Source organism: Salipiger thiooxidans (genome assembly GCF_900102075.1).
Lineage (GTDB): Bacteria > Pseudomonadota > Alphaproteobacteria > Rhodobacterales > Rhodobacteraceae > Salipiger > Salipiger thiooxidans.
In genome coordinates, this window is the sequence record NZ_FNAV01000001.1 from 391013 (window position 1) to 443836 (window position 52824).

A 52824-nucleotide genomic window follows, 5' to 3' on the forward strand; every position below is an offset into this window, starting at 1 on the left:
GGGCCTGGACAGCGGCGCTGCCGGGCGGCGAGCTCTGGGCGCAGTATTCCTGCGATGCCCGGGGCGATGCGCCGCTCGAGGCGCGTCTCGCCGCGGCGCTGGCAGAGGCGCGGCCCGAGCTCGGCGAGATCCGCTTCGACTCACCGCCCCGGGCGCGGGAGGCGGCGCCCGTGCTGCCGGCCCCCATCGCGTCGCTCACCGCCCTGCCCATCGGCGACGCCTTCGCCGCCATGGACCCGCTCTCGGGCCACGGGCTGTTCTGGGCAGTCTCCAGCGCGCTTGCCGCGGCGGCGGTGCGCCGAACCCTGGCTGCGCGCCCCGGGGCGGCCAGCGAAGCGCTCTGTCGCCGCTACATCGAGGAGCGCGCCCGCGAGACCTGCCTGCGCAACGCCCGCATCGGGCGCGACTTCCTGCGGCAGGAGACGCGCTTTGCCGACGCCCCGTTCTGGCGCGCCCGGCGCGACTTTCCCGACGACCTGCCCTCGCACGCCCCCCGCGATGAGATCAGCGTCGCGCAGGGCCTCGTGCTGCGCGACGGGCTGATCGAAGAGATGGAGATCCTGAAGACCCCGCGCAGCCCCGACGGCATCGGCTGGCTGGGCCGGGCCCCCGCGACGCAGGTCTGGCGGGATTTCCAGACCTCGGGCCCCGGCGAGGCGTTCCTCGGCCGTTGGGGGCCCGCGGCGCAGGCGCTGCTGGCGGAAATGTCGCCGCGTTGATCCCGCTCAGACGGGCGCCACGCTGCTCACGTCGGCGGCGAAGCGGGCGAGCGCGGCCGAGACCTCGCGCATCACCTCCTCCGCCTCGGCGAACTCGGGCTGGAAGGCGTGGCCGCACTCCATGGTGAAGCCCAGCACCTTGGCCTTGCCCGTATCCGCCCGGTGACGGCTGTAGGCATAGTCGTCGCTCGCGCCTGAGGTGGCGTAGAGCGAAAAGGATGCCGAGACCTCGTATTCGTCGCCCCGCACCTTGCGGATCTCCTCGGCCATGAGCCGCGACAGGCGCGCCATCTCGGTGGCGTCGGCGGGCTCGATGAACTCGCGGTAGAGCGTGTCGCCCGCGATGCCGCGCTGGCCGTCATGGGCGGGGTTGAGGAAGTTCATCCCGGGCGCGTCGCTCTGCAGCTCGTCGAGCCCCCAGTTGTGGTAGATCGCCGGCACCGCGCTGTGGATGTCGAGATACCAGCCGGTGCCGGTGAAATGGTCGAGCAGCCAGACGATGTTGGCGGTCTCGGGCTCGGAGGCCGCTTCGGGCCCCACGTAGAGGTACTTGTTGCAAGGATCGTCCGAGGCGCTGACCGCGTCCGGGGCGAACGTCCGGCGGAAGTCCCAGGCCACGTCGAAGTTCCGGTTGATGTCGACCCCATGGCACACCCCGCCGTCGGGCCGCACGTTGCGGGCACGGTTCTTGCGCCAGTCGGGATCGACCTCCTGGCTGTAGATACGGCCGTCGGGATTGGCGCAGGGCAGGATCACCAGCTGCAGGGTCCCGAAGATCCGGCCGAGCTCTTCGGCACTGATCCGGGCGTCGCCCCAGCTGAGCCCGGTACCCGCCCGGCGCGCCTCGAGCAGGTCGGCGGCGAAATAGAGCAGCGCGTCGGGCGGGATCCACTCGCGCGCATGGACGCCGCCGACGTAGACCACGGTGCGGACCTCGGGCCCGCGGGTGTCGCCCAGCGCAAGCGCGAGCACGTCGCGCGCCTCGACGCTGGTGTTGGGAAGGGTCACGAGATCGCAGAATGCGCCATATTCGGTGGCGAGGTTGCGGACGCCGGTGACGATCTCCTCGAAGCTCAGGTAGCTCATGCTCACTCCTTCCGGCCATAGCCGCGTGGCACCACGCCACCAGCGAAGCGGTTGCCGGTCGGCACCATGCGCAGCCGCCGCGCCGCCGAGGGCATCTCTTCGAGCACCTCGATCCGGACGCCGCCCGCGCGCCGCCGGCCAAGCCGCGCAAGCTCGTCGTCATCCGAGATCACCTCGGTGGCGTAGCGGTCGCCGCGTTTCACCGCGACCGGGCGGCAGCCCATGTCGACATCGGCCCCGGCAAGGAAATCGCGCAGTTCGGGAATGGTTTCGGCGCTGACGCGCAGTTTCTTGGACATCGCATCCTCTCCTTGGGGAGGCGCCCGAAGGGTCCCGGGCGCCCGGTGGCGGTTACTTGGCCTCTTCCATCATCATCCCCATGGTCTCGCCGGCCCAGCCGTAGATCTCGGAGACACGGGTGTAGACGCCGTATTTCAGGCGCAGCGCGCAGCCCTGCCCCCAGCTCACGATGCCGACGAGCCGGTCGTCATCGCCGATGATGGTGTCGACCGGGCCGCCGCTGTCGCCCTGGCAGGCATCGACGCCGCCCTCGCGCTCGCCGGCGCAGAACATCGATTGCAGGATCGCGCCGTCATAGCTTTCGGGCTCGTTGCACTCGTCGTTCGAGATCACCGGCACCTCAGCGAAGAGCAGCTCGTCCGAGCCGGGCCCGCCGAGCGAGGTCGCGCCCCAGCCCGAGACCCGCACGCGCGGTCCGACGGGAAGCTCTTCCTCGGGGCTCTGCATCTGGATCGGCATGCCCATGGTGGCGTCGGTCGCAAGCTCGACCAGCGCCGCGTCATGATCGAAGGTCGAGGCGTTCCAGTCGGGGTGCACGTGGATCGCGCTCACCCCGAGCAGCTCGCCGCCGCTGTCATAGGTCAGAGTGCCGGCCACAATGCTCAGCCGCTCGGGGTTGTTCTGCCAGAGCGGGCTGTCGACGCAATGCGCCGCCGTCAGCACCCAGTTGGGCGCCACCAGAGAGCCGCCGCAGAACTGGTTGCGCGCCTCGCCGCCGCCGACGAGCGCGACCTGCCACGGGGTATCGGCGATGTCGCCGACCGGCTCGCCGCCCACGATGAGCGGGTTCGCCGCGGGACCGGTGTTGTCCTGCGCCTGCACCAGCGGTGCAAGGCCCAGCGCAAGAACCGCCGTCAGGGCGGTCATCCTGAAGGTCATTTTGGAAACAGACATGAGAATTCTCCTCCGTTAGATCATTGGTTGAAAATGACGTGTCGTGGCTCTGTCGCGGTCATCCTGTCCCCCGTGTCGCCTCTCCGGCGCGGGGAGCAGCGGCGGCGACCCGCGGCGCGCCCCCTGCCGCCAGCTCCAGCGCCCGGGCCACGGCGGCATCCGCGTCGATGCAACCGTGGCCGTACCTGGTGGAATGGCCGTTCACGTAGTCCGCCGCGTCGCCAATGCGGCGGGCCGTGGAGCGGATCACCTCGCGGAGTTCTGCCGCAGTCAGGTCGGGGTTGGCGCCAAGCACGAGGCCGCAGATCCCGGCGACCAGCGGGCAGGCGCTCGAGGTGCCTTCGAACTCGGCGTAGTAGTCGCCCGGCTTGTAGCCGCGCGGCCGCTCAACCCCGCTGCCGTCAATATAGGTGCCGGTCACGTCCGAGGTGGTGATCCCGAGCCCGCCCCGCCCGGCCGAGGGCGCGCAGATCGCGATCTCGCGCCCGGTCTGGGAGTAGCTCGCGCGGCGATCGAGGCTGGTGCAGGCGGCGATGGCGATCACGTCGGGATGGGTGGCGAAACCGTTCTGCGTGCGCGGCGGATCGTTGACGTCCTTGCCCGAGTTGCCCGCGGCGAAGACCACGACGGCGCCCTTGCCGCCGCGCCCCTCGGTCGCGCAGCGGTGGATGGCCCGCGCCACCCGCGCTGGAAGCGGATAGACCGCGGCCTCGGCGTTCCAGCTGCAGCTCACCACCCAGGCGCCGTGATCGGTGGCGTAGTCGAACCACTCGGCCACGTTGAGCGGCGAGAGGTGCTCGGTCATCCGCAGCGGCATCAGCGTCGCGTTGGGCGCCGCGCCGACGATCTCGCCGCCGCCGGACTTGCCCATGGCGACACCTGCGCAGGCGGTGCCGTGCCAGTCGCCGCCGCGCTGGTCGAAGAGGTCGGGCTCGGGCGTGACGTCCGCGGTGCCGCGGATGAAGTCACGGGGATCGACCGACTTGCCCGCAAGATCCGGGTGCATGAGGTCGAACCCGTCGTCGATCACCGCGATCACCGTCTCGGAAGAGCCGAGGCTCCCCAGCCGGCGCCACGCTGCGACCACGCGGGCATCCGCTCCGGCCTTGAGCCCCGCCGTGTTGCCGTCGATCTCGCCCCGGTTCTCGAGATGCCACTGCCGCGCGAGCATGGCGTCGTTCGGCAGGAAGGAGAGCAGGTTGCGCGGCGTGATCAGGTCAGGCTCGGCCAGCAGGACCGCGGGCTCGGCCTGCAAGTCCGCTGCGAGCCGCACCCCGTCGCGGGTGAAGGTCCGCACGGTGTGGAAGCCGCCCGAGGCCGAGACCAGCTCGAGATCGTAGCGCAGGATCACGTCGGTGATGGCATCGGCATCCGCATCGGGCTCGAAGCGCAGGAACAGCGTCCCCTCCGGCACGAAGGGCACCTCGTCATCCGAGGTGTGATAGACCGAGACGCTCTCGCGCACGTCGCGGGACCGGCCAAGCGCCGAGATCTCGGCCGCGGCCTCGACCTCGGGCATGCGCATGTCGACGATCTCGAAGCGGCCGAGACGGCCGCGCCGCTCGGTCGCCTTGCGGGTGCCGAGGCTCTGCAGGGTGGACTCGAGGCTGCGCGCGCGGCCCGGCGCGGGGGCCACGGCGACCTGCGTGGCGCTCTCGCGGAAGGCGACCTCGTGGCCGCCGATGCGAAGTGGAATTACATCTGCCATGTCGCACCTCCCGCGCGGCACGCGCACCGGGGGACGGACGGCCTGGCATCAGGGCACCGACAGGGAGGTGTGAGGGCGGCGCAAGATACTGGGAACGCTCCGGAAACGGGGCGGCAGAGCCTGCGCGGGCACACGGCTTCGAAATCCATTTCGCGAACTCCAATTTCATACGCGGGCCGAGGCTGGAGCGTAAGAAGGACTGAAGTGTTCAAAAATCAGGTCTAATGACTCGAGGAATGAAAAGAGTACACGCTATAGGGGAAATCTACCACAAGAGGAGGAAACCGTAAATGGAGTTTCAATTTTAGAGATTGCAGCACCCTGCCCCGATACGCGCCCCGACCCGAGGCGCGCAGGGCTCCGTTCCGCGTCCGCGCATGCCGGCCGGGAGTGCCTCAGCCCTCGATGCGGGGCTGTCCCTTGGGCGAGGCAGTCTCGCCCGGATCGGCCCAGGACACCCGCAGGCTGAAGACGCAGCGGCCGTCCTCGCGTTCCGCCTTGATCCGCACGTTCATCAGGCCGCCGGTGTCGAGCACCAGCTCGTCATCGTCGTCGCCCAGCGTCATCCGGCCCTTGGAAAAGCCCTTGGACAGCGACGAGAGCAGCGTCTTGATCGTCTTCGCGTCCTGCAGCGACTCGTGGGTGAAACGTGAGTTTGAGCCGCCCATGCGCAGCCTCCTTCGGATCGATGAAGCCGGATCTACGCGGGGCGCCCCGGGGCGAAATGCTTGGCCATCGGGTAGTCCCGGCTCAGACCGATCACATCTCCGGACGGAAAGATCAAGGTTGCCCCGGCGCCGATCCCGTCCAGCCCCTCGAGCCGCCGCGACGCGCGGTCGAGCGTGACGTCGCCCTCGAGATGCAGCAGCCCGCACTTGGCGCGGAGGGTCTGGCCGGTGTGGTTGTTGACGTGGCCCTGCACGATCATGTGCAGCCCGTCGCGGGTCAGCAGGTCGACGCCCGCCTGCGTCAACTCGCAATCCGAAGGCCGGTACTTGGTGCGCACGAGGTTGGCGAGCGGCCCGAAGTAGAACCCGAGCGAGGCCTGCTCGGCCTCGGCCCGGTAACGCGCATTCACCGCGTCGGGGCCGCCGCTGACCAGCAGGCGGCACATGCTGTCGCAGAGACCCGCGTGCACGAAGAGCAGCGAGCCGCTGCGGGCGACCACCTCCATCTCCTCGTAGAACCACGCGTAGGGACCGCCGGGCACGAAGAAGACCTCGTGGCATTTCAGCACCGCGGCCAGCAGCTCGCGGTGGGTCATGCCGACCTTGGCGCGCTCGCGGTCGAACTTGGCGAGCTTCTCGTCGAGCTTGGCGATCTCCCTGGCGATGGCCGATGCACGCAGCTGGTCGCGCGCGGCCCCGGCAAAGCGCAGGTCCCAGTCGGGTCCCGGGGTGAGGCGCGCGGCGCAGGCGGCCTCGCCGGGCAGGGCGTCGAGCTCGGCGCCGGTGACGAAACGGTCGAACACCTCGCGCAGGGCGGGTAGGATCTTGCGGCCCATGCGCACGAAGAGGTGCTCGCGCAGGGCGCTGCGCGGGCCGCGCACCGCATCCACCGCCATGCGCATCCGCAGGTCGTGGTTGCCCGCGAGGATGTCGAGCTCGGCCCCCGAGGCGCGCAGGGCCGCCAGCGCATCCAGCAGGTCGAGGTTGCTCGGCCCCTTGTCGAGGCTGTCGCCGCCCACGATGATGCGCGCGCTGCGCCCGAACCCGGTGAGGGAAAAGCCCCCCGCCTCGCGCCGGATCACCCCGGCAGCGACGAGCGAGCGCAGGAAGCCCTCGGCATCGGCATGGGTGTCGGAGACGAAGATCACCGGCCGTGCGGGCCACTGCCAGCCGCCGTTGCTGCGGGCCCGTTCGAGGCAGGCCGAGATCTGCGGCTGGGCACTGGCACCGGGCCACGGGGCGATGTCCCGGGGCAGGTCGGCAAGCTGGCCGTGGGGGTCGTGGACCGGCGGCAGAAGGTCCGCCGCGTGACCGCTCCAATGGCTGACGTGTTCCAATGCAGGGCCCTCTCCGTGCGGGCCGGGCTAGTCGACGGGCGCGTCCTTGGGGGCCCTGATCTTCCACGTCCCGGCGACGTGGTACCATCTACCATGGCCCCTGTAACAGAGAAGTAACGCGCGGGCGTGGAACATCGAGAGCCCGGCGACCTCGTCCCGGCGCAGGATGCCGAGATGTGCGCAGGCATGGCGGAACGAGGCGCCGTGGCCCACGTGCACGGTCAGCGCGCCGCCCGTCGCCGCCTCGGCCACGGCCTGCAGGTGGCCCGCGACGCGCACGCCCGCCTCGGAAAGGCTCTCGGCCCCTTCCAGCGGCAGGCGGTAGTCGCTGTCCGACTTCCAGCCCGGCGGCGGCGCGCCGAAGCGCGGATCCCCGGCCAGCACCGCCTCGATCTCGGCCACGGTGAGGTTCGCCGCCGAGCCGAGGCCGCGCTCGGCCAGCGCCGAGGTCTCGCGGATCTCGTCGACCCGGTGCCCATGCGCCCGCAGCTGCCCGGCAATGCCCGAGGCGGTCTGCCATGCCCTGAGCTGGCGCGAGGCGTGGACGACGGGATCGAGCGTCAGCCCGTGCTCGGCCAGCATCCCGGCCAGCGCGTCGCCGCAGTCCGACGCCTGTCGCAGGCCCTCGTCGCTCAGCGCAAAGGGCTGGCGGGCCGAAGGCGCGCCGGGACGCTGGCGGTAGGCGCCGTGGCGGACGATGGCGTGGTAGCTTTCAGCCATCGAAGATCCGCCGCCCCTCGGCCGCGAGCACGTCGAAATCAACCCGGCCCGAGACCTCGGACACGCGCACGCCGCGCAGCGCCTCGAGATAGGGCCCCGGCACCGGTGCGGCGCCGTTGGGTTCGAAGCTGCCATCGGGTCGCTGGTAGAACGGCCCGGGGCTCTTCATGATCGCGGCCAGCAGGTCAGGGCGGTCGTCAAGCGTCACCTCGGTCACCCGCGTGGGCCCCGCCGCGTCGCGCTGCCAGTTCAGCACCCAGAAATCGGTGAGCGGCGCGGCGTATTGCACCCTTCCCGACCCGTAGATCTCGGAGACGATGAGGTCGTGCTTCTCCTCGAGCGACCAGAGCGCATCGGCAGGCATCGCCAGAAGCTCGGCGCGGCGCTCGGGCGCGATGAGCCCGTGCAGGCGCGGGTTGCCGAGGATGGTGCCGGGGTTGATGCGCGGCTGCTTGGGGATGCCCTGCGCCTGCGCGGGCGCCCCGCCCTTCACCAGCACCCGGTCGTTCGAGACGAAGGCGGTGCCGTCGATGTCCATCATCCGCAGCATCGAGGTCGACTTGCCGCCGCCCGAAAGGCCCGAGATCGCCAGTGTCCGCCCCTGCCCCGTCACCGCGGCGGCATGGCAGAGCTGCCAGCCCTCGCGCAGGCAGGCGCTGAGGATCTGGGTGTTGATGAAGTTGATCACCGTGCTGACGTTGTCGCCGAGCGGCCCGAAGGCCACCGCCACCCCCGGCGCCTGCAGGAAGGTCACGCCGCTGCGCACCTTGCGCACCAGCCGCCCGTCGTCGAGATCGCAGATCGCGTCCTTGCGACCGCTCTTGCCGCCCTCGCGCAGCCAGTCGGTCCACGCGGGCTCTGCCGTCAGCGCCTGCCCGGGAAGCAGGTCGACCACGATCCCGCCCGGAACGTCGGTCAGCACGTCGGTCAGCACGTCGGCGAAATAGCTCACCAGTTCGGCGCGCAGCGATGTCGGGGCGTGGACGGTGATACCGATACGGCCCACGGCGAGGTGGAACGGCTCGGCCGCACGGGCCGGAGCGAGGTCGAGTCCCGCCAGAATGTCACGTGCCACGCTCATGCGGTCACCGCCTGGTGGACGTGTTCCGCCACCAGCGCCGCCGCGTCGATGCCGCAGCCCTCGAGCGCGCCGCGATAGCCGCCGAAGGCCGAGACCTCGAAGACGATGGGGCCGTCCGGGGTCAGCGCGATGTCGACCGTGGTGAAGGTCAGCCCGAAGGGCGCCTGCGCCCGCCGCCCGAGCTCGATCAGCGCGGCGTCGGGCTCGAAGGGCGCATACTTGCCGCCCGAATGGATGGTGGTGTTCCAGCTGCCGGTCTGGTTCACCCGGGCGTAGGTGCAGAGATACGCACCACCGAGGAACACCATGCCAAGATCGTGCCCCGAGAGATCGGCCTTCTTTTGCAGGTACATGACCGGGTTGGCGGCCTTGAACGCGGCGATCTGCGCCTCGGCATCGGGCGCGTCCGCATCAAGCAGCACCATGCCGCGGGCCTTGGTCGAGAACAGCGGCTTGAACACCGCCGAGCCATAGCGGTCGAGCGCGGCCCTGGCGGCTGTCACATCCTCGGTGATGGTGGTGGGCGGCATCGGCACGTCGGCATTGGCCAGCGTCACGGTGCAGGCGAGCCGGTCCATCAGACGCAGGATGGCGGTGGCCGGGCTGAAGATCTTCACACCCATCGCCTCGGCCACCCGCAGCATCTCGAGCCGGTCGAGCGCGTCGGGGCTGTAGGTCTCGGCGATCTTCTTCACCACGAGCCCGTCGAGCGCGCAAAGATCCATGCCGTCGCAGACCAGCGCGCGGGTCCCGAGATCCAGCGTCACGCGCGCCATGTCGATCACCTGGCGATAGCCGGTGCGGGCCTCGAGCGCGTCGGCAAGCGCCTCGGTCGACCATTTTCCGGGGGTGCCGATCACCCCGATCTTCTCAGTCACTGAACAGCATCCTTATGGGCAGGCGAAGCCGCGTCTCCCTGCCCTCGGGCACGGCCAGCGCGGTTTCCAGAATGTAGCGGGCGCGCAGCATCATCCGGCGCGCGTGGTCCTTGTCGACGATGAACCGGGTCGAGCTCGCGAAGGACCGGGCCAGGCCCAGCGCGAGACGGTACTCGAAGGTCGGATCCTTCTGCCGCCGTGCGAACTTGGCGGCCATGTCGTGCATGTCGACGGCGACGCTGGCGATGCGGGCGCGGACGCCCGCGTCGAGCACCTGCAGACGGTAGTTCGAGACCATGAAGACCGTCACGTCCTGCACGTAATCCATGTAGCGCGAGCGGTGCAGGTCGATGAAGCGCACCTTCTTCTCGACCGGGTCGTAGATCACGTTGTCGAGGTTGAAATCGCCGTGGATGTAGACCGAGAACGGCGCCCGCAGCCGGGCCTCGCGCCGGGCCGCGGTGGCGACCAGCGCGTCGAAACTGTCGACCTTCAGCCCCTGCAACCGCTGCGTGCCGATCTCGAACCTCGGGTGCAGCCGGTAGACGTCGGGCAGCCGCTTGCCGAGCTGGTCCATGGCCTTCATCTCGGCGGGCTCGTCGGTGCGGGTCCGGCGCCAGATGTCGCGCACCGTGGCGTGCAGCGCCTTCTGCGCCTCTGCGAGCCGCGCCTCGGAGCCGCCCAGCACGATGTCCTCGAAGGTCTCGCCGTCGAGATGCTCGATCAGCAGCGCGGCGGACTCCCCGCGTTTCTCGTAGGACAGGATCTGCGGCGCGAGCCCGGGGTAGACCGAGTTCCAGCTCTTCACCCCCACCCGCTCTTCCTTGACCTTGCGCCGGTCGCCGTCCTTGAACACCGCATCCACCGGGCGGCCCTCGGCGTCGCGCATGCTGACGCTCGAGATCGCGCTGCCGGAGCGGGTCTCGGCCAGCGGCTGCAGCCGGATCTCCTCGTCCTCCTTGCCCACGCCCGCCAGCACGCTGCGCAGGGTGAAGTAGCGCTCGAACTGCACGGTCTGCCCGATGTTGATCGACAGGATCGCCTCGCTGATCGCCTCGAGCGCCTCGCCCATCCGGTAGACCTCGTTCAGCGCCAGAAGCCCGTGCGCGAGATCCTCGGTGTGCCGGGTCCCCTGCATGTCCCGCGTGTAGGTGCGGAAGAGCTGGTCGTGGAAGACGCCCAGATCCGCGCGGGTCCGGCCGATCTGCACGGCGAGGCGGCTGTCGCCGGACTGCAGCGCCTCCTGCGCACGGGCCACGGACTTGCGCACCTGCTTGAGCGGCTTGAGGTAGCTGTCGGCGCGCAGGAGCTTTGTGCGCTGCACGTTCTCGGCGTGCTGCACCGAACGGCGCCCCAGCCGCGAGACAAGGTCGAGGTTGCGCGCGATGCCCTCGATGCCCTGCAGCTGCAGCTCGCGCGCGGCGCTGCGCTTGCCCCTGAGCATCCCCGCGAGACAGGCCTTGCGGACCCGCGAGGCGAGGTTCTGCGAATAGCCCGCCCGCCGGACCAGCCCCTGCGCCGCGTCGGGCCCGGGCGCCCCGAAATAGCCGATGAGCTTCGCGAGTTGCCCGTCGAGCTCGGCGAAGAGGAAGGAGAGGTTCTCGTCGACCGCCTCAGGACGTTTCACTGCGCAGCGCCCCCCAGGCAGACCGGCGCATCGGCGCGGGTCAGGGCAAGGTCGGAGCGGGGCCGGAACAGCGCGCCGGACTCCGACGGATCGGCCCAGGCGGTGGCGCTCTGGCGATGGTCGGGCCGGGTGCCCGGCCGCGGCTCGTAATCGTCGGGCACTTGGCCCCGGAACAGCATCCCGGTCTGCTGGCAGCGCTTGTCGCCACCGACGCGGAACACCTCCGCCACGAAGAGGATGTCGCGCAGCACAGGCGCCACCCCGATCTCTTCGAGGCATTCGCGGGCCACGCACCCGTGCATCGTCTCGCCGGGCTCCCGCCGCCCGCCGGGAAGCGGCATGTCACGCTGGCCGTCCGGTCTCTGCTTGACTTGGACGCGCACGGGAGGTCCCTTGCGGATGACAGCGCGAACTGTCGGGCGGATGGAGAGGTCTTCGATCATGAGGCCTTATGCTCCGAAGAATATAACAGTTTAAAGGCATAATGGCTGTCGCTTTCGGCGTACCCCCGACGACAGGCCCGACGAGACAGTGATGACCGATATCCGGATCGAGCGCGAGATCAGCCTGCCCGACGCCCTGCGCGTGTCGCGCGCCGCAAGTGCCCCGCACCTTGGCCCACGGGTGCTGTTCTTCAGCGGCGGCAGCGCGCTGAACGGCATCTCGCGGCAGCTCAAGACCTATACCTTCAATTCGATCCACCTGATCACGCCCTTCGACAGCGGTGGCAGTTCGCAGATCCTGCGCGAGGCCTTCGACATGCCCGCGGTCGGCGACCTGCGCAGCCGGCTGATGGCGCTGGCGGACGAGACGGTATTGGGCCAGCCCGACATCTACGCGCTCTTCAGCCACCGGCTGTCACGTAACGCCCCGCAGGAGGAGCTGCGCGCCGAGGTCGCGGCGATGATCGAGGGCAAGCACCCGCTGATTTCGGCCATTGCAAAGCCCATGCGGATGCTGATCCGCACCCTGCTCGAGAGCTTCGCCGCCGAGGTGCCGCGTGGCTTCGACTACCGCAACGCCAGCATCGGCAACCTGATCCTCGCCGGGGGCTACCTGAGCAACGGCCGCGCGCTTGAGCCGGTGCTGTTCCTGATGTCCAAGATGGTCGACGTGCGCGGCACCGTGCGCGCCGTGGTCGACGAGACGCTGCAGCTGGGGGTCGAGCTTTCGGACGGGCGGGTGATCGTCGGCCAGCGCCAGATCAGCGGCAAGGAATCCGCGCCCATCGACAGCCCCATCGCCCGCCTGTTCCTGAGCGACGGCACGCAGGAGCTGGCGCCCGGCGACGTGCCGCTGCCCAAGCGCAACCGCAAGCTCATCGCCCAGTCGGACGTGATCTGCTACCCGCCTGGAAGCCTCTATTCGAGCGTGATCGCCAACCTGCTGCCCGCCGGTGTGGGCAAGGCGATCGCCGCGCGGCACGTGCCCAAGGTGTTCCTGCCGAGCCTCGGCGTCGATCCAGAGGCATTGGGCCACGGGCTTGCCGACCAGGTGCAGGCACTTCTGGCGCCGCTGCTGGCGGATGCGGGCAGGACGATCCCTGCGCGGCAGCTGATGACCCACGTGCTCTGCGACCGATCGCAGAGCGACGCGGCCTGCGCCGAAGTCACCGCCCGCTTCGGCATCCCCTGCCACCGCCTGCCGCTGCGCCAGACCGATCAGGACAAGTACGACACGCGCAAGGTCGCGGAGCTTCTGGTTTCGCTGGGCTGAGCCCCGGTCCCACCACTGCCGCGACGGTCGGCGCCGCTGCCGCCTCGTTCGGCAACTGACGCCACGGCAACGGGAAATCCCCGGGAAAACCCCTCCCGGACCGGATTCGTGATTTGATGTGAGCAGTGTCCGCGGGTAACCGGGCCTCATCCGATGCGGGCGACGCCAAGACCTGTCCCCCCGGAGCCCTGAACCGACTTGCCCCGATCCGCAGAGCGGACCCGCTGCCATGCACGTGTTGTCTGGAAGAATACATCTTGTCATCGCCCTGCTTCTGCTGCCGGTCCAAGCCGCAGCGGACGATGCCGACCTGCGCGACGCGCTCAAGCTCGGCGCCTCGACCACGCTGAGCGCCGACATCACCGCGCACGAGGCCGCGCTTGGCAACGTGATGGACGGCTTCGGGCACGTGAACCTCTACGGCAACGGGCTCTATCTCGCCTCGCGTTCGCGCGAGAGCATGGCGCGCGGCTGGGCGGCGCTGAGCGTGCGGGAATACCATGACGACCCCTCGGGCGTCGCTTCGCGCCTGATGATGGGCTACGACTTCCCGCTGCTGCAGCACAGCCGGCTGGGCTTTTCCGCGGGTTTTGCCAAGGCCAACCTCGACACCGGGCGCGAGATCGAGAGCCGGAGCTTCTCGTTCGGGCCGTACCTGAAGACCCGGATCGGCGACAAGCTGAAGCTCAAGAGCTGGATGAACGTGGCGCAGCCGGTCTACCGCTACTCGGGTGGGAGCACACGGGCGATGCGCGTGGGCGGCGGCACCAAGGCCACGCTCTCGGACCGGATCGGCGGCATCAAGATGAGCTCGTCGGCGGCGCTGTCGATGTCGCACCAGTTCACGCCGAGTGCGGGCAGCCTCGACGGGTTCGAGATCTCGAACCTCTATTCCAGCATCTCGGCCCGGGCGACGCTGAACCCGGACGGGCACTTCAAGCCCTATTTCGACGTCGGCGTGACCCAAGGCTACTGGCGCAACGACTCGAGCTTCGGCGACTACAGCACGCCGCGCTTCGCCACCGGCTTCCAGTGGTCGCACAAGAAGCGGTCGCTGACGTTGCAGATTGACGGCAGCCACGTCTTCGACCCGACCCTGCCGGTCGCGCTGACCTCGAACTTCCGCCTGAGCTTCTGATCCTCCCCCTGCCCCGGCACGCAAACGCAGCACGCAGACCCGGCACACGAAAAGGGCGCCCGCTGTCGCGGACGCCCTTTGCTTAGCTGAGGGATGTCGGGGCTCAGTGGCCCGCGATCAGGCCCATGCTCTCGAGCTTCAGGATCACCTGATGTGCGCAGTTGTCGACATCGGTGCCTTCGGTCTCGACGCGCAGCTCGGGGTTGGCGGGAACGTCATAGGGGTCGGAGATCCCGGTGAATTCCTTGATCTTGCCTTCGCGTGCCAGCTTGTAGAGACCCTTGCGGTCACGACGCTCGCATTCCTCGATCGTGGTCGCGACGTGGACCTCGATGAAGGCGCCGAACTGCTCGATGTCCTCGCGCACGGCGCGACGGGTGGTCGCGTAGGGTGCGATGGGCGCGCAGATCGCGATGCCGCCGTTCTTGGTGATCTCGGACGCCACGTAGCCGATGCGGCGGATGTTGAGGTCACGGTGCTCTTTCGAGAAGCCGAGCTCGGAGGACAGGTTCTTCCGGACGATGTCGCCGTCGAGCAGCGTCACCGGACGGCCGCCCATCTCCATGAGCTTGGTCATCAGAGCGTTGGCGATGGTCGACTTGCCCGAGCCCGAGAAGCCGGTGAAGAACACGGTGAAGCCCTGCTTGGAGCGCGGCGGCTTGGTGCGGCGCAGCTCGGAGACCACCTCGGGGAACGAGAACCACTCGGGGATCTCGAGGCCTTCCTGAAGACGGCGGCGCAGTTCGGTGCCGGAGATGTTCAGGATGGTGACCTTGTCCTTGTCGAGGATCTCGTCGTTGGGCTCGTACTGGGCCCGCTCTTCCACATAGACCATGTGTTTGAACGGCACCATTTCGATGCCCATTTCCTCTTCGTGCTGCTTGAAGAGCTCCTGCGCGTCGTAGGGACCGTAGAAGTCCTCGCCGGCGGAGTTCTTGCCCGGGCCCGCGTGGTCACGGCCGACGATGAAGTGCGTCACGCCGTAGTTCTTGCGGATCAGGCCGTGCCAGACCGCCTCGCGGGGGCCGGCCATGCGCATGGCGAGCGGCAGCAGCGACATGGTGGTGGTCGACGCCGGGTACTTGTCGAGAACCGCCTCGTAGCAGCGCACGCGGGTGAAGTGGTCGACGTCGCCGGGCTTGGTCATGCCGACGACCGGGTGGATCAGCAGGTTGGCCTGCGATTCACGGGCGGCGCGGAAGGTCAGCTCCTGGTGGGCGCGGTGCAGCGGGTTCCGGGTCTGGAACGCCACGACCTTGCGCCAGCCAAGCTTGCGGAAGTAGGCGCGCAGCTCGTTCGGGGTGTCGCGACGGGCGCGGAAGTCGTAGTGCACCGGCTGCTGGATGCCGGTCACCGGGCCGCCGAGGTAGATCTTGCCGGCGGTGTTGTGCAGGTAGTTGACGGCGGGGTGCGCGTCGTCGTCGGCACCGAAGACCTTCTCGGCTTCCTTCGCCTTGTTCGGCTCCCACTTGTCGGTGACGGTCATGGTCGCGAGGATCACGCCTTCCTGGTCACGCAGCGCGATGTCCTGGCCGATCTCGATCTTGTCGGCGAAGTCTTCCTTGACGTCGAGCGTGATCGGCATCGGCCACAGGGTGCCGTCTGCCAGGCGCATGTCGTCGATGACGCCGTCGTAGTCCGCCTCGGACAGGAACCCTTTGAGCGGGTAGAAGCCACCGTTCATGAGCAGCTCGAGATCGCAGATCTGGCGCGGGGTCAGGTCGTGCGAGGTCAGCTCGGCCGCCTCGACCTTGAGCTTCTGCGCGCTGTCGTACGAGACGAACAGCTCGGGGATGGGAGCAAGGTAGTTCTGCATCAGACTTGTCCTGTTAGTGGAGGGGACGTATGGGCTGCCGGTTCCGGTCAGCTCTGCGTGAAGGGCCTGGTACTCCAGGAATTTCCGCGCGAGGAAACGGTCGGTGAGTCTGGCTTTTTCAGCCGCTCCGCGCGAGGTCAGCGTGTAGGCGAACCTCTGGCGCCGGTCCGGCCCCACACGCTCGCTCACTTTGATGAACCCAGCTTCGGCAGCCGCTCGCAGCTGCGCGTTGAGCCGCCCGAGGGAGACCCCGATGGCCGATGCGATGTCCCGCTGCGACGCTTCCGGCGCCAGGTCGACCTGGCGCAGAAGGTGAAACAGGGGACCTTCCTCATCGGTAATCGGTTTTGCACCAGGTGCGGGCATGACGAGCGACTCAAAGTGTGTTCACGGATGAACGCATTACACGGATGACCGGACAGAAAAAGCCCTAACTGGCCGATCAGGGGGATTCCTGCCGACGTGATTCTTGTGCAACGCCCGGTTGCCGGGAAATCACGCACTATCACTTCGCGCGCAGCGGAACACGAAAGGGGCGCGCCATCGGCACGCCCCTTCCCCGAGCCAGATTGGCGAGGGATCAGTCCTCGGCCGGCACCTCGGCACCGTAGCCGAGCGGCAGGGACTCGTCCTTGCCCTCGTCGATGCCCTGCTCCGCGAGCCAGCGCTCGGCCTCGAGCGCGGCCATGCAGCCCATGCCCGCCGAGGTCACCGCCTGGCGGTACTTGTGGTCGGTCAGGTCACCCGCGGCGAAGACGCCGGGGATCGAGGTCGCGGTACTGTCGGGCTGGGTCTTCACGTAACCGCCCATGTGGGTCTCGAGCACGTCCTTGACCAGCTCGCTGGCCGGGGCGTGGCCGATGGCGATGAACACGCCCTTGCAGGGGATCTCGGTGATCTCGCCGGTGCGGACGTCCTTGGCACGCACCGCGGTCACGCCCTTGGGGCTATCCTCGCCCACGACCTCCTCGAGCGCGTGATGCCAGAGCGGCACGATCTTCTCGTGCTTCATCAGGCGGTCCTGCAGGATCTTCTCGGCGCGCAGCTCGTCGCGACGGTGGATCAGCGTCACCTTGCTGGCGAAGTTGGTGAGGAAGAGCGCCTCTTCCACGGCGGTGTTGCCGCCGCCCACCACGACGATCTCCTGCCCGCGGTAGAAGAAGCCGTCACAGGTCGCGCAGGCGGAGACGCCGAAGCCCTTGAACGCCTCTTCCGACTCGAGCCCCAGCCACTTGGCGCGGGCGCCGGTGGCAAGGATCACCGCGTCGGCGGTGTAGGTCGTGCCGCTGTCGCCATGCGCCACAAAGGGCCGCTTGTCGAGCTCGAGCGAGGTGATGATGTCCGAGATGATCTCGGTGCCCATGGCGCGGGCGTGGGCCTCCATGTTGACCATCAGGTCGGGGCCCTGGATCTCGGTGTGGCCGGGCCAGTTCTCGACCTCGGTGGTGGTGGTCAGCTGGCCGCCGGGCTCGAGCCCCTGCACGAGGATCGGCTCGAGCATCGCGCGCGACGCGTAGACGCCGGCGGTGTAGCCCGCGGGGCCGGAGCCGATGATGAGAACCTTGGTATGGCGTGTGTCGGACATGGGAGGCGCCTCGGAAGCTGTGGCATTCGGTTTGGTCCATGCATATAGACATGTGGGCCGCCTGCGCAAACCCCGGGCAGAACCATGCGATTCAGGTCGCAAATCATTAACAATCTTTCGCGAAAACGAAACTTTATTGCGCCGGCCGTGCGGGATGGTATAACAATCGCGAATTCACGTGAGGACTGACTGATGCCCGGGAACCGGCTTGATCCCATCGACAGAAAGATTCTGGCCGAACTGCAAGCCGACGGTCGTATGACCAACGTCGAACTTGCCAAGCGCGTGGGCATTTCCGCGCCGCCCTGCCTGCGCCGTGTGCGCACGCTCGAAGAGCAGGGGTTCATCCGCGGCTACCACGCCGAGGTCGACCCGCGCGAGCTGGGATTCGAGGTTCAGGTCTTCGTCAGCGTCGGACTCCAGAGCCAGGCCGAGATCGACCTGCGCGCCTTCGAGGACCGCTGCCGTGCGTGGCCGCTCGTGCGAGAGTGCCACATGTTGAACGGCGAGGTCGACTTCATCCTGAAATGCGTGGCACCGGACCTCTCGACCTTCCAGAGCTTCCTGACCGGCGAGCTGCTGACCGCGCCCAATGTCGGCTCGGTAAAGACCTCGCTGGTGATCCGCGGCGCCAAGGACGAGCCGGGCGTGCCCTTCGACGTGCTCGAGGAACGGCTGAACCGCAGCGCCTGACCGGCCGGGCGCAGGTCTCGGGCAACACCCCTTCAGGCGGCAGTCTTCAGGCCGTGACGAGCCCCTCGATCACGTCACGGGTCGTGCGCGTCATCGTCAGCTCGCCGAAATCATGCATCATCCCGATGTTCGGGAACATCGACAGGAACAGCGCCCGCATGGGCTCGCCGAGGCCGCGGGTGACGGTCTTGCCCGGGTGATAGGTCTCCATCTCGATCCCGCCCACCCGGATCGTGCCGTGCCGTCCGAGCATCAGGTGAAAGAGCTGCACCGGGGACGCCGGCGTGACCTGCACGATGCGGTCGCCGTCGGCGAAATCCGCCACCGGCACTAATACCCGCTCCTGCCCGATCAGCGATTTCAGGCGGCTGCGGCGCAGCACTATGCGGGCGGCAGGCCCCACCAGCACGTCCGCCTGCGGCCGTGTCGGCCCGAAGGCATCTGCGGTGATCCGCGACAGCTGCACGACCGTGGTCTCACCAGTCTCGACCCCCGGCACGTAAGAGGTCGAGCCGATCCACGTCACCGGCTGCGCGCCCTCGCTGCTCTGCACGTAGTCGCCCGGCAGCAGGTCCTCGATGGCGACGGGGCCGCGCACCGTGGGAATCAGCGTGCCGCGCGCGAAGGCGGTGGCCGCCTCCTCGAAGAGCGCGGTGGCCGGCGCAACGTGGCTCTTGCACGAGATGGTGAGATCGGGACGCAACGCGGCGGCCTCGTACCTGCGCATGAGAGAAGATGCGCGCTGCGGCCGCCCGTCCCGGAGAGAAGCGGTGTCACGATGGACATTGTCGGAAACCGGATCGCCCGAGGGACGGAAGGACTGGTGCAGGCTGGACATGTGATCCCCCTTTCTTGAGGCGGTCACATCCGTGCTGGCCCCCACCAACAACGACAGAAGGACATTCGCGGCTTCGTTGGCGAGCAACAGGCCGGGCTGCCCAGCATCTGTCAAAATTGAACCGGATTTGACCTATTGAGGCCGGTCGGTCCGGCCCGATGTATAGGATTGTCGGAAAATACCGAACCGTTTCGCCACAATTCGCCGAGGGCCGGCGAATCAGGTGCAATCTTCAGGCAAGCGCCAGGAGCGTCGCGGGGCTCTTTCGTCGGGACTGGCAAAGGCGCCCGCAGGCCGGGCGACCTCCGGTCGCGGCCTCTTTGGTATCGATCAGCGTTCTTGTGAAACGGCTCTGCGCCTTCATTGCCAGCTCCCCATATCCGGTCCCGGACCTGCCGGGACACCCTTGCCGGATCGCAGGTGCGTCCTGCGTCCTGCACCGAGGATGCGCAGGAATTGGGGCACGTTTTGGACCCGTAGCGGACAATTTCAGGAAATGGCCGCCTTTGTTTCCGGCCCTATCCCGGGTCCCGGGTCAGAGCCGGATCACCGAGATCAGCCGGCCGTAGTCGGCTTCCTTGTCATGCACCGACCGGCGGTACGAGAAGAAGCGCTCCGGGTCGGAATAGGTGCAATGCCGGGTCCATTGCGCCTCGACGCCGGCGCTGCGCAGGCGGTGCAGCCCGTAGCCCGGCAGGTCGAAGTGCAGCCGGTCGCCCGAGCCACCGGCGAAGAACCGGGCGTTGACCGGATCCTCGGCCATGAAGACGTCGAAGAACTCGGGACCGACCTCGTAGGCGCGCTGGCTGATCGACGGGCCGATCACCGCCTGGATGTTCCCGGGCGTGGCCCCGAGCGCCACCATGGCCGACACCGTGGCGTCGAGCACGCCGTCCAGCGCCCCGCGCCAGCCGGCATGGGCCGCGCCGATGACGCCGGCCTCGGGATCTCCGAAGAGCACCGGCTGGCAGTCCGCTGTCAGCACCGCGAGCGCCACGCCCGGGGTGGCGGTGACGAGCGCGTCGGCTTCGGGCACCGGCCCCTCGTGCGGGCCCGACACGGTCATGACGCGCGCGGAATGGGTCTGGTGCACGTTGATCAGCTGCGCGACCGGCACCTCCATCGCGTCGGCCACCCGCGCGCGGTTGATGGCGACGATCTCGGACTGGTCCGAGGAGCCGTTGCCGCAGTTGAGTCCGGCGAAGACTCCCGAGGAAGCGCCCCCTCGTCGGGTGAAGAACCCGTGCCGGAAAGGGGTCAGGGCCTGCGAGGTGATGATCTCAAGCGTCATGTCAGAAGTCCGGGCGGCGGTGTGGCGCTTTCGGGGAAGAACCCGAGTGTCTTGAACAGCGAACCCATTTCCTCGGGGTGCGTCAACCGGCGATGTGCGGCAATGTGGCTGTCGAGTGCCGGGCCTTCGAGCTTTGCGGCAAGGGCCCGCGCACGATCGGTGATACCGAGCCGTTCGAGGAAGATGCCCTGCGGCACCAGCGGGGCGGTGGCACAGGGCGCGGCCTGCGCGAGCGCACCAAAATCCACGTGAGCGGTGAGATCCGCCTCGCCCGGGCAGTCGAGCGGCCCGAGCTTGCGATGGCGGCGGACCGCCTGGAACGTGTCGCCCAGACTTTGGTCGCTGCCGTAGTCGACGATGAGCGCGGCGCCGCCGTGTTCGGCGATGCGGCGGCCGATCTCGGCGGCGATCCCGGTGGCGGGGGCGCAGGTCTCGACCATGTCGCCCTCCTGCGTGTCCGCAAGCCGCGACTCGAGCGACGCCAGCGCCACCGGCTCGGTAAGCCCGAAGGCCAGCGCGCCGTCCTGCACGCCCACGACGCGCTCGGCCCAGCCGGTGCCCACGCGCAGGAACTGCCGGATGGGCAGCGCATCGAAGAACTCGTTCGCAAGCAGGAAGAGCGGCGCCTCGGGCAGGTCGGCGACGCTCTCGTGCCAGACCGGCATCAACGGCGCCAGCCGCCGGTGCTGGGCGTCGCGCAACGTGGGCGAGGCCTCGACGAGGTGCAGCCGCGCCGCCTCGAGCATCCCCGGCACCGCGCGCATCGCGCGCGTGGCGTCGGCCATCAAGGTCCCCCGCCCCGGCCCGAGCTCGGCCAGGACGAACGGCGCGGGCCGGCCCTGATCGATCCAGCACTGCGCGAGGCAGAGCCCCAGCAGCTCGCCGAACATCTGGCTGATCTCGGGGGCGGTGGTGAAATCGCCCGCCGCACCCAGCGGGTCGCGGGTGGCGTAGTAGCCGTGCTGCGGATGCAGGAGACAGGCCGTCATGTATTCCGCGACGCTCATCGGGCCCTCGGCGGCGATGCGCCGGTGCAGGATCTCGGCCAGCGGGGTCATGCCGTCACACCCGCCGCCGCGCCGCCACCAGCAGCGCCAGCCCCACGAGGATCATCGGCAGCGACAGGATCTGCCCCATGGTGAGCCCCCAGCCGTTCACGTGCCACGCAAGGCCGAGCGGATTGCCGGGCGAGACGAACTGCGCATCCGGCTGCCGTACCAGTTCCACCAGGAAGCGCGCGACGCCGTAGCCCGCGAAGAACACCCCCGCGACGACGCCCGGCGTCTTCAGCGCACCGCGCGCGAAGGCCAGCCAGATCAGCAGCCCGCCCAGCAGGATGCCCTCGAGCCCGGCCTCGTAGAGCTGCGACGGATGCCGCGCGCAGAGCTCGCCCACCGCCTGCCCGCAGGCCTGCGCCGCCTCGCCCGGGAAGATCACCCCCCACGGCAGGTCGGTCGGCCGCCCCCAGAGCTCGGCGTTGACGAAATTGGCAAGCCGCCCCAGCAGCAGCCCCGGCGGAACCGCCAGCGCCACGGTGTCGGCGGCTGGCAGCAGCGGGATGCGATGGCGCGAGAAGAATGTCAGCGCCGCGACGATCACCCCGATCAGGCCGCCGTGGAAGGACATGCCGCCATGCCAGATCATCAGGATCTCGGCCGGATGACTGAAATAATAGCCCGGCTGGTAGAACAGCACGAAGCCGAGCCGGCCGCCAAGGATGATGCCGAGGATGATCCAGGTCATCAGCTGCTCGAGCTGCTCCGGCGTCATCGGCGGGCGGTCGTCGCGCCAAAGCGTCGCACGCTTCAGCGCCGTCGCCGCCAGTTTCCAGCCCAGCAGGATGCCGGCGATATAGGCCAGCGCGTACCAGCGCAGGGCGAATTCGAAACTGCCGATCGAGATCGAGAACAGCTCGGGCGAGAGCGGCGGGAAAGGAATGGCGGCTTTCATGGGCGCATGAGTGCAATTGCTTTGGCGGGGAAGTCAACATCGCCCACGCGGACTTGAGCCCGGGGCCCACGCGCTCCATATAGAGGCAAGAACGCATCAGGAGGTCACCATGCAGACCCGCAGCAAGGTTTTCGACGACATCTCGCAGCTCATGACCAACGCCATGGGCGTGGCGCAGGGCGCAAAGGAAGAGGCCGAGACCGCCATGAAGTCGATGATCGACCGCTGGCTGGCGGACCGCGACTTCGTCACCCGCGAGGAATTCGACGCCGTCCGCGCCATGGCCCAGAAGGCCCGCGAGGAGAACGAGGCGCTGAAGGCACGCCTCGACGCCCTCGAGAAACGCGCCGACTGAGCGCGCCGCACTGCAGAGCCTCTGTGCCCGGCGATCGCGTCCGGGCGCAGCCGGGGCGCGTGTCTCAACAGGGTGACGGATGTCAGCGCCTGCGGACCCGCCCCTTCCGCCTCCCCGGAGCCTGATTCTGCTGGCTCCGGCAGCGTCACAGAGCCATGCGCGGGCCTTGCCTTGCGCGTGATGTGACGCTATAGGCCCCCGGTGGCATTGCGCCACCGATTCAGAAAACCAAGAAACGCCGTGGTTGGCCCGTTCGCTTCGGGGTCACATCCGGCAATGGAGAAGCGACATGAAACTCAACGAACTGCGCGACAATCCGGGCGCAACCCGGTCCAAGAAACGCATCGGCCGCGGCCCGGGCTCGGGCAAGGGCAAGATGGGTGGCCGTGGTATCAAGGGCCAGAAATCCCGTTCGGGCGTGGCCATCAACGGCTACGAAGGCGGCCAGATGCCGCTCTACCAGCGTCTGCCCAAGCGCGGCTTCAACAAGCCGAACCGCAAGGACTACGCTGTCGTCAACCTCGGCCTGATCCAGAAGTTCGTCGACGCGGGCAAGCTCGAAGCCGGCTCGATCACCGAAGAGACCCTCGTCTCGTCGGGCCTCGTGCGCCGCAGGCTGGACGGCATCCGCGTCCTTGCCAAGGGCGAGGTCACCTCGGCCCTCACCATCGAGACCACCGGCGCGTCGAAATCGGCGGTCGAGGCGGTCGAAAAGGCGGGTGGCACGCTGAAAGTTGCGGTGGCGGCAGCCGCCGAATAAGCGGGTTGTGAGCGGTGAGACAGCCGCTTACATAGGACCCCACGTTTTCCACGAACGCCGCCGGAGCCGGAAAGCGCTTCCGGCGGCGTTCTGCCTTCGAGAGGACCCGCATGGCATCCGCTGTGGAACAAATGGCCGCCAACACCAGCTGGGCGGCGCTGGGCAAGGCCACTGACCTTCGCAACCGCATTCTCTTCACCCTCGGCCTGCTGATCGTCTACCGGCTGGGCACGTACATCCCCGTCCCCGGTATCGACGGCGCTGCGCTTCGTAACTTCATGGAGCAGGCAGGCCAGGGCATCGGCGGCATGGTCTCGATGTTCACCGGGGGTGCACTGGGCCGCATGGGCATCTTCGCCCTCGGCATCATGCCCTACATCTCGGCCTCGATCATCGTGCAGCTCCTCGCGGCTATGGTGCCGTTCCTGGAGCAGCTGAAGAAAGAGGGCGAGCAGGGCCGCAAGAAGATCAACCAGTACACCCGCTACGGCACGGTGGCGCTTGCGCTCTTCCAGGCCTACGGCCTCGCGGTCTCTCTCGAGGCGGGCGATCTTGCCCACGATCCGGGCTGGTACTTCCGCGCCGCCGTGGTCATCACCCTCGTGGGCGGCACCATGTTCCTGATGTGGCTGGGCGAGCAGATCACCGCCCGCGGCATCGGCAACGGCATCTCGCTGATCATCTTCGTCGGCATCGTGGCCGAGATCCCCGCCGCCCTGGCCCAGTTCTTCGCCAGCGGTCGCAGCGGTGCGATCAGCCCTGCGATCATCCTTGGCGCCATTGTGATGGTGGTCCTCGTGATCATGTTCGTGGTCTTCATGGAGCGCGCGCTTCGAAAGATCACCATCCAGTATCCGCGCCGCCAGGTCGGCATGAAGATGACCGAAGCCCAGCAGTCGCACCTGCCGGTGAAGGTCAACCCGGCGGGCGTCATCCCGGCGATCTTCGCGTCGTCGCTGCTGCTGCTGCCGACCACCATCGCGACTTTCAGCCAGGCGGGCTCGACCGGCCCGGTGATGTCCACGATCCTCGCCTACTTCGGCCCGGGACAGCCGCTCTACCTGCTGTTCTTCGCCGCGATGATCGTGTTCTTCGCCTATTTCTACACGTTCAACGTCTCGTTCAAACCTGACGAGGTGGCGGACAACCTCAAGAACCAGAACGGCTTCATCCCCGGCATCCGCCCGGGCAAGAAGACCGCCGATCACCTGGAATACGTGGTGAACCGGATCCTCGTGCTTGGCTCGGCCTACCTGGCCGCGGTCTGCCTGATGCCCGAGATCCTGCGCTCGCAGTTCGCCATTCCGTTCTATTTCGGCGGGACATCGGTTCTCATTGTGGTATCCGTCACGATGGACACCATTCAGCAGATCCAGAGCCATCTGCTGGCACACCAATACGAAGGTCTTATTCAGAAGTCGCAGCTGCGCGGCAAGAGTAAGAGCCGAAGCAAGCGCAGGGGACCCGCTCGTCGATGAACATCATTCTTCTTGGACCGCCCGGAGCCGGCAAAGGCACTCAGTCAGGGATTCTTGTCGAAGAGCGTGGCATGGTCCAGCTGTCGACGGGTGACATGCTTCGCGAAGCCAAGGCCAGCGGCAGCGAGCTCGGCAACAAGGTTGCCGAAGTCATGGCCCGCGGCGATCTGGTCACCGACGAGATCGTCATCGGCCTGATCCGCGAGAAGTTCGAGGCAGACCCGTCGCGCGGCTACATCTTCGACGGCTTCCCCCGGACCCTGAAGCAGGCCGACGCGCTCGGCGACCTGCTCGAGGAGATGGGCCAGAAGCTCGACAAGGTGATCGAGCTGCGCGTGGACGACGAGGCGCTGGTTTCGCGCATCGTCAACCGCGCCGAGCAGGCCAAGGCCGCAGGCCAGCCGGTCCGCGCCGACGATAACGAAGAGTCGCTGCGCACCCGCCTGATGGCCTACTACAAGATGACGTCGCCGCTGGTCGGCTACTACTATGCCAAGGGGCTCTATTCCCGGATCGACGGCATGGGGCAGATCGACGAGGTCAAGACCGCGCTGGCGGCACGGCTCGACGAGTGATTGCAGCGACATCGCAGACAGCAAAGGCGGGCCCCTCGGCCCGCCTTTTCTTTTGCGCCCGGCGCGCTCCGGTGCCCCCCTGCCCCGGCGCGGCTCAACTCCCGGTGGCGGCGATCCGCCCCACCCGGTCGAAGGCCAGCAGCACCCCTCCGCGCCCGTCGGCAAAGCGGGTGGCAAGGAACTCCGCGTCGACGGGCGAAAGGCTCGCGTAGCCCATGGACCAGCCGAGGAAGGCGCGCTCGCTCACCTGCCTCCGCATCCTGACCACGACCCGGTCGTGCCGGGTGTCGCGGGCGATCTCCGAGAACAGCAGGTCGACGGAGGCACCGGGCCCCTCGAGCACCTGGCAGAAGCTCGCGAGGTCGCGGAGCAGGTAGCCGGTGACCCCGAGCTGGGTGTTCCGCTCGAGAGCCTCCGCCAGGATCTGGAAATCCGTCGGGTGGCCGCGAGGGTAGCGCGAGGCGCTTGTATATAGCAGTTGCGTTATCATATAATCGGAACAACGCGGTCGCAGCCTGTTTGGTTCAGGACAGCGTGGCCTTTCGCGCCCGCATGCGCGGAAAAATGCCCCCTGAAGCGGGACGCCTCTGGTTGAGGGTTGACGCTCCTTGCGAATCCTCTTACCCACCCGCATCTCTAGCAGAGAATCGTTTTTGCGGAGCGGGTCTCACCCATCTGCAGACCACCTCATCAGCGGACAGCCCGAGGCGCATCGCGCTTTGGGCTCATGTTGTGAAAAAAGGTTCTGGAACTACGGAACCGCAACGAAAGGAACAGAGACTTGGCACGTATTGCCGGCGTCAACATCCCGACCAACAAGCGGGTGCCCATCGCACTCACCTACATCACCGGTATCGGACACACTTCGGCCCAGGCCATCTGCGAAGCCGTGAACATCGAAGCCTCGCGCCGCGTGAACGAGCTGTCCGATGCGGAAGTGCTCGCCATCCGTGAGCACATCGACGCGAACTACACCGTCGAAGGCGACCTGCGCCGCGAAGTTCAGATGAACGTCAAGCGCCTGATGGACCTCGGCTGCTACCGTGGCCTGCGTCACCGTCGCAACCTCCCCGTCCGCGGTCAGCGGACCCACACCAACGCTCGTACGCGCAAGGGCCCCGCAAAGCCCATCGCCGGCAAGAAGAAGTAAGGGAGGCCCACCGATATGGCACGTGATACCCGTCGCGGAGGCAAGAAGAAGGTCTCCAAGAACATCGCCGCTGGCGTGGCGCATGTTAACTCGTCGTTCAACAACACCAAGATCCTGATCTCGGATGTGCAGGGCAACGCGATCTCCTGGTCGTCCGCCGGCACCATGGGCTTCAAGGGTTCGCGGAAATCGACCCCCTACGCCGCTCAGCTGGCCGCCGAAGACGCGGGCCGCAAGGCGCAGGAACACGGCGTGAAAACGCTGGAAGTCGAAGTCCAGGGCCCCGGCTCGGGCCGTGAATCGGCTCTGCGCGCGCTTGCCGCCGTCGGCTTCAACATCACGTCGATCCGTGACGTGACGCCGATCGCGCACAACGGCTGCCGTCCGCCGAAGCGCCGCCGCGTCTGATCTTACGTACTTACGAGGTGGGGCCCTGCCATTTGGCGGGGTCCCACCTCACGTCATTTTAACCTCGGGCGTCTGAGCCTTTGGACATGGGGCACGGACAGGAATGGAGGGACGCATGATCCACAAGAACTGGGCTGAACTCATCAAGCCGACCCAGCTGGAGGTTCGCCCCGGCGCCGACCCCTCCCGGGTGGCAACCGTTGTCGCAGAACCGCTCGAGCGCGGCTTTGGTCTGACCATGGGCAATGCGCTGCGTCGCATTCTGCTGTCGAGCCTTCAGGGCGCGGCAATCACCAGCGTGCAGATCGACAACGTGCTGCACGAATTCTCGTCCGTCGCCGGTGTCCGCGAAGATGTGACCGATATCGTCCTGAACCTCAAGGGCGTTTCTCTCCGCATGGAAGTCGAGGGACCGAAGCGCCTGTCGATCAACGCCAAGGGCCCGGGCGTCGTCACCGCTGGTGACATCTCGGAAACCGCCGGCATCGAAGTGCTGAACAAGGACCACGTAATCTGCCACCTCGACGACGGTGCCGATCTCTACGTGGAACTGACGGTCAACACCGGCAAGGGCTACGTCTCTGCCGACAAGAACAAGCCCGAAGACGCGCCCATCGGCCTGATTCCGATCGACGCGATCTACTCGCCGGTCAAGCGCGTCTCCTACGAGGTGCAGCCGACCCGTGAGGGCCAGGTTCTCGACTACGACAAGCTGACCATGAAGGTGGAGACCGACGGTTCGGTCACCCCCGATGATGCCATCGCCTTCGCGGCGCGCATCCTGCAGGACCAGCTGTCGATCTTCGTGAACTTCGAAGAGCCCGAAGCGGCCGGCCGCCAGGACGAGGACGACGGGCTGGAGTTCAACCCGCTGCTTCTCAAGAAGGTGGACGAGCTCGAGCTGTCGGTGCGTTCGGCGAACTGCCTGAAGAACGACAACATCGTCTACATCGGCGACCTGATCCAGAAGACCGAAGCCGAGATGCTCCGCACTCCGAACTTCGGCCGCAAGTCGCTGAACGAGATCAAGGAAGTGCTGTCCTCCATGGGTCTGCACCTCGGCATGGACGTCGAGGACTGGCCGCCGGACAACATCGAGGATCTCGCGAAGAAACTGGAAGACCAGTTCTGAGAGACGCGGGTCTGACGAAATAAGGGGCGGGGCGCAGTGAGAGGGCGCCCCGTTTTCCTCCCCGCAAGGGGATCCGGGGCTTTGGCCCCACACGACCGGGCATCTGCCCCAAGGAGAGCGGTCCGCACGCATGGACCGCCTGACAAAGCAAAACCGCCCCACGATGGGCAAATGGAGTAAAGAAACATGCGTCACGCAAAAGGCTACCGCCGCCTCAACCGCACCCACGAGCACCGCAAGGCACTCTGGGCAAACATGGCCGGCTCGCTGATCGAGCACGAGCAGATCAAGACCACCCTGCCCAAGGCCAAGGAACTGAAGCGCGTCATCGACAAGCTCATCACCCTCGGCAAGCGCGGCGACGTGCACGCCCGCCGTCAGGCCGCCGCCCAGCTGAAGCAGGACATCCACGTCGCGAAGCTGTTCGAAGTTCTCGGCCCGCGCTACACCGAGCGCAACGGCGGCTACTGCCGTGTGCTCAAGGCCGGCTTCCGTTACGGTGACATGGCGCCGATGGCGATCATCGAGCTCGTCGACCGCGACGTCGACGCCAAGGGTTCGGCCGACAAGGCCCGCCTGGCCGCGCTCGAGGTGGCTGACGAGGAGTAATCCTCGCCCGAGCAACTGCATCGAGGCGCCGCAGGGATCTTCCCCGCGGCGCCTTTTTCATTTCGGCCTCACCGCATCCGACAGACGAAGCGAAAAGGCCATGCGGCCGGCAGCTTACGCCGCCTCCAGCTCCTTCTTCACCAGCGCCTCGATCTTCGCGATCGGGTGGTTGGTCAGGGTCTTCGGAATCTCGGCCACGATCTTGTCGGCCACCTCCTTGTGCAGAGCGGCGCGCAGGTCGCCCAGAACCTTGGGCGCGGCCACGAGCACCAGCCGCTCGAAGGCGCCGCGGTGGGCCTCGGCATAGAGCTTCTCGGCAAGATCCGCCGCGAAGCGCTCTTTCTGGAGCTCGTGCCAGTCGGTGTCGTCGAGCGCAGACCGCTGACCCATCCCCCCGTCATTCATCCGCCCGGGACGGTTCGCCCCCTGCTCGCGGTCCGAAGGGTTCTCCTGCGCCTCGGCATCGAACAGGTCGAGGTTGGGGTTCTCATGGTCGGTCAGGTTGCGCAGGAACAGCGCCTTCTCGCTGTCCGTCACCACCACCCAGGTGTCCTGTTTCAGCTCTGTCATGGTTCGGTCTCCTTTCGTGGCGTCGCGGGACCCGGCGGCACCGTCACGGCGTCCGCCCGCACCCGGCTTCACGGGATCAACGCCCCTGCTCACGCGCACGTTCCGCCACTCGCCTTGATTCCATTTCCGCAGGCGGGCATATCGCAGTGGCACAGGAGGACCGATCATGCTCCGCAACGCCATTGTCGCGCTTGCCCTTTCCACCACCGCCCTCGCCCCCCTGCCCGCCCTTGCCGATGCGCAGGTGCCGCAGAGCCAGGCCGAGATCTCTCTCAGTTTCGCCCCCCTCGTGAAGCAGGCCACGCCTGCGGTGGTGAACATCTATGCCCGCCGCGTCGTCCAGGCCCGCAGCCCCTTTGCCGGCGACCCGCTGTTCGGCAACCTGTTCCGCGACTTCGGCGGCGGCGGCCGCGAGCGTGTGCAGAACTCGCTCGGGTCCGGCGTGATCCTCTCGGATGACGGCATCGTGGTGTCGAACTACCACGTGGTCGGGCAGGCCACCGACATCCGCGTGGTGCTGAACAACGGCGCCGAGTACGACGCCAGGGTGCTCCTCGGGGATGAAGAGGCGGACCTCGCCATCCTCAAGCTCGAGAACGCCTCCGACATGCCCTACCTGACGCTGCGCGACAGCGACACGGTCGAGGTGGGTGAGCTGGTGCTGGCCATCGGCAACCCCTTCGGCGTCGGCCAGACCGTGTCCTCGGGCATCGTCTCCGGGTTGGCGCGCTCGGGCACTGCCACCGGCAACGCCCGCGGCTACTTCATCCAGACCGACGCACCGATCAATCCCGGCAACTCGGGCGGCGCGCTGATCGACGTGAAGGGCCGGCTGATCGGCGTCAACACCTCGATCCTGACGCGGTCCGGCGGCTCCGAGGGCATCGGCTTCGCCATCCCCTCGGCGTTGGTCTCGGAATTCGTCGAGCAGGCCCGTGAGGGCAACGAGAGCTTCGCCCGCCCCTGGGCCGGGATGACCGGCCAGCCGGTGAACGCCGACCTCTCCGAAAGCCTCGGCCTGCCCCTGCCCTCCGGCGTGCTGATCGCGGCGCTGCACCCGCAGAGCCCCTTCGCCGCCGCCGGGATCGAGGTCGGCGACGTGGTGCTCGAGGTCGACGGGCAGCCGGTGAACACCCCGCCCGAGATGCTGTTCCGCATGTCCGTGGCGGGGCTCGGCCACGTCGCCAAGATCCGCTACCTGCACGACAGCACGCCGCAGGAGACCGAGGTCGGGATGATCGCTCCGCCCGAGGTCCCCGCCCGCGACGCCGTCACCCTCGGCGAGCGCGACCTGCTGCCCGGTCTCGCGCTGGCCCGCATCAACCCCGCCGTCGGCGCCGAGCTGAACCTGCCGCTCAGCGGCGAGGGCGTGGTGGTCACCGATCCCGGCCCCTATGGCGCCCGCATCGGCCTGCGCCCCGGCGACATCCTGCGCGGCATCAACGGCAAGGCGGTCGAAGCCCCCGCCGACGTCGCGCCGCTGCTGAACCGCGCCGGCTCGCGGGTGCAGCTCGACGCGCAACGCGGCGGCTCGCGCCTGTCGCTGCGGTTCCGGAGCTGATCCCTTGGCCGATCTCTTCGACAGCCCCGACGCCACGCCACCGGAGGACCGGGCCCCCCGCCCGCTCGCCGACCGGCTGCGGCCGCGGGCGCTCGACGAGGTGATCGGCCAGCGCCAGCTTCTCGGCCCCGACGCGCCGCTCGGCATCATGCTGGCCTCGGGTGCGCTCTCGAGCCTCGTGCTCTGGGGCCCGCCGGGGGTCGGCAAGACCACCATCGCGCGGCTGCTCGCGGATGCCACCGACCTGCACTTCGTCCAGATCAGCGCCATCTTCACCGGCGTCCCGGAGCTGCGCAAGGTCTTCGAGGCGGCCCGGCACCGCCGCACCAACGGCCAGGGCACGCTGCTCTTCGTCGACGAGATCCACCGCTTCAACAAGGCGCAGCAGGACGGCTTCCTGCCACATATGGAAGACGGCACCATCCTGCTGGTGGGCGCCACCACCGAGAACCCCAGCTTCGAGCTGAACGCGGCGCTGCTGTCCCGCGCGCAGGTGCTGGTGCTCGAGCGCCTCTCCCTCGCCGACCTCGAACGCCTCGCCCAGCGGGCAGAGAAGGAACTCGGCCGCGCCCTGCCCCTCGACGGCGCCGCCCGAGAGGCGCTGCTCGAGATGGCCGACGGCGACGGCCGCGCCGCGCTCAACCTTATCGAGCAGGTCATGGCGTGGAAGACCGACGCCAAGCTCGACACGGCCCAGCTCACCCGGCGGCTGATGCGGCGCGCGGCGCAGTACGACAAGTCCGGCGACGGCCACTACAACCTGATCTCGGCGCTGCACAAATCCGTGCGCGGCTCCGACCCGGATGCGGCGCTCTACTGGTTCGCCCGGATGCTCGAGGCCGGCGAGGACCCGCGCTTCCTCGCCCGCCGCATCACCCGCATGGCGGTCGAGGACATCGGCCTCGCCGACCCGCAGGCGCAGGCGATCTGCATCGACAGCTGGCAGACCTACGAACGGCTGGGCTCTCCCGAAGGCGAGCTGGCGCTGGCCAACGCGCTGGTCTACCTCGCGCTCGCGCCCAAATCCAACGCCGCCTACATCGCCTACAAGGCCGCCCGCGCCGATGCCCGCCGCACCGGCTCGCTGATGCCGCCGAAGCACATCCTCAACGCCCCCACCCGGCTGATGAAGGAGCAGGGCTACGGCAGCGGCTACAGCTACGATCACGACGCCGAGGACGGATTCTCCGGGCAGGACTACTTCCCCGACGACATGGGCCGCCAGCGCTTCTACGCCCCGGTCGAACGCGGCTTCGAACGCGAACTGAAGAAGCGCGTCGAGTATTTCGAACGCCTCCGCCGCGAGCGCAGCGGCTGACCGGTAACGCGACGTCGCGCCTTCATCTTGCCGGATAAACTCCGGGGGGCCCCGCAGGGGCGGGGGCAGAGCCCCCTCCGACCTTGACAAGCGCACCGCCGCGCGACATTCCGCGACCATGATCCTGACGCTTCTACAGGTCGCCCTGGGCGGCGCATTGGGCGCATCCGCGCGCTATCTGACCGGTGTCGCCATGACGTCGCTGATGGGGCGTGGCTTCCCGTGGGGAACGCTGGCCGTCAACATTCTCGGCTCCTTCCTCATGGGGCTGCTGGTGGTGGCGCTGGCCAACCTCTCTGCGACCCGGCTGGCGCCGTTCTTCGCGGTGGGCTTCCTCGGCGGCTTCACCACCTTCTCGAGCTTCTCGCTCGACGTCGCGACGCTCTACGAGCGCGGCGACGTCGCTCTGGCGCTCGGCTACGTGGCGGTCTCGGTCGCCGTTTCCATCGCCGCGCTGTTCGCGGGCCTCCTTATCGCACGGAACCTTTTCGCATGAGCCGAGTCCAGACCATCACCATCGGCCCCGGCGACGGCGACCAGCGCCTCGACCGCTGGCTGAAGCGGCACTTCCCGCACCTCGCGCAGGGCCGCATCGAGAAGATGTGCCGCAAGGGCGAGATCCGCGTCGACGGCGGCCGGGTCAAGGCCTCGACCCGCCTCGAGGTCGGCCAGCAGGTGCGCATCCCGCCGCTGCCCGAGCCCGACGCCGTGAACGCGGCCCCCGCGGCCGCGCCGAAGCCGCGTGTGAGCGATGCCGACACCAAGTTGATCCAGGACGCGGTGATCTGGAAGGACGACCACATCATCGCGCTCAACAAGCCGCCGGGCCTGCCGGTGCAGGGCGGCAGCAAGACCACCCGACACGTGGATGGCCTCTCCGAGGCGCTGCGCTTCGGCCTCGACGAGAAGCCGCGCCTCGTGCACCGGCTCGACAAGGACACCTCGGGCGTGCTGCTGCTGGCGCGCACCCGCGCGGTGGCGCAGGCGCTGACCGCCGCCATCCGCCACAAGCAGACCCGCAAGATCTACTGGGCGGTGGTCGCGGGCGTGCCCACCCCCTACCTCGGCGAGATCCGCTACGCGCTGGTCAAGGCGCCCGGCCACGGCAGCTCGGGCGAGGGCGAGAAGATGATCTGCGTGCACCCGCGCGACGTCGACCGCACCGAGGGCGCCAAGCGCGCCCACACGCTTTACGCCACGCTCTACCGCGTCGCGGGCCGCGCCTCGTGGGTGGCGCTCGAGCCGATCACCGGCCGCACCCACCAGCTGCGCGCGCACATGGCCGAGATCGGCCACCCGATCATCGGCGACGGCAAGTACGGCGGGTCGGGCCAGGAAAACCTCGGCGACGGCTGGGGCGCCCAGCTTGGCGGGGTGATCTCGAAGAAGCTGCACCTGCACGCCCGCTCGATGACCTTCGAACACCCGGTGACCCACAAGCGCGTCACCGTGACCGCGCCGCTGCCGGAACACATGAAGCACACCTGGGAGACCCTCGGCTGGACCGAGGACCTCGCCGCGGACGACCCCTTCGAAAGCCTGCAATGACCGACCTGCGCCTCGTGATCTTCGACGTCGACGGCACCCTCGTCGACAGCCAGGCCGACATCCTCGCCTCGATGCGCGCGGCCTTCGCCAGCGCCGGGCTCGAGGCCCCCGCGCGGGCCGAAATCCTGTCGATCGTCGGGCTGTCGCTGCCGCTGGCGATCGCCGAGCTCGCGCCCGGGATCGACCCCGCGACCCGCGACGCCATGGTCGAGGCCTACAAGGCCAGCTACATGGGGCTGCGCATCGAGAAGGGCACGCCGCAGAGCTCGCCGCTCTATCCCAACACACGCGAGGTGCTCGAGGCGCTGCACGCCCAGCCCGAGACCCTGCTCGGCATCGCCACCGGCAAGTCGCGCCGCGGGCTGGACAAGCTGCTCGACGGCCACGAGATGCGCCGGCTCTTCGTCACGCAGCAATGCGCCGACGACCACCCCTCCAAGCCCCACCCCGCGATGATCGAGGCCGCGCTCTCCGAGACCGCCATGCCCGCGCACCGCGCGGTGATGCTGGGCGACACCAGCTTCGACATGCAGATGGCGCGCGCCGCCGGCGTCACCGCCATTGGCGTCACATGGGGCTACCACGACGCAGCGCGGCTGCGGGACGCACATCACGTCATCGACGACATCCGCGCCCTGCCCGCCCTGCTGGAAGAGATCTGGGAGACGACCGCATGAGCGAATGGGCCCCCCGCCGCTTCTATACCGAAGCCACCGTCACCGAGGCCGAAGGCGGCTACGGCATCGCGCTGGACGGCCGCCGCGTGATGACCCCGGGCAAGTCGCCGCTGGTGGTGCCGACCCGCGCACTCGCCGAAGCCATCGCCGCGGAATGGGCGGCGCAGGGCGAGAAGATCGCCCCCGAGACCATGCCCTTCACCCGCACCGCCAACAGCGCCATCGAGAAGGTCGCCCCGCAGCGCGCCGCGGTGGCCGACATGCTGGCGGAATACGGCGACAGCGACCTGCTATGCTACCGCGCCGTGGACCCCGAGCCGCTGGTGGCCCTGCAGTCCGAACGCTGGGATCCGATGCTCGCCTGGGCGGCCGAGCATCTTGGCGCCGCGCTCGAGCCGCGCGCAGGGCTGATGCACGCGCCGCAACCCGCCGAAGCGCTGGAACGCCTCGCGGTCCGCACCCATACGCTCGACCATTTCCGGCTGGCGGCCTTTCACGATCTCGTGGCGCTGACCGGCTCTCTGGTGCTCGGCTTTGCCGCCACCGACCCCGCGCAGGATCCCGAGGCGCTCTGGGCGCTCTCGCGGCTCGACGAGACCTGGCAGGAAGAGACCTGGGGCACCGACGAGGAAGCCCGCGAGATGTCCGAGAACAAACGCCGCGCGTTTCTTCACGCTCATCGATTTTTTGCTCACTGCGCCACTGATTAATCACGCCGCGGCACCGGAAACACTGCCCATTTTCGCGGCAGTGCATGGTGACTTTCGCAGCGGAACGGCTTGACCTCTCTTTGGGAATCCGAACACACTCGGCCTCACCAGAGGGGGGAGAACCCTGCCCAGGTATTTTCACGGCCCATGTGGGTCACGGAACCGGCCCAAGAGGGGCCGGACAACAGGAAGAGGTTAACATGAAAAAAACCGTAATCCTTGGCGCGCTCACGGTGGCCGGTCTTGCGGCGGGTGCCGCAGGTGCGGCAACCCTTGACGACGTCAAGGCACGTGGCTCGCTGAACTGCGGCGTGTCGACCGGTCTGACCGGCTTCTCGGCCCCCGACGCCAACGGCGTCTGGCAGGGCTTCGACGTCGCCGTCTGCCGCGCGGTCGCCGCAGCGGTTCTCGGCGACCCGATGGCGGTCGAATTTGTGCCCACCACCGGGCAGACCCGCTTCACCGCGCTGGCGTCCGGCGAGATCGACGTGCTGGCGCGCAACACTACCTGGACCTTCTCGCGCGATGTCGACCTCAAGTTCGAATTCATCGGCGTGAACTACTACGATGGCCAGGGCTTCATGGTGCCCAAGGCCCTCGGCGTGAGCTCGGCCAAGGAACTCGACGGCGCAACCGTCTGCATCCAGACCGGCACCACCACCGAGCTGAACCTCGCGGACTTCTTCCGCGTGAACAACATCAGCTACGAGCCGGTGCCGATCGAGACCAACGCAGAGGCGCAGCAGCAGTACCTTGCCGGCGCCTGCGACGTCTACACCACCGACGCGTCCGGCCTCGCTGCCACCCGCGCGTCGTTCGAAGCTCCGGGCGATCACGTGATCCTGCCGGAAATCATCTCGAAAGAGCCGCTCGGCCCGCTCGTCCGCCACGGCGACAGCGAATGGGGCGACATCGTGCGCTGGACCCTCAACGCACTGGTCGCCGCCGAAGAATACGGCGTGACCTCGGCCAACATCGGCGAGCTCTCGGCGGCTCCGGGCAACAACCCGGAAATCAACCGTCTGCTCGGCACCGAAGGCGAGCTTGGCGCGATGTTCGGCCTCGAGGCCGACTGGGCCAAGAAAGCCATCATGGCCAACGGCAACTACGGCGAGATCTTCGAGAAGACCATCGGCGAGAACACCCCCATCGGCCTGTCGCGCGGCCTGAACGCGCAGTGGACCGAAGGCGGCCTGCTCTACAGCCCGCCGTTCCGCTGAACGGCACGAAAAACGAGGGCGCGGGGATGAACTCCCGCGCCCTTTCCAAATAGAGGGCGAAGCAGTCGCCCGACACCAATACGAGTTTCCGACGAGGGGCGGAGGCCGGATCAACCGGCCCGGGACCCGGGAAGAACGGAAACCACCGGGGAGAACAAAATGACGACCATGACGGACCCGCCGGGGCAAGGCTTCCGGCTGTCTCAGCTTATCTACGATACCCGCTACCGCTCCCTGACCATTCAGGTGGTGGCGATGATCCTGCTGATGCTTCTCTTTTCGTGGCTCGTCTCGAACACGATCCACAACCTGCAGAACCTCGGCAAGGACTTCGACTTCGGCTTCCTGTGGCAACCGTCGGGCTATGACATCAACCAGCGCCTGATCGACTACAACAGCCAGAGCACCCACGGACGCGCCGCCCTTGTCGGCATCCTCAACACGCTGCTCGTCGCGGCGCTGGGATGCGCACTGGCCACCGTGCTGGGCGTCATCGCCGGCGTGCTGCGCCTGTCCAACAACTGGCTGGTGGCGCGGCTGATGGCCTTCTACGTCGAGGGCTTCCGCAACGTGCCGCTGCTGCTGTGGATCGTGCTGATCTTCGCGCTGATGACCGAGGGCACCCCTGCCCCTTCGGCCTTCCGGGGCGACACCCCGTCCGCCTCGATGCTGTTCGACGCGGTGGCGATCACCAACCGCGGCGTCTACATTCCCGCCATCCACTTCAACGCGGCCTTCTTCGAGAGCGGGCTCTACAACTGGCTGCTGATCATCGCGGTCTTCGCCGCCTCGGTCTTCGCCGTGAAGCGCATCGGCCACTGGGCCGCGGTCAAGCAGGAAGCCACCGGCGACCGGCCGACCACGTGGTACCTGACGCTGGGCGTGCTGATCGTCCCGACCGCGATCCTGATGGTGCTGATGGGCGCATATTTCGACCTGCCGTCGCTGCAGGGCTTCAACTTCGGCGGAGGCGTACACCTGCGCGGCTCGCTGATTGCACTCTGGCTGGCACTGTCGCTCTACACCGGTGCCTTTATCGCCGAGATCGTCCGGGGCGGCATCCTCGCCATCTCCAAGGGCCAGAGCGAGGCGGCCTTCGCGCTCGGCCTGCGCCCGGGCACGACGATGAACCTCGTGATCCTGCCGCAGGCGCTGCGGGTCATCATTCCGCCGCTGATCTCGCAGTTCCTGAACCTCACCAAGAACAGCTCGCTCGCCATCGCGGTGGGCTACATGGACGCGCGCTCGACCCTGGGCGGCATCACCATCAACCAAACGGGCCGCGAGCTCGAGGGGATGCTGCTGCTGGGCCTGTTCTACCTCGTGCTCAGCCTGCTGATCTCGGGCGTGATGAACGTCTACAACAACTCCGTGAAGCTGAAGGAACGATGAGATGAGCGATACCCACGCACAGACCGTCGCCTTCGTCCGCGACACCATGACCGAGCAGCAGGAGCCCCCGCTCTCGCAATCCGGTGCCTACAAGTGGATGCGCGAGAACCTGCTCTCGACGCCGCTGAACGTGATCCTGACACTGGTCTCGGTCTGGCTGATCTACTCGGTCCTGAGCCATGTCATGCCCTGGGCGGTGTTCGGGATCTGGGACGCCAGCAGCCTCTCGGAATGCCGCACCATCCGTGACGAGCTCTACGGCGCCGACGCCAACGTCGCCTGCTGGGCGGTGATCAGCGAACGCTGGAAGCAGCTGCTCTTCGGCTTCTACCCGCCCGAGCACTACTGGCGCCCGGTGCTGGCCTTCGTGCTGTTCCTCGTCGCGATCTCGCCGGTGCTGTTCTCGTCGCTGCCACGCAAGCTGCTGGCCTTCTCCGTCGTCGCGCCCTTCATCCTGTTCTGGCTGATCTGGGGCGGCACCATCTGGGGGCCGATCTGCGTCGCACTCGGCTTCGTCATCGGCTGGGCGATCATCCGCTACGCAAGCCCCTACATCGGCGCGCTCGGCAGCGTCATCCTCGCCATCGTCGTACCGCTTCTGTACTGGTTCGTGCTGGCCGGGCCGCTCGACGACCTGCTGGCGTCGATCCTGCCCATCGGACTCGAGCAGGTGCAGTCCAAACAGATGGGCGGCTTCATGCTGGCCATGATCATCGGCATCTCGGGCATCGCCCTGTCGCTGCCGCTGGGCATCGTGCTGGCGCTCGGCCGCCAGTCGGACCTGTTCCTCATCAACAAGTGCTCGGTGATCTTCATCGAGGTGATCCGCGGCGTGCCGCTGATCGTCTGGCTGTTCACCGCGTCGCTGCTGCTGAACTACTTCCTGCCGCCGGGCACCAACTTCGACCTCATGCTGCGGGTCATCATCATGGTGACGCTGTTCTCCTCGGCCTACATCGCCGAGGTGGTGCGCGGGGGCCTCGCGGCCCTGCCCAAGGGCCAGTACGAAGCCGCCGACGCGCTGGGGCTCGACTACTGGAAATCCATGCGGCTCGTGATCCTGCCGCAGGCACTCAAGATCTCGATCCCGGGGATCGTGAACACGTTCATCGGGCTCTTCAAGGACACCACGCTGGTGGTCTTCATCGGTCTGCTAGACCCCATCGGCCTGTCCAACGCGATCCGGGCCAGTACCGAGTGGAACGGCATCTACTGGGAGCTCTTCGTCTTCATCGGCCTCTGCTTCTTCATCTTCTGCTTCAGCATGGGCCGCTATTCGCTCTTCCTCGAGAAAAAGCTCCGCCGTGAGCACCGCTAAGGAGACCTGATCATGCAACAACAATCGACCACGTCCGTCGACCTCAGCCACATGACCGTCTCCGACGAGGTGGCCATCCAGATCACGAAGATGAACAAGTGGTACGGGAACTTCCACGTGCTGCGCGACATCGACCTGACCGTCTACCGCGGCGAGCGGATCGTCATCGCCGGGCCGTCGGGCTCGGGCAAGTCGACGATGATCCGCTGCATCAACCGCCTGGAGGAACACCAAGCGGGCAAGATCGTGGTGGACGGCACCGAACTCGGCTCCGACCTCAAGAACATCGACAAGATCCGGTCCGAGGTCGGGATGGTGTTCCAGCACTTCAACCTGTTCCCGCACCTGACCATCCTCGAGAACTGCACCCTCGCCCCGATCTGGGTTCGCAAGATCCCCAAGAAGGAGGCCGAGGCCACGGCGATGCACTTCCTCGAGAAGGTGAAGATCCCCGAGCAGGCCAACAAGTACCCCGGCCAGCTCTCGGGCGGTCAGCAGCAGCGCGTGGCCATCGCCCGCTCGCTCTGCATGAAGCCGCGGATCATGCTCTTCGACGAGCCCACCTCGGCGCTCGATCCCGAGATGATCAAGGAGGTGCTCGACACCATGGTATCGCTCGCCGAGGAAGGCATGACCATGATCTGCGTGACCCACGAGATGGGCTTCGCGCAGGCTGTGGCCAACCGGGTGATCTTCATGGACGCGGGCCAGATCGTCGAACAGAACGAGCCCAAGGAGTTCTTCAACAACCCGCAGCACGAGCGGACGAAGCTGTTCCTCAGCCAGATCCTCGGCCACTGAGCCCCCTGCCCGTCATTGCAGCCGGACGCAGCAAGGGCCCGCCATCCCGGCGGGCCCTTTTCTCGCGCGCTGAAGCGGTCTCTTGACCGAGACGGGATCGCCCCGCCCCGCCGTATCAACGCAAAGAAAAACGCCCCGGAGAGGCTCTCCGGGGCGTTTTCCTGTCATGGTCAGAGCTGGCTTCAGCCGCGCTCTTCGATGATCTCGACGAGGTGCGGGATCTTGGCAACCATGCCGCGCACGGCGGGGGTGTCCTCGAGCTCGCGGGTCTTGTGCATCTTGTTCAGGCCCAGGCCGATCAGCGTCTTGCGCTGGACTTCGGGGCGACGGATCGGCGAGCCGATCTGCTTGACAACAATGGTCTTAGCCATGGATCTCAGGCCTCCTCAGCGACTTGGGTCGACTCGGCCGCAGCGTCTTCACGCTTGGGCAGGATGTCGGCCACTTTCTTGCCGCGGCGCTGTGCGACGTTGCGCGGCGACTGCTCGCGCCCGAGGCCGGCCAGCGTGGCGCGGATCATGTTGTAGGGGTTCTGCGAACCGATCGACTTGGCGACCACGTCGTGCACGCCCAGCATCTCGAACACGGCACGCATCGGACCACCGGCGATGATACCGGTACCTTGCGGTGCGGTGCGCATCACGACGCGGCCAGCGCCGTGGCGGCCTTCGATATCGTGGTGCAGGGTGCGGCCTTCGCGCAGCGGCACGCGGATCATCTTGCGCTTCGCCTGCTCAGTGGCCTTGCGGATGGCCTCGGGGACCTCCTTGGCCTTACCCTTGCCAAAGCCGACGCGGCCCTTCTGGTCGCCCACAACCACGAGTGCAGCGAAGCCGAAACGCTTGCCGCCCTTCACGGTCTTGGACACACGGTTGATCGCGACAAGGCGATCGGCGAATTCGGGTGCGGCGTCCTCGCGGTCGCGGCGACCACGGCCTTCCCGGCGGTTATCACGTTCTGCCATCTGGCATTCCTTCTGTTCAGGGTCGGCGCGCGGCTCAACGCGTTGCACCGGATGGTGTCGATCCTTGGTGAGCCCCTGCGATAGGCGAAGGGTCCCGGATCATCGAGGCGTTGCCGCCTACAGGAAAGCGGGGCGACAGGGCCGCCCCGCGTTTCGACCGCCAGGTGAGCGTCAGGCGCCCACCCTGCGGATCAGATCTTCAGACCTGCTTCGCGGGCGGCGTCGGCCAGAGCCTTCACACGACCGTGGAACAGGAAACCGCCGCGGTCGAAGTAGGCTTCTTCCACACCGGCTGCCTTCGCGCGCTCGGCAATCGCGGCGCCCACCTTCGCGGCGGCCTCCACGTTGCCCTTGCCGACGACGCCCAGATCCTTCTCGAGCGAGGAGGCCGAGGCCAGGGTCACGCCCTGCACGTCGTCGATCAGCTGCACGCTGATGTTCTTGTTCGAACGGTGCACCGAAAGCCGCACGCGGCCTGCGTTCACCTTGCGAAGCTTGTTCCGGACGCGCAGGCGGCGCTTGAGGAACAGTTCCCGTTTGCTGAGTGCCATTGTCTGCGTCCTTACTTCTTCTTGCCTTCCTTGGCGAAGATGTATTCGCCCTTATAGCGAATACCCTTGCCTTTGTAGGGCTCGGGGCGGCGCCAGTCGCGAATGTTCGCGGCAACCTGGCCAACCTGCTGGATGTCGTGACCTTCCACGACGATCTCCGTCGGCTTCGCGCAGGTGACCGTGATCCCCTCCGGAATGTCGAAGTTCACGTCGTGGCTGTAGCCCAGGTTCAGCTTCAGGACCGAACCCTGAACCGCGGCGCGGTAACCCACACCCTGGATCTCGAGCTCTTTCTTGAAGGTGTTCTGAACACCGTGCACCATGTTCGCGACGACGGTGCGGGACATGCCCCACTGCTGGCGCGCGCGCTTGGAGTTGCCGCGCGGCTCAACGGACACACTGTTTTCGTCGACGGTGATGGTCACGTCGTCGGTGGCGACGAAGGTCTGGGTGCCTTTCGGCCCCTTAACTTCGACGGTCTGGCCGCTGACGGATGCGGTGACACCCGAGGGCAGCTCAACCGGCTTTTTCCCAATACGAGACATCAGTCCCTCCTTAGAATACCGTGCAGAGCACCTCGCCGCCAACATTGGCAGCGCGGGCGTTCGCGTCCGACATCACACCTTTAGGCGTGCTGACAATCGACACACCCAGGCCCTGGCGGACCGAGGGGATGTCCTTGACACCCATGTAGACGCGGCGGCCGGGCTTGGAGACCCGCTTGAGCTCGCGAATGACGGGGGTGCCGTCGAAGTACTTCAGGCTGATCTCGAGCGTCGGGTGACCGTTGGTGTCGGTCCCGGACTCGTAGCCGCGGATGTAACCTTCGTCCGCGAGCACATCGAGAACCCAGGCGCGCAGCTTCGAGCCGGGGGTCGACACGGTCGACTTGCCACGCAGCTGTGCGTTACGGATACGGGTGAGCATATCGCCGATAGGATCGTTCATCTCATACCCTCCTTACCAGCTCGACTTCACGACGCCGGGCAGCTGACCGTTCGAGCCCAGCTCGCGCAGCATGATCCGGGAGATCTTGAGCTTGCGGTAGTAGGCATGCGGACGGCCGGTCAGCTGGCAACGGTTGTGCAGGCGGCTCGGGGCGGAGTTGCGCGGAAGTTTCGCCAGTTTCAGGCGAGCCTTGAAGCGCTCTTCCATCGGTTTGGATTCGTCGTTCGCGATCTCTTTGAGCTCAGCGCGCTTGGCGGCGTACTTCTCCACCAGCGCCTGGCGCTTCTTCTCGCGTTCGATCATGGATTTCTTGGCCATGTCTGTCGCTCCTTACGCGTTGAAGGGCATGTTGAAAGCCTTCAACAGCGCCTTGGCTTCCGCATCGGTGGATGCGGTGGTGGTGATGATGATGTCCATGCCCCAGACCTCGTCGACCTTGTCGAAGTCGATCTCGGGGAAGACGATGTGTTCCTTGATGCCCATGGCAAAGTTGCCACGGCCGTCGAACGACGGCTTCACACCGCGGAAGTCCCGGATCCGGGGCATCGCGACGTTGATCAGGCGATCGAGGAATTCATACATCCGGTCACCACGCAGGGTCACCTTGGCGCCCAGCGGCATCTCTTCACGAACGCGGAAGCCGGCGATCGACTTCTTGGCTTTCGTGGTGACAGCATGCTGGCCGGCGATCTTGGTCAGGTCTTCCTGAGCCGATTTCGCCTTCTTGGAGTCGCGCACGGCTTCGGCACCGCAGCCGATGTTCAGAACGATCTTATCGAGTGCAGGGATCTGCATGTCGTTCTTGTAGCCGAACTCTTCTTTCAGAGCGGCCTTGATGTCGCTGCGGAAATGCGCCTTGAGACGCGGGGTGTAGTTCGCGGTATCAAGCATCGATCACGTCCCCCGTGGTCTTGGCGAAGCGGACCTTCTTGTCGCCTTCGATGCGGAAGCCGACGCGGGTCGGTTTGCCGTTTGCATCGACGATGGCGATGTTCGAGAGGTCCAGCGGCATTGCCTGGGACAGACGGCCGCCTTGCGACGTCTGGCTCTGGCGCGTGTGACGGATGGCCATGTTGATGCCGCCGACGATGGCCTTGCCGGCCTTCGGATCGACGGATTCGATGGTCCCGGTCTTGCCCTTGTCCTTGCCGGCAAGGACGATGACCTTGTCACCTTTTTTCAGCTTGGCAGCCATCAGAGCACCTCCGGCGCGAGCGAGATGATCTTCATGAAGTTCTTCGCACGCAGCTCGCGAACGACCGGCCCGAAGATACGGGTGCCGACCGGCTCGCCCGAGTTGTTCAGGATGACGGCCGCGTTGCGGTCGAAGCGGATGGACGTGCCGTCTTCACGGCGGACTTCCTTGGCGGTGCGCACGACGACGGCCTTGCGGACGTCACCCTTCTTCACGCGACCGCGCGGAATGGCCTCTTTCACCGAGACGACGATGATGTCGCCGACCGATGCGTAGCGGCGATGCGAGCCGCCGAGGACCTTGATGCACTGAACTTTCCGGGCACCGGAATTGTCAGCGACATCCAGATTGGTCTGCATCTGGATCATGTGGTTTCTCCCGACCTTTGGGGGCTGTTCTTGGTCTACCCCCCAGGGTTTCGATCAAACTCGGACGTGGGCGGATTACTCCGCGATCACTTCCCAGCGTTTCGTCTTCGACTTCGGAGCGCACTCGATGATGCGGACCATATCGCCGACAGCGAACTTTTCCGCCTCGTCGTGAGCGCGGTATTTCTTCGACTTCTTGATGGTCTTCTGCAGCACCGGGTGCTTGAAGCGGCGGACCACCTGGACCGTGACGGTCTGAGCGTTGGCGGTGGAGGTCACGGTGCCTTGCAGGATACGCTTGGGCATGGGGTTAACTCCTTATTCCGCCGAAGCCGCGGCAGCGGCTTTCTGGTTCAGCACGGTCTTGACGCGTGCCACGTCGCGACGCACCTGGCGGATGCGTGCGGTGTTCTCGATGGCTCCGGTGGCTTTCTGGAAGCGGAGGTTGAAGGCCTCCTTCTTCAGGGCCACGAGCTCGTCCCGGAGCTGGTCCGGGGTCTTCGAGCTAAGCTCTTTGGCGTCCATATCGGTCGCTCCTTTGTTGCAACATCACCGGAGAGCCCCGTCGTTAAGCGGGTCACCCTGATTCCCGGTGGAGGTGGATGAACGCGGTCTATAGGCGCGTTGGGGCGAGATGGCAAGGAGAGTCTTGGACCGCCGAGGTCCGCCTAGCCTAGCGCCCGCCACGCATCGCTTTGAACAATCGGACCAAGCTCTCCGAAGACGGTTTACGGCCTATCAGGAATGCTATCGCTACAAGAGCGAGCAACACGGCACCAAGCCCCAAGCCTTCAGCGACACCGATATTCAATTCTGCATTCGCGATGAGTTCTGTCAGGTTCATTGACCTCTCCAAAACTTTCGAGGGTCAATGTTCGTGAGAACAAAGGAGCGCCCCCCGACAAAGTTGTCGGTTACGATCCTCAGTCCTCTTTTCCTACAAAGGTGGCGCCACCATTTTGGTCGGGCACCGCCCCAGAAGCGATCTGGGTATTTAGTGAACTCAAAACTAGCTACTGACACCACGCTTTCGGGCGGCCGCCGAAGCTCGACATGCAGGTCGTCGATCTTTGGCCTTCACTCGAAAGATGTCAGATCAATTCGATCAAGACTCTGCAATACCAACGAGCCTGTTGGGCTCCGCCCGTTCGCACCTCAAACGCTCCCCCGGAGCGTTTGCCGTGCAAAGCCCGGACCGGCGCTCACTCCCACTTGTAGTTGAAGCTGACCGAGATGCGCTCGTCTTCCGACGTGTTGGGCGGGACCTCGTGGCGCAGCCACGATTCCCAGAGCAGCACGTCGCCCACCGCCGGGGCCTCGTAGACGAAGGTCTTCAGTTCCTCGCGGCAGCCCTTGCGGCGCGCGGGGGCGGCCATCATGAAGCCCAGACGCGGGTCCTCGAGCTTCAGGGCCGAGGCGCCGTCGGGCATCGAGACATAGGTCGTCCCCGAGATCACCGAGTGCGGATGGATGTGCGAAGAATGCGTGCCGCCCTCGGGCAGGAGGTTGATCCAAATGTCCTCGACCACCAGCGTCTTGTCGCCAAGGTCGAACTCGAGGTCCTCGGCAAAGGCCGCGACGTGCTTGTCGATGGCGGCCACCAGATCGGCGAAGATCGGGAAGCGCCACGGCAGGTCGGTCAGCGAGGCATAGGAGGTGTAGCCCGGGTAGTTGTTCTCGTCGCACCACTCCTGCCCCGCCTCGTCGTCCTCGGCGATGGACCAGCACGAGGTCTCGAGCTCGGAGGTGTCGACAGCGGGCCCGTGCTCGGAGAGCCGGGCGTGGTACAGGCGGGTCGCGAAGAGGGATCGGATCTGGCTCATGTCCGCGTCTTAGCCTGAGTCGGGGCGGCTGGCGAGAGGCAAGGATTTCTCAACCGGTGTCTGCGAAGCTCTGCCGCACCGGAACCGATCCCGAGGTCAGAATGACCCTGCCGCGCCTGCTGGCCCTCTTCCTGCTGCTCTGCGGCGCCATGCTTTGCGTCCCGTTGCTTTGCGGCCCCGCCCGCGCCGCGGCCTTCCTGCCGTTGGGCGAGACACGGGGGCCGCTGCTGCAGCAGGGACAGGCGCTGATCGCGCCCCGTGGTGGCGCGCCGAGCGACGGGGCGAACGGCGGGGCGAGCCTCTTTGCGGGCACGCAGGGGGGCAGCTTCTTCGAGCCGGTGGTGCGGGCGGCCCCCCTGCCCGCGCTGGCGCCCTCGAGCAACGTCGCCGAGCACATCCGCAACGTCATCGCCCTGGCCGAGGCCGGGCCCGCCGGCTACGACGCCATCCAGCACGGCGCGCGCAGCCTGCCGCGCAAGCGCCCCACCGCGATGACCCTGGGCGAGATCTACGACTGGATCGCCGCGACCCCCGGCCAGCCCCACGCCATCGGGCGCTACCAGTTCGTCCCCGATACGCTGCGCGCGCTGGTGCGCCGGGCCGGGCTCTCGCGCGAGACGCGCTTCACGCCCCGGGTGCAGGACCACCTCGCCGACCTGCTCCTGCTCGACGCCGGCCTGCCCGAGGCGCAGCGGGGCGAGATCACGCCCCGCAGTTTCATGCACAATCTCGCGGGGATCTGGGCCGGGCTGCCCCTGCCCTCGGGCAAGTCGCGGTACCACGGCTACGCGGGCAACAAAGCGACGATGACCTGGGCCCGGTTCGAGCGGGAAATGGCGCCGGTGTTCCGGCGATGAGGGACGCGCGGTACTGGGGGTCGAGGCTACGGCGGCGGGTTGGGTGACCTCCAACGACACGTCGGGCCTCGGACTGCGGGCCGCCGACAGAGAACCGGGAACCGGGAACCGGCGAACACCGTGCTGCGGACACGGTCAAGGCCCCGGAGCATGAAACAGGGCGCAACGGCTCGGAAACGGGAAGGCCCCCGCCGATCGCTCGGCAGGGGCCCAATTCTTGGCTCGATGTCCTGGTGCGGGCGGACCCGCGACCGGGATTACCAGTCTTCGCGGACGACGACGCGGGTCTTGATCGGAAGCTTCATCGCGGCAAGGCGCAGGGCCTCACGTGCGATGTCTTCGCTGACGCCGTCGATCTCGAACATCACGCGGCCGGGCTTGACCTTGCAGGCCCAGTAATCGACCGAGCCCTTACCCTTACCCATCCGGACTTCGGTGGGCTTGGAGGTCACCGGGGTGTCCGGGAAGATGCGGATCCAGACACGGCCCTGACGCTTCATGTGACGCGTCATGGCACGACGTGCGGCTTCGATCTGCCGGGCGGTGACGCGCTCGGGCTGCAGAGCCTTCAGGCCGTAGTGGCCGAAGTTGAGATCAGAACCGCCTTTTGCCTCGCCGGAAATCCGGCCCTTGAACATCTTGCGGAACTTTGTGCGTTTCGGTTGAAGCATGTCTCAAACTCCCTCAGCGACGGCCGCCCATGGCGCCGCGCGGAGCCGGACCGTCCTGGATTTCCTGCGACTTGCGTTCGCGGGCGGACGGATCGTGCTCCATGATCTCGCCTTTGAAGATCCAGACCTTGATCCCGATGATGCCATAGGGGGTCGTGGCTTCGACATTGGCGTAGTCGATGTCGGCGCGCAGGGTGTGCAGCGGCACACGGCCTTCGCGATACCATTCGGTACGAGCGATCTCGGCACCGCCGAGACGGCCCGCGACGTTCACGCGGATGCCCAGTGCGCCCATGCGCATGGCGTTCTGCACCGCGCGCTTCATGGCACGACGGAACGAAACGCGGCGCTCGAGCTGCTGCGCGATGCTCTCACCCACGAGGCGGGCGTCCAGCTCGGGCTTGCGGACCTCGACGATGTTGAGGTGCAGCTCGCTGTCGGTCATCTTCGCCAGCTTCTTGCGCAGGACTTCGATGTCCGCGCCTTTCTTGCCGATGATGACGCCCGGACGGGCGCTGTGGATCGTCACGCGGCACTTCTTGTGCGGACGCTCGATGATCACGCGGGCGACGCCGGCCTGCTTGCACTCTTCGTGGATGAAATCGCGGATCGCGATGTCTTCCAGAAGCAGGTCACCGTAGTCCTTGGTGTCTGCGTACCAGCGGCTGTCCCAGGTACGGTTGACCTGGAGGCGCATGCCGATCGGATTGGTCTTGTTACCCATTAGGCTTGCTCCTCGATCTGGCGCACCTTGATGGTGAGTTCCGAGAACGGCTTGTTGATGCGGCCGAAGCGGCCACGTGCCCGGGGACGGCCACGCTTCATCACAAGGTTCTTGCCCACGTAGGCTTCGGCGACGACGAGTTCGTCGACGTCAAGGCCGTGGTTGTTCTCGGCGTTCGCAATGGCGGACTGAAGGCATTTCTTCACGTCCACGGCGATCCGCTTCTTCGAGAAGGTCAGGTCCGAAAGGGCCTTTTCCACCTTCTTGCCACGGATCAGCGCGGCCACCAGGTTCAGCTTCTGCGGCGAGGTGCGCAGCATACGGAGCTTCGCCATCGCCTCGTTGTCCGCCACGCGGCGGGGATTCTTATCCTTGCCCATGGCTTACTTCCTCTTGGCTTTCTTGTCGGCGGCGTGACCGTAGTAGGTACGGGTCGGCGCGTATTCACCGAATTTCTGGCCGATCATGTCTTCCGACACGTTCACCGGCACATGCTTCTGGCCGTTGTACACGCCGAACGTCAGGCCCACGAACTGGGGCAGGATGGTCGAGCGACGGGACCAGATCTTGATGACTTCGTTCTTACCGCTTTCGCGAACCTTCTCGGCCTTCTTCAGGACGTAGGCATCGACGAAAGGGCCTTTCCAAACAGAGCGCGACATGGATTAGCGACCCTTCTTCTTGGCGTGGCGCGAGCGGATGATAAGCTTCTGCGACGCCTTGTTGGTGTTGCGGGTACGCTTGCCCTTGGTCGGCTTGCCCCACGGCGTCACCGGGTGACGGCCACCGGAGGTCCGGCCTTCACCACCACCGTGCGGGTGGTCGATCGGGTTCATCACGACACCGCGGACCGACGGACGCTTGCCCATGTGACGGACGCGACCGGCCTTGCCGAGGTTCTGGTTGCTGTTGTCGGGGTTCGACACGGCACCGACGGTGGCCATGCATTCCTGACGCACCATGCGCAGTTCGCCCGAGGACAGGCGGATCTGGGCGTAGCCGCCATCGCGGCCGACGAACTGGGCGTAGGTGCCCGCAGCGCGTGCGATCTGGCCGCCCTTGCCGGGCTTCAGCTCGATGTTGTGGACGATCGTGCCGATCGGCATGCCCGAGAAGGGCATCGCGTTGCCGGGCTTGATGTCGGCCTTCGCGGACGCGACCACCTTGTCGCCGATGGCGAGACGCTGGGGCGCGAGGATGTAGGCCTGCTCGCCATCGTCATACTGGACGAGTGCGATGAATGCGGTCCGGTTCGGGTCGTATTCGATGCGTGCAACGATACCGTTGATGTCAAACTTGTTCCGCTTGAAATCGACGATCCGGTAGAGACGCTTTGCGCCACCGCCGCGGCGGCGTGCAGTGATCCGTCCGGTGTTGTTCCGGCCGCCCGACTTGGTCAGACCCTCGGTGAGGGCCTTGACGGGACGTCCTTTATACAGCTCCGAACGGTCGATCAGCACCAGCCCGCGCTGGCCCGGCGTCGTCGGCTTGTACGACTTGAGTGCCATGCTTCTGTCTTCCGTTTGCAGACGGGTGGAGAATCCACCCTATGTTACAGCCCCCTCGGTCTGCTGTCGCGGGGACAGGCTGCCTGCAGGTGGCCGGTAGTATAGGCCCCCGAAGGTGCCCGGTTAGATGTTCTCGCGAACAAACACGAAGCCCCGGACGAATCCGGGGCCTTGCGGATGCCGCTTGTTAGAGAAAGCGCCTCCCGAGGTCAAGCGCCTTGGGACAGCCTCGCCGATCTCGCCACGCGTCGCAGGCTTTCGGCAGGCAATGGTGCGCAGGGCTTCGGCAAGAAGGAAGGATCCTGGTGCCCCCACACGGACTCGAACCGCGGACCTACTGATTACAAATCAGTTGCTCTACCAGCTGAGCTATAGGGGCACCGTGGCGGCATGGATATGCCAGCCCGGCCCTCGCTTGCAAGCGCAATCTAGCGGTTCGCGCGGGCGAGCAGCCCCACCGCCGCGAGGCCGACCGCAATCACGAGCACCGCAGCAGGGGCCGCGCCGCCGAGGTACTCGAGCGAGGCCTGCTCGTGCACCCGGGTGGCCAGCGTCTCGTAGTTGAAGGGCCGCAGCAGCAGCGTCGCGGGCAGTTCCTTCACGCAATCGACGAAGACCAGCAGCAGCGCCGAGGCAATGGAGGCGCGGATCAGCGGGTAGTAGACCTCGACCAGCGTCCGGCCCTGACTGCGGCCGAGCGAGCGGGCGGCCAGCGCGAGGTTGGGCGAGACCCGCCCCATCGCCGCGTCCGCCGCCCCCTGCGCGATGGCAAAGAAGCGCACGAAATACGACAGGATCAGCGCGAAGGCCGAGCCGGTGAGCACCAGCCCGATGTCGCGCCCCGTCGCCGACTCGACCGCATCCGCGAGCGCGTGATCGAGCCCGGCCAGCGGAATCAGGATGCCGACGCCCAGCACCGCTCCCGGCGCCGCGTAGCCGATGGTCGTCACCGGTAACAGCAGCCGCGGCAGCTGGCGCCCGGAGAGGCGCACGCCGTAGACGAGGAAGACCGCGCCCAGCACCGTCAAGATCGCCGCCAGACCGCAAACCACCAAAGTGTGCAGCCCAGCCTCCCAGAGCCGCGGGTCGGCCCAGTTCTCGGCGTTGCGCAGTGCGTGCTTGAGGATCACCCCGCCCGGCAGCAGGAAGCCCATGGCGAAGGGGATGAGGCAGGCCAGCGTCGCCAGCCATGCCCCGCGCGGGGGCAGCACCTTGCGGGTGACCGGGCGCGAGCGGGTCGAAAGGTTGAAGAAGCGCATCTTCCGGCGCGAGCTCTTCTCGAGCAGCACCAGCAGGATCACCAGCGCGAGCACCGTGGTGGCGATCTGCGCGGCGCCGCCTGCGTTGTTGCTCTGCAGCCAGACCGAGAAGATGCCGGTGGTCAGGGTCTGCACCGCGAAATAGTCGACCGTGCCGAAGTCGTTCACCGATTCCATCATCACGATCGCCATGCCCGCGGCGATGGCGGGCCGCGCCAGCGGCAGGCCCACCCGCCAGAACCGGCCCATCGCCCCGGAGCCCAGCGACTGCGCCACCTCCTCGGACGAACCCGACTGCTCGCGGAAGGCGTTGCGGGCCAGCAGGTAGACATAGGGGTAGAGCGCGGCGGCGAGCACGATGATGGCGGCGCCCATCGAGCGGATCTCGGGGAACCAGTAGTCGCGCGCGGTCCTCCAGCCGAAGAGCTGCCGCAGGGCGCTCTGCACGGGCCCCGCGTATTCGAGGAAATCCACCAGCGCGTAGGCGCCCACGTAGGCCGGGATCGCCAGCGGCAACAGCAGCAGCCACTCGAGCCAGCGCCGGCCCGGGAACTCGTAGCGCGACACCAGCCAGGCCGCGCCCGAGCCCGCCGCCCCGGCAAGCGCGCCGACGCCGAACATCAGCACCAGCGTGTTCGACAGGTACCGCGGCAGCGTCGTCGAGACGAGGTGCGGCCAGATGTTCTCGGCCGGGAACAGCGCGATCCAGAACACCGCGAGAATCGGCGCCACCACCAGCGCGGCGATCAGTGCCGCCCCGACCGACCACGGGCTGGGCAGCCGCCATCCGCGACGCGGCTTGACGGAGCTCTGATCTGCAAGGCTCATGCGCACTCTCCCGGGCAATTGCGGTTTTCCTCGCCGTGAAAGCCCTTATAGTGCGGCGCCGGGCCATTCAAAAGAGCAGGCAATGCAGATCACTCTTCACCTCGGCGTTCAGTGCACGGATGAGGACCGACTGCTCAAGGGGCTGCTCAAGAACGTCGGAGATCTGCGCAAGGACGGCATCTGCATCCCCGGCCCCGGACGCTACCGCACGCTGCTCTCGGAGACGTTGAACACGCTTGGCGAGGCCACGCCTGCGCCGGAGGCCCGCGAGGTGCTGCTCGACGCGATCCTCGACGAGGATCCCGAGACGGTGCAGCGGCTGGTGCTCAGCCACGAGAACCTGCTTTCGGTACCGAAGCTGGCACTCTCGGGCGGCAGGCTCTACCGCAAGCTCGAACAGCGGCTGCCGGCGATGGCGCGGCTGTTTCCGGGCGACGGCATCGAGATCTTCGTGGGACTGCGCAACTTCGCGACCTACCTGCCTGCGGTCTACCGCAGCACGCCGCATGGCAGCTTCGACGAGTTCCTGTCGGGTGCCGATCCCATGCACCTGCGCTGGTCCGAGATGATCGCGCGGATCCGGACTGCCCTGCCCGACGCCCCGCTCACCGTCTGGTGCAACGAGGACACGCCGCTGATCTGGGGCCAGCTCCTGCACGAGATGGCCGGCATCGAGACCGACCGCAGGATCACCGGCGCCTTCGACCTGTTCTCCGAGATCGTCAGCCCCGAGGGGATGCAGCGCTTTCGCGCCTTCCTCAAGGAGAACCCGACGGTGAACGAGACGCAGAAGCGGCGGGTGATGATGGCCTTCCTCGACAAGTACGCGCTGGACGAGGCGGTGGAGGAAGAGCTGGACCTGCCCGGATGGGACACGGCCTATGTCGATATGCTGACCGAGCTCTACGACAAGGATGTCTATCAGATCGGGCAGATGCCCGGCGTCACGCTGATCGAGCCCTAGGTGTTCAGTCCCGGCTTTTCGCGGACGGGTCGGCGCCCGTCGGCGCCATGCCTTGCAGAATCTCCGCCCCGGGCCGGCATCGGGCGCCACGTGCGCAGGACGGTCTTCGCAAGGCGGTGCGAAAGGGGCGCACGCGGCGCCCCTGCGCGCCGTCACTCCATGCCGAGCGCGGCCTTGTACATCTCGAGCACCGCCTCTTCCTCGGCGATGTCGTCCTTGTCGCGCTTGCGCAGGGCGATGACCTTGCGCATGACCTTGGTGTCGTAACCGCGCCCCTTGGCTTCGGCCATGACCTCCTTCTGCTGGTCGGCGACTTCCTTCTTCTCGATCTCGAGCCGCTCGTAGCGCTCTATAAAGCTCTTGAGCTCGCCCGCCGCCACGCCGTAGCTGTTGCTCGAACCTTCGTCTTGCATCGTTCTTGTCTCCTGCCGGTTTGGCGTCTGAGTATCCCATGCCGCGCGCGGCCATCAAGGGGTTGCGGGGGCATGGGCGATGGATTACCGGAACCGGGATCTGCGAGGGCGAAGGGGAGAGACC

63 protein-coding genes and 1 tRNA gene (1 of these 64 running past the window's edge) are annotated in these 52824 nt (G+C 67.0%); 24 read left to right on the forward strand and 40 right to left on the reverse strand.

Features of this window, described 5'->3' with window-relative positions; genetic code table 11:
• A protein-coding gene (gene qhpG, locus BLQ77_RS01830; protein WP_242661595.1) for a flavin-dependent monooxygenase QhpG crosses the window boundary here: on the forward strand, positions 1-719 show its 3' portion. 517 nt of this gene lie to the left of the window's left edge; the window shows 719 of its 1236 coding nt (coding positions 518-1236); its start codon lies off the left edge, out of view; it ends in the stop codon at positions 717-719.
• A 6-nt stretch (positions 720-725) separates the two neighbouring features.
• Here qhpG and BLQ77_RS01835 read toward each other — a convergent pair whose 3' ends face one another.
• From BLQ77_RS01835 to BLQ77_RS01885, 11 genes are all read right to left on the reverse strand, one after another.
• Positions 726-1805, reverse strand: coding sequence for a M14 family metallopeptidase (locus BLQ77_RS01835; protein ID WP_089954669.1), 1080 nt, complete (start codon positions 1803-1805; stop codon positions 726-728).
• A 2-nt stretch (positions 1806-1807) separates the two neighbouring features.
• A complete protein-coding gene (locus BLQ77_RS01840) occupies positions 1808-2104 on the reverse strand; it encodes a hypothetical protein (RefSeq protein ID WP_089954672.1) in 297 nt (98 codons plus the stop codon).
• Positions 2105-2156: 52 nt separating this feature from the next.
• Entirely contained in the window at positions 2157-2999 is an 843-nt protein-coding gene (locus BLQ77_RS01845; RefSeq protein ID WP_089954675.1) for a serine protease, read from the reverse strand.
• A 58-nt stretch (positions 3000-3057) separates the two neighbouring features.
• Positions 3058-4707: a S8 family serine peptidase gene (locus BLQ77_RS01850; RefSeq protein WP_089954679.1), complete on the reverse strand. Its 1650-nt coding sequence runs from the start codon at positions 4705-4707 to the stop codon at positions 3058-3060.
• 395 nt (positions 4708-5102) lie between these two features.
• The gene (locus tag BLQ77_RS01855) at positions 5103-5375 is read right to left on the reverse strand and encodes an amphi-Trp domain-containing protein (protein ID WP_008885937.1); all 273 of its coding nucleotides are present in this window, start codon (positions 5373-5375) and stop codon (positions 5103-5105) included.
• A 32-nt stretch (positions 5376-5407) separates the two neighbouring features.
• Positions 5408-6712: a metallophosphoesterase gene (locus tag BLQ77_RS01860; protein WP_089954682.1), complete on the reverse strand. Its 1305-nt coding sequence runs from the start codon at positions 6710-6712 to the stop codon at positions 5408-5410.
• 27 nt (positions 6713-6739) lie between these two features.
• Positions 6740-7432 carry a histidine phosphatase family protein gene (locus tag BLQ77_RS01865; protein ID WP_089954686.1) on the reverse strand — a complete coding sequence of 231 codons (693 nt, stop codon included), beginning with the start codon at positions 7430-7432 and terminating at the stop codon, positions 6740-6742.
• Entirely contained in the window at positions 7425-8513 is a 1089-nt protein-coding gene (locus BLQ77_RS01870) for an HprK-related kinase B (protein ID WP_089954689.1), read from the reverse strand. Before BLQ77_RS01870 ends, BLQ77_RS01865 begins: the two co-directional genes overlap by 8 nt.
• Entirely contained in the window at positions 8510-9391 is an 882-nt protein-coding gene (locus BLQ77_RS01875) for a GAK system ATP-grasp enzyme (protein ID WP_089954692.1), read from the reverse strand. Before BLQ77_RS01875 ends, BLQ77_RS01870 begins: the two co-directional genes overlap by 4 nt.
• On the reverse strand, positions 9384-11018 hold the full coding sequence (locus BLQ77_RS01880) for a phosphotransferase (RefSeq protein WP_089954696.1): 1635 nt from the start codon (positions 11016-11018) through the stop codon (positions 9384-9386). Before BLQ77_RS01880 ends, BLQ77_RS01875 begins: the two co-directional genes overlap by 8 nt.
• Positions 11015-11401, reverse strand: coding sequence for an NUDIX hydrolase (locus BLQ77_RS01885; RefSeq protein ID WP_242661596.1), 387 nt, complete (start codon positions 11399-11401; stop codon positions 11015-11017). Before BLQ77_RS01885 ends, BLQ77_RS01880 begins: the two co-directional genes overlap by 4 nt.
• 151 nt (positions 11402-11552) lie before the next feature.
• On the opposite strand from BLQ77_RS01885, the gene BLQ77_RS01890 reads away from it, so the two are divergent.
• Together BLQ77_RS01890 and BLQ77_RS01895 are read left to right on the forward strand one after the other, a co-directional pair.
• Complete coding sequence (locus BLQ77_RS01890) at positions 11553-12734, forward strand: GAK system CofD-like protein (RefSeq protein ID WP_089954701.1); 1182 nt, start codon at positions 11553-11555, stop codon at positions 12732-12734.
• A gap of 229 nt (positions 12735-12963) precedes the next feature.
• Positions 12964-13872 (forward strand): hypothetical protein, encoded by a 909-nt coding sequence (locus BLQ77_RS01895; RefSeq protein WP_089954705.1) that lies wholly within the window; start codon positions 12964-12966, stop codon positions 13870-13872.
• A 103-nt stretch (positions 13873-13975) separates the two neighbouring features.
• On the opposite strand, the gene BLQ77_RS01900 is transcribed toward BLQ77_RS01895, so the two are convergent.
• Complete coding sequence (locus BLQ77_RS01900) at positions 13976-16054, reverse strand: bifunctional sulfate adenylyltransferase/adenylylsulfate kinase (protein ID WP_040383842.1); 2079 nt, start codon at positions 16052-16054, stop codon at positions 13976-13978.
• 214 nt (positions 16055-16268) lie between these two features.
• On the reverse strand, positions 16269-17273 hold the full coding sequence (gene trxB, locus BLQ77_RS01905) for a thioredoxin-disulfide reductase (protein WP_089954707.1): 1005 nt from the start codon (positions 17271-17273) through the stop codon (positions 16269-16271).
• A 192-nt stretch (positions 17274-17465) separates the two neighbouring features.
• Here trxB and BLQ77_RS01910 point away from each other — a divergent pair, with 192 nt between their 5' ends.
• Positions 17466-17966: an Lrp/AsnC family transcriptional regulator gene (locus BLQ77_RS01910; protein ID WP_089954712.1), complete on the forward strand. Its 501-nt coding sequence runs from the start codon at positions 17466-17468 to the stop codon at positions 17964-17966.
• A 46-nt stretch (positions 17967-18012) separates the two neighbouring features.
• Here the strand turns inward: BLQ77_RS01910 and BLQ77_RS01915 are convergent, their stop codons facing one another.
• From BLQ77_RS01915 to lgt, 4 genes are all read right to left on the reverse strand, one after another.
• Positions 18013-18693, reverse strand: a complete 681-nt coding sequence (locus tag BLQ77_RS01915) for a Hint domain-containing protein (RefSeq protein WP_089954715.1) — start codon at positions 18691-18693, stop codon at positions 18013-18015.
• Positions 18694-19339: 646 nt separating this feature from the next.
• Positions 19340-20095: a peptidoglycan editing factor PgeF gene (gene pgeF / locus BLQ77_RS01920; RefSeq protein ID WP_008884430.1), complete on the reverse strand. Its 756-nt coding sequence runs from the start codon at positions 20093-20095 to the stop codon at positions 19340-19342.
• On the reverse strand, positions 20092-21153 hold the full coding sequence (locus BLQ77_RS01925; protein WP_089954718.1) for a class I SAM-dependent methyltransferase: 1062 nt from the start codon (positions 21151-21153) through the stop codon (positions 20092-20094). The genes pgeF and BLQ77_RS01925 overlap by 4 nt, the downstream gene beginning before the upstream one ends.
• Positions 21154-21157: 4 nt before the next feature.
• Complete coding sequence (lgt, locus tag BLQ77_RS01930) at positions 21158-22045, reverse strand: prolipoprotein diacylglyceryl transferase (protein ID WP_089954721.1); 888 nt, start codon at positions 22043-22045, stop codon at positions 21158-21160.
• 109 nt (positions 22046-22154) lie between these two features.
• Between lgt and BLQ77_RS01935 the strand changes: the two genes are divergently transcribed.
• The 4 genes from BLQ77_RS01935 to BLQ77_RS01950 all read left to right on the forward strand — a co-directional run bounded on the left by BLQ77_RS01935 (position 22155) and on the right by BLQ77_RS01950 (position 25213).
• Positions 22155-22400, forward strand: a complete 246-nt coding sequence (locus tag BLQ77_RS01935; protein WP_008884097.1) for an accessory factor UbiK family protein — start codon at positions 22155-22157, stop codon at positions 22398-22400.
• 289 nt (positions 22401-22689) lie between these two features.
• Positions 22690-23160, forward strand: coding sequence for a 50S ribosomal protein L15 (gene rplO / locus BLQ77_RS01940; RefSeq protein WP_089954725.1), 471 nt, complete (start codon positions 22690-22692; stop codon positions 23158-23160).
• A 110-nt stretch (positions 23161-23270) separates the two neighbouring features.
• The gene (secY, locus tag BLQ77_RS01945; RefSeq protein WP_040383839.1) at positions 23271-24638 is read left to right on the forward strand and encodes a preprotein translocase subunit SecY; all 1368 of its coding nucleotides are present in this window, start codon (positions 23271-23273) and stop codon (positions 24636-24638) included.
• Positions 24635-25213: an adenylate kinase gene (locus BLQ77_RS01950; protein ID WP_008886196.1), complete on the forward strand. Its 579-nt coding sequence runs from the start codon at positions 24635-24637 to the stop codon at positions 25211-25213. Before secY ends, BLQ77_RS01950 begins: the two co-directional genes overlap by 4 nt.
• 94 nt (positions 25214-25307) lie before the next feature.
• Here the strand turns inward: BLQ77_RS01950 and BLQ77_RS01955 are convergent, their stop codons facing one another.
• Positions 25308-25703 (reverse strand): BLUF domain-containing protein, encoded by a 396-nt coding sequence (locus tag BLQ77_RS01955; RefSeq protein ID WP_089954728.1) that lies wholly within the window; start codon positions 25701-25703, stop codon positions 25308-25310.
• Positions 25704-25994: 291 nt separating this feature from the next.
• On the opposite strand from BLQ77_RS01955, the gene rpsM reads away from it, so the two are divergent.
• The 4 genes from rpsM (at position 25995) to rplQ (ending at position 28512) form a co-directional block, all read left to right on the forward strand.
• Positions 25995-26363: a 30S ribosomal protein S13 gene (gene rpsM, locus BLQ77_RS01960; protein WP_008884704.1), complete on the forward strand. Its 369-nt coding sequence runs from the start codon at positions 25995-25997 to the stop codon at positions 26361-26363.
• A 15-nt stretch (positions 26364-26378) separates the two neighbouring features.
• Positions 26379-26771, forward strand: a complete 393-nt coding sequence (rpsK, locus tag BLQ77_RS01965; RefSeq protein ID WP_072780049.1) for a 30S ribosomal protein S11 — start codon at positions 26379-26381, stop codon at positions 26769-26771.
• A 115-nt stretch (positions 26772-26886) separates the two neighbouring features.
• On the forward strand, positions 26887-27903 hold the full coding sequence (locus BLQ77_RS01970; RefSeq protein WP_008885557.1) for a DNA-directed RNA polymerase subunit alpha: 1017 nt from the start codon (positions 26887-26889) through the stop codon (positions 27901-27903).
• Between the two features lie 186 nt (positions 27904-28089).
• Positions 28090-28512, forward strand: coding sequence for a 50S ribosomal protein L17 (gene rplQ, locus BLQ77_RS01975; RefSeq protein ID WP_008884729.1), 423 nt, complete (start codon positions 28090-28092; stop codon positions 28510-28512).
• Between the two features lie 114 nt (positions 28513-28626).
• Here rplQ and BLQ77_RS01980 read toward each other — a convergent pair whose 3' ends face one another.
• On the reverse strand, positions 28627-29082 hold the full coding sequence (locus BLQ77_RS01980; RefSeq protein WP_089954731.1) for a host attachment family protein: 456 nt from the start codon (positions 29080-29082) through the stop codon (positions 28627-28629).
• Positions 29083-29248: 166 nt separating this feature from the next.
• Between BLQ77_RS01980 and BLQ77_RS01985 the strand changes: the two genes are divergently transcribed.
• The 10 genes from BLQ77_RS01985 to BLQ77_RS02030 all read left to right on the forward strand — a co-directional run bounded on the left by BLQ77_RS01985 (position 29249) and on the right by BLQ77_RS02030 (position 39627).
• Positions 29249-30643, forward strand: a complete 1395-nt coding sequence (locus BLQ77_RS01985) for a trypsin-like peptidase domain-containing protein (protein ID WP_089954734.1) — start codon at positions 29249-29251, stop codon at positions 30641-30643.
• 4 nt (positions 30644-30647) lie between these two features.
• Positions 30648-31961 (forward strand): replication-associated recombination protein A, encoded by a 1314-nt coding sequence (locus BLQ77_RS01990; RefSeq protein WP_089954737.1) that lies wholly within the window; start codon positions 30648-30650, stop codon positions 31959-31961.
• A 118-nt stretch (positions 31962-32079) separates the two neighbouring features.
• Positions 32080-32457: a fluoride efflux transporter CrcB gene (gene crcB / locus BLQ77_RS01995; protein ID WP_089954740.1), complete on the forward strand. Its 378-nt coding sequence runs from the start codon at positions 32080-32082 to the stop codon at positions 32455-32457.
• Positions 32454-33509 carry an RluA family pseudouridine synthase gene (locus BLQ77_RS02000; protein WP_008885728.1) on the forward strand — a complete coding sequence of 352 codons (1056 nt, stop codon included), beginning with the start codon at positions 32454-32456 and terminating at the stop codon, positions 33507-33509. Before crcB ends, BLQ77_RS02000 begins: the two co-directional genes overlap by 4 nt.
• Positions 33506-34186 (forward strand): HAD-IA family hydrolase, encoded by a 681-nt coding sequence (locus BLQ77_RS02005; protein WP_089954743.1) that lies wholly within the window; start codon positions 33506-33508, stop codon positions 34184-34186. Before BLQ77_RS02000 ends, BLQ77_RS02005 begins: the two co-directional genes overlap by 4 nt.
• Positions 34183-34896, forward strand: a complete 714-nt coding sequence (locus BLQ77_RS02010; RefSeq protein ID WP_089954746.1) for an ATP12 family chaperone protein — start codon at positions 34183-34185, stop codon at positions 34894-34896. Before BLQ77_RS02005 ends, BLQ77_RS02010 begins: the two co-directional genes overlap by 4 nt.
• A gap of 200 nt (positions 34897-35096) precedes the next feature.
• Positions 35097-36116, forward strand: a complete 1020-nt coding sequence (locus BLQ77_RS02015) for an amino acid ABC transporter substrate-binding protein (protein ID WP_008884074.1) — start codon at positions 35097-35099, stop codon at positions 36114-36116.
• Between the two features lie 159 nt (positions 36117-36275).
• A complete protein-coding gene (locus BLQ77_RS02020) occupies positions 36276-37508 on the forward strand; it encodes an amino acid ABC transporter permease (RefSeq protein ID WP_089954749.1) in 1233 nt (410 codons plus the stop codon).
• A gap of 1 nt (position 37509) precedes the next feature.
• A complete protein-coding gene (locus BLQ77_RS02025) occupies positions 37510-38826 on the forward strand; it encodes an amino acid ABC transporter permease (RefSeq protein ID WP_089954753.1) in 1317 nt (438 codons plus the stop codon).
• 12 nt (positions 38827-38838) lie between these two features.
• Complete coding sequence (locus BLQ77_RS02030; RefSeq protein WP_008885485.1) at positions 38839-39627, forward strand: amino acid ABC transporter ATP-binding protein; 789 nt, start codon at positions 38839-38841, stop codon at positions 39625-39627.
• Positions 39628-39809: 182 nt separating this feature from the next.
• Here BLQ77_RS02030 and rpmD read toward each other — a convergent pair whose 3' ends face one another.
• From rpmD to BLQ77_RS02090, 13 genes are all read right to left on the reverse strand, one after another.
• The gene (gene rpmD / locus BLQ77_RS02035; RefSeq protein WP_008885932.1) at positions 39810-39998 is read right to left on the reverse strand and encodes a 50S ribosomal protein L30; all 189 of its coding nucleotides are present in this window, start codon (positions 39996-39998) and stop codon (positions 39810-39812) included.
• A gap of 5 nt (positions 39999-40003) precedes the next feature.
• Complete coding sequence (gene rpsE, locus BLQ77_RS02040) at positions 40004-40591, reverse strand: 30S ribosomal protein S5 (protein ID WP_008883567.1); 588 nt, start codon at positions 40589-40591, stop codon at positions 40004-40006.
• A gap of 191 nt (positions 40592-40782) precedes the next feature.
• On the reverse strand, positions 40783-41142 hold the full coding sequence (gene rplR / locus BLQ77_RS02045; RefSeq protein WP_008884989.1) for a 50S ribosomal protein L18: 360 nt from the start codon (positions 41140-41142) through the stop codon (positions 40783-40785).
• 11 nt (positions 41143-41153) lie between these two features.
• Positions 41154-41687 (reverse strand): 50S ribosomal protein L6, encoded by a 534-nt coding sequence (gene rplF, locus BLQ77_RS02050; protein ID WP_089954757.1) that lies wholly within the window; start codon positions 41685-41687, stop codon positions 41154-41156.
• A gap of 10 nt (positions 41688-41697) precedes the next feature.
• Positions 41698-42090 (reverse strand): 30S ribosomal protein S8, encoded by a 393-nt coding sequence (rpsH, locus tag BLQ77_RS02055; protein WP_008884588.1) that lies wholly within the window; start codon positions 42088-42090, stop codon positions 41698-41700.
• A gap of 12 nt (positions 42091-42102) precedes the next feature.
• Complete coding sequence (gene rpsN, locus BLQ77_RS02060; protein ID WP_008884119.1) at positions 42103-42408, reverse strand: 30S ribosomal protein S14; 306 nt, start codon at positions 42406-42408, stop codon at positions 42103-42105.
• A 12-nt stretch (positions 42409-42420) separates the two neighbouring features.
• Complete coding sequence (gene rplE, locus BLQ77_RS02065) at positions 42421-42981, reverse strand: 50S ribosomal protein L5 (protein ID WP_008884600.1); 561 nt, start codon at positions 42979-42981, stop codon at positions 42421-42423.
• Positions 42974-43285 (reverse strand): 50S ribosomal protein L24, encoded by a 312-nt coding sequence (rplX, locus tag BLQ77_RS02070; RefSeq protein ID WP_089954760.1) that lies wholly within the window; start codon positions 43283-43285, stop codon positions 42974-42976. Before rplX ends, rplE begins: the two co-directional genes overlap by 8 nt.
• A complete protein-coding gene (gene rplN, locus BLQ77_RS02075) occupies positions 43285-43653 on the reverse strand; it encodes a 50S ribosomal protein L14 (protein ID WP_005854833.1) in 369 nt (122 codons plus the stop codon). The genes rplX and rplN overlap by 1 nt, the downstream gene beginning before the upstream one ends.
• Before the next feature lie 75 nt (positions 43654-43728).
• The gene (gene rpsQ / locus BLQ77_RS02080; RefSeq protein ID WP_008885289.1) at positions 43729-43959 is read right to left on the reverse strand and encodes a 30S ribosomal protein S17; all 231 of its coding nucleotides are present in this window, start codon (positions 43957-43959) and stop codon (positions 43729-43731) included.
• 12 nt (positions 43960-43971) lie between these two features.
• Positions 43972-44178 carry a 50S ribosomal protein L29 gene (gene rpmC / locus BLQ77_RS02085; protein ID WP_007792750.1) on the reverse strand — a complete coding sequence of 69 codons (207 nt, stop codon included), beginning with the start codon at positions 44176-44178 and terminating at the stop codon, positions 43972-43974.
• 148 nt (positions 44179-44326) lie between these two features.
• Positions 44327-44497 carry a hypothetical protein gene (locus tag BLQ77_RS28645; protein WP_165617004.1) on the reverse strand — a complete coding sequence of 57 codons (171 nt, stop codon included), beginning with the start codon at positions 44495-44497 and terminating at the stop codon, positions 44327-44329.
• 358 nt (positions 44498-44855) lie between these two features.
• On the reverse strand, positions 44856-45476 hold the full coding sequence (locus BLQ77_RS02090; RefSeq protein ID WP_089954764.1) for a TIGR02466 family protein: 621 nt from the start codon (positions 45474-45476) through the stop codon (positions 44856-44858).
• A 101-nt stretch (positions 45477-45577) separates the two neighbouring features.
• Here BLQ77_RS02090 and BLQ77_RS02095 point away from each other — a divergent pair, with 101 nt between their 5' ends.
• Entirely contained in the window at positions 45578-46333 is a 756-nt protein-coding gene (locus BLQ77_RS02095) for a hypothetical protein (protein WP_165617005.1), read from the forward strand.
• 257 nt (positions 46334-46590) lie between these two features.
• On the opposite strand, the gene rplP is transcribed toward BLQ77_RS02095, so the two are convergent.
• From rplP to BLQ77_RS02130, 7 genes are all read right to left on the reverse strand, one after another.
• On the reverse strand, positions 46591-47004 hold the full coding sequence (gene rplP / locus BLQ77_RS02100; protein WP_008886211.1) for a 50S ribosomal protein L16: 414 nt from the start codon (positions 47002-47004) through the stop codon (positions 46591-46593).
• 13 nt (positions 47005-47017) lie between these two features.
• Complete coding sequence (gene rpsC, locus BLQ77_RS02105) at positions 47018-47728, reverse strand: 30S ribosomal protein S3 (RefSeq protein WP_008885147.1); 711 nt, start codon at positions 47726-47728, stop codon at positions 47018-47020.
• The gene (rplV, locus tag BLQ77_RS02110; RefSeq protein ID WP_008885934.1) at positions 47728-48108 is read right to left on the reverse strand and encodes a 50S ribosomal protein L22; all 381 of its coding nucleotides are present in this window, start codon (positions 48106-48108) and stop codon (positions 47728-47730) included. Before rplV ends, rpsC begins: the two co-directional genes overlap by 1 nt.
• Before the next feature lie 3 nt (positions 48109-48111).
• Positions 48112-48390, reverse strand: a complete 279-nt coding sequence (gene rpsS, locus BLQ77_RS02115; protein WP_008883583.1) for a 30S ribosomal protein S19 — start codon at positions 48388-48390, stop codon at positions 48112-48114.
• A gap of 3 nt (positions 48391-48393) precedes the next feature.
• Entirely contained in the window at positions 48394-49236 is an 843-nt protein-coding gene (rplB, locus tag BLQ77_RS02120) for a 50S ribosomal protein L2 (RefSeq protein ID WP_008884331.1), read from the reverse strand.
• 303 nt (positions 49237-49539) lie between these two features.
• Positions 49540-49615, reverse strand: a tRNA-Thr gene (locus tag BLQ77_RS02125).
• A gap of 49 nt (positions 49616-49664) precedes the next feature.
• A complete protein-coding gene (locus BLQ77_RS02130; RefSeq protein WP_089954771.1) occupies positions 49665-51323 on the reverse strand; it encodes an ABC transporter permease in 1659 nt (552 codons plus the stop codon).
• Between the two features lie 82 nt (positions 51324-51405).
• Between BLQ77_RS02130 and BLQ77_RS02135 the strand changes: the two genes are divergently transcribed.
• Positions 51406-52287, forward strand: a complete 882-nt coding sequence (locus BLQ77_RS02135; RefSeq protein ID WP_089954774.1) for a hypothetical protein — start codon at positions 51406-51408, stop codon at positions 52285-52287.
• A 152-nt stretch (positions 52288-52439) separates the two neighbouring features.
• Here the strand turns inward: BLQ77_RS02135 and BLQ77_RS02140 are convergent, their stop codons facing one another.
• Positions 52440-52700: a DUF2312 domain-containing protein gene (locus tag BLQ77_RS02140; RefSeq protein WP_008884453.1), complete on the reverse strand. Its 261-nt coding sequence runs from the start codon at positions 52698-52700 to the stop codon at positions 52440-52442.
• Positions 52701-52824 lie beyond the last annotated feature (124 nt).

Coding starts and splice junctions, on each gene's coding strand:
- pgeF (WP_008884430.1), bottom strand. CDS start 20,095: ATGACGCTTGAGATCATCACCTCGCAGGCCCTGACCCCTTTCCGGCAC.
- BLQ77_RS02005 (WP_089954743.1), top strand. CDS start 33,506: ATGACCGACCTGCGCCTCGTGATCTTCGACGTCGACGGCACCCTCGTC.
- trxB (WP_089954707.1), bottom strand. CDS start 17,273: ATGTCCGACACACGCCATACCAAGGTTCTCATCATCGGCTCCGGCCCC.
- BLQ77_RS01890 (WP_089954701.1), top strand. CDS start 11,553: ATGACCGATATCCGGATCGAGCGCGAGATCAGCCTGCCCGACGCCCTG.
- BLQ77_RS02020 (WP_089954749.1), top strand. CDS start 36,276: ATGACGACCATGACGGACCCGCCGGGGCAAGGCTTCCGGCTGTCTCAG.
- rpsE (WP_008883567.1), bottom strand. CDS start 40,591: ATGGCAGAACGTGATAACCGCCGGGAAGGCCGTGGTCGCCGCGACCGC.
- lgt (WP_089954721.1), bottom strand. CDS start 22,045: ATGAAAGCCGCCATTCCTTTCCCGCCGCTCTCGCCCGAGCTGTTCTCG.
- BLQ77_RS01865 (WP_089954686.1), bottom strand. CDS start 7,432: ATGGCTGAAAGCTACCACGCCATCGTCCGCCACGGCGCCTACCGCCAG.
- BLQ77_RS28645 (WP_165617004.1), bottom strand. CDS start 44,497: ATGAACCTGACAGAACTCATCGCGAATGCAGAATTGAATATCGGTGTC.
- BLQ77_RS02010 (WP_089954746.1), top strand. CDS start 34,183: ATGAGCGAATGGGCCCCCCGCCGCTTCTATACCGAAGCCACCGTCACC.
- rpmD (WP_008885932.1), bottom strand. CDS start 39,998: ATGGCTAAGACCATTGTTGTCAAGCAGATCGGCTCGCCGATCCGTCGC.
- BLQ77_RS01935 (WP_008884097.1), top strand. CDS start 22,155: ATGCAGACCCGCAGCAAGGTTTTCGACGACATCTCGCAGCTCATGACC.
- rplO (WP_089954725.1), top strand. CDS start 22,690: ATGAAACTCAACGAACTGCGCGACAATCCGGGCGCAACCCGGTCCAAG.
- BLQ77_RS01870 (WP_089954689.1), bottom strand. CDS start 8,513: ATGAGCGTGGCACGTGACATTCTGGCGGGACTCGACCTCGCTCCGGCC.
- BLQ77_RS02000 (WP_008885728.1), top strand. CDS start 32,454: ATGAGCCGAGTCCAGACCATCACCATCGGCCCCGGCGACGGCGACCAG.
- BLQ77_RS01835 (WP_089954669.1), bottom strand. CDS start 1,805: ATGAGCTACCTGAGCTTCGAGGAGATCGTCACCGGCGTCCGCAACCTC.
- rpsS (WP_008883583.1), bottom strand. CDS start 48,390: ATGTCGCGCTCTGTTTGGAAAGGCCCTTTCGTCGATGCCTACGTCCTG.
- BLQ77_RS02135 (WP_089954774.1), top strand. CDS start 51,406: ATGCAGATCACTCTTCACCTCGGCGTTCAGTGCACGGATGAGGACCGA.
- secY (WP_040383839.1), top strand. CDS start 23,271: ATGGCATCCGCTGTGGAACAAATGGCCGCCAACACCAGCTGGGCGGCG.
- rpsN (WP_008884119.1), bottom strand. CDS start 42,408: ATGGCCAAGAAATCCATGATCGAACGCGAGAAGAAGCGCCAGGCGCTG.
- BLQ77_RS01900 (WP_040383842.1), bottom strand. CDS start 16,054: ATGCCCGCACCTGGTGCAAAACCGATTACCGATGAGGAAGGTCCCCTG.
- BLQ77_RS02025 (WP_089954753.1), top strand. CDS start 37,510: ATGAGCGATACCCACGCACAGACCGTCGCCTTCGTCCGCGACACCATG.
- rplE (WP_008884600.1), bottom strand. CDS start 42,981: ATGCTTGATACCGCGAACTACACCCCGCGTCTCAAGGCGCATTTCCGC.
- BLQ77_RS01980 (WP_089954731.1), bottom strand. CDS start 29,082: ATGACAGAGCTGAAACAGGACACCTGGGTGGTGGTGACGGACAGCGAG.
- rpsH (WP_008884588.1), bottom strand. CDS start 42,090: ATGAACGATCCTATCGGCGATATGCTCACCCGTATCCGTAACGCACAG.
- rplN (WP_005854833.1), bottom strand. CDS start 43,653: ATGATCCAGATGCAGACCAATCTGGATGTCGCTGACAATTCCGGTGCC.
- crcB (WP_089954740.1), top strand. CDS start 32,080: ATGATCCTGACGCTTCTACAGGTCGCCCTGGGCGGCGCATTGGGCGCA.
- BLQ77_RS02090 (WP_089954764.1), bottom strand. CDS start 45,476: ATGAGCCAGATCCGATCCCTCTTCGCGACCCGCCTGTACCACGCCCGG.
- BLQ77_RS01985 (WP_089954734.1), top strand. CDS start 29,249: ATGCTCCGCAACGCCATTGTCGCGCTTGCCCTTTCCACCACCGCCCTC.
- BLQ77_RS01895 (WP_089954705.1), top strand. CDS start 12,964: ATGCACGTGTTGTCTGGAAGAATACATCTTGTCATCGCCCTGCTTCTG.
- BLQ77_RS01845 (WP_089954675.1), bottom strand. CDS start 2,999: ATGTCTGTTTCCAAAATGACCTTCAGGATGACCGCCCTGACGGCGGTT.
- rplP (WP_008886211.1), bottom strand. CDS start 47,004: ATGCTTCAACCGAAACGCACAAAGTTCCGCAAGATGTTCAAGGGCCGG.
- BLQ77_RS01925 (WP_089954718.1), bottom strand. CDS start 21,153: ATGACCCCGCTGGCCGAGATCCTGCACCGGCGCATCGCCGCCGAGGGC.
- rplV (WP_008885934.1), bottom strand. CDS start 48,108: ATGGGCAAGGATAAGAATCCCCGCCGCGTGGCGGACAACGAGGCGATG.
- rpsC (WP_008885147.1), bottom strand. CDS start 47,728: ATGGGTAACAAGACCAATCCGATCGGCATGCGCCTCCAGGTCAACCGT.
- BLQ77_RS02140 (WP_008884453.1), bottom strand. CDS start 52,700: ATGCAAGACGAAGGTTCGAGCAACAGCTACGGCGTGGCGGCGGGCGAG.
- BLQ77_RS01950 (WP_008886196.1), top strand. CDS start 24,635: ATGAACATCATTCTTCTTGGACCGCCCGGAGCCGGCAAAGGCACTCAG.
- rplR (WP_008884989.1), bottom strand. CDS start 41,142: ATGGCACTCAGCAAACGGGAACTGTTCCTCAAGCGCCGCCTGCGCGTC.
- BLQ77_RS02015 (WP_008884074.1), top strand. CDS start 35,097: ATGAAAAAAACCGTAATCCTTGGCGCGCTCACGGTGGCCGGTCTTGCG.
- rplF (WP_089954757.1), bottom strand. CDS start 41,687: ATGTCTCGTATTGGGAAAAAGCCGGTTGAGCTGCCCTCGGGTGTCACC.
- BLQ77_RS01970 (WP_008885557.1), top strand. CDS start 26,887: ATGATCCACAAGAACTGGGCTGAACTCATCAAGCCGACCCAGCTGGAG.
- rplX (WP_089954760.1), bottom strand. CDS start 43,285: ATGGCTGCCAAGCTGAAAAAAGGTGACAAGGTCATCGTCCTTGCCGGC.
- rpmC (WP_007792750.1), bottom strand. CDS start 44,178: ATGGACGCCAAAGAGCTTAGCTCGAAGACCCCGGACCAGCTCCGGGAC.
- BLQ77_RS02095 (WP_165617005.1), top strand. CDS start 45,578: ATGACCCTGCCGCGCCTGCTGGCCCTCTTCCTGCTGCTCTGCGGCGCC.
- BLQ77_RS02130 (WP_089954771.1), bottom strand. CDS start 51,323: ATGAGCCTTGCAGATCAGAGCTCCGTCAAGCCGCGTCGCGGATGGCGG.
- BLQ77_RS02030 (WP_008885485.1), top strand. CDS start 38,839: ATGCAACAACAATCGACCACGTCCGTCGACCTCAGCCACATGACCGTC.
- BLQ77_RS01910 (WP_089954712.1), top strand. CDS start 17,466: ATGCCCGGGAACCGGCTTGATCCCATCGACAGAAAGATTCTGGCCGAA.
- rplB (WP_008884331.1), bottom strand. CDS start 49,236: ATGGCACTCAAGTCGTACAAGCCGACGACGCCGGGCCAGCGCGGGCTG.
- BLQ77_RS01855 (WP_008885937.1), bottom strand. CDS start 5,375: ATGGGCGGCTCAAACTCACGTTTCACCCACGAGTCGCTGCAGGACGCG.
- rpsQ (WP_008885289.1), bottom strand. CDS start 43,959: ATGCCCAAGCGTATCCTGCAAGGCACCGTGACCTCCACCGCCAACGCT.
- BLQ77_RS01955 (WP_089954728.1), bottom strand. CDS start 25,703: ATGATAACGCAACTGCTATATACAAGCGCCTCGCGCTACCCTCGCGGC.
- BLQ77_RS01850 (WP_089954679.1), bottom strand. CDS start 4,707: ATGGCAGATGTAATTCCACTTCGCATCGGCGGCCACGAGGTCGCCTTC.
- BLQ77_RS01915 (WP_089954715.1), bottom strand. CDS start 18,693: ATGCGCAGGTACGAGGCCGCCGCGTTGCGTCCCGATCTCACCATCTCG.
- BLQ77_RS01840 (WP_089954672.1), bottom strand. CDS start 2,104: ATGTCCAAGAAACTGCGCGTCAGCGCCGAAACCATTCCCGAACTGCGC.
- rpsK (WP_072780049.1), top strand. CDS start 26,379: ATGGCACGTGATACCCGTCGCGGAGGCAAGAAGAAGGTCTCCAAGAAC.
- rplQ (WP_008884729.1), top strand. CDS start 28,090: ATGCGTCACGCAAAAGGCTACCGCCGCCTCAACCGCACCCACGAGCAC.